This is a genomic window from Wandonia sp. (genome assembly GCF_984588085.1).
Map to the genome: position 1 here is coordinate 1 of NZ_CFIGVI010000018.1, position 57671 is coordinate 57671.

A 57671-nucleotide genomic window follows, 5' to 3' on the forward strand; every position below is an offset into this window, starting at 1 on the left:
CTGAATAAGTTCAACAAGAAAATGCTTGATAGAACCTTATTCTTTCACAATCCGCACACCAACAAATTTGTCTTCTTGAATAATCCGTAGAAAGTACATTCCACTTTCCAGGTCAGATACATCTAACGAAGAGGAGATAGTACCCGATTTGACAGATCTTCCGGAGGGATCAATCAATTGATAGTTTGCCGATTCCCAATTTTCAGGTACTTGAATCTGAAGGGCAGAGCGTACCGGGTTAGGGAAAACGGTTATAGTTGCAGAATTTTCGTTTTCGGATAGATAAACGAGTGTTTGATCACTTGTAATCCCGGAAGGAATTTCTTCACCGGGACCTACTTTGATCAGTGTAATTGCAGAACCGCCATTTGTCCAGGATGGGTCCATTCCGAATCCGACTAAAACAGCTCCACCGTCTTTTGAAATAATCATTTGATGGCATTCATCCGGGTTTTCTCCTGAGAAAAATGAAGAGGTTCCATTCCAATACATATCAGTATGGTACTTTGCAAATAAAAGATCCGGTCCGTTCGGGTAAATATCCTCATCAATCCAGGCGGTAATAAACATACTGTTCATATCACGCACAGCAACATTGCTCAGAAAGTCATCTTCCGGACGGCTGTCTGTGTTTTCATACAAGATATCACCGTTACTGTCCAGTTTGGTCATCCAGTGATCCCTTTGGTTTTCTCCATCTAATGTCATTTCTCCTACACCGTATACGTTCGAATTGAATTCGTATAGACTTCTGAAAGCAGCTGTTCCACCTGCTCCATGAAATTTTTCCCAGAGAATTTCTCCCGAATTGATATGTATAAGTGCCAGATACCCGGTTTTCGTATCTGTGATAGAAGAAGAAATTCCACCAATAAGAACGGTTGTGTCCGAAAAATTGATCGCAGAGTAACCGATATCCTTTCCTGCTGTGCGAATATACTTGGTCCAAAGTGTGTCTCCGTTAGCTTGTGTACGAACCATATACAAATCCTCTTCCTGACTCATAAGTCCGTCGGTTTCCCCGACCATAAATAGACCTTCATCCTGTAGAAGAACAGCATCCCATAGTCGTTCCCAATCATCTGATCCATAGGTGCGCTCCCATTCAGGTTCTCCGGATTCATCTGTTTTTATCAGGTAAAAATCGAAATCAGAATAATTACTAAAACTGTTGGAATATCCGGCGATCCAGAAGCCTACATTCTCTTTATGAAATACCCGGCGTCCCCAGTCTGATCTGTCTCCTCCGTAAGAACGGGACCAGAGATAGGTTCCCATACTGTCTACTTTGAGAAGAAAAGCTCTGGAAGGTGCATCCTGAAAACTACTGGAAGCCCCGGTTATCACATAGCTGGAATCATCCAACTGAACCAGTCCCTGACCGTAGTCAAAACCATTCTCTCCATACGTTTTAAAAAAGGAAATCTGTCCGAAGCTAAATCCGGAAAAGAATAACGTGATAATAAGTATTAATCTATTTTCCATGTGATGCGTCCTGTTAATGATTGTCCTAATCCGTTTTTAGAAACAGCTCCGTAAACGTCTTGTGTTCCTACACCAAGATAAAATTGTCCCAGTTTCAGGTCTAAATAAAAACCACCCCTCAATTCACCGAAACCTCCGTAGGAAGCCTGCGCTCCGATCGCAATAACCGGGTGGGGTTGGTAGTGAATTCCGGCAAATACCTGTGGAAGATAAATAGCGTTTGTATACACATTGATCCCAAAGAAAGGTTGAAGTTTGGCCGGATTAGTTCGGTCTACAATTTTTGCTAACTGAATATAACCGGGTAACCAAACAGCTTTTCCCCCTTCTGAAGGTCGGAGATTCAAAGAATCAGCCAAACTGAACTCTTCGTTTCCGTTCCCGAAAGAACTCGTCAGTTCACTGATCTCGAAACCAGAGTAGCGATACATGGTATCCAGCGAATAGTTTTTTGTTTGATTGTTAAAGAAAGCGACTCCAATATTTTCCGCTTTTAAACGGATATAAGCCGTTTTTGCTTTTCCCCAGGGAATTTCGATCCGGAAGTCAGCATCCAGCGCAAACCCCAGTCCATTTGACATACCTCCGGATGCAGAAGAATAATCTCCTTTCAAAAGAAGACTGACAGAGTCCGTTTGAGGTGATTGCCTGTATTCCCCGTTCACAAAATGCATCTTTGTAAAGCTCTGTGCATTGACAAAGTTGAGGGATATAGCACTTTTTGATCGTTTATCAACGACTCCGAATCCGATTTTCTGATAAGTTATCTGATCGAAACGTAAATCCGTTAGGTCAGCCATATTATTCGTTACGTGAGCGTTTCCTTTGAATAGAAGAGAAAATGCATCGCGTGTAAATTGAGCTCCGGCGTAAATTTCATATCCGGCTTTTACTAAAAAGCCCCAATCTTCTTTACCGAATAAGTTCACAGTGTAATTTCGATATTCCAGTCCGGATGAAAAGGTTCCGCCGAATCGGTTACGGGGACGCCCGGCAGCATTTTTCAGAGACGCATCTTTCATTTCGTCTGTGATGTAGCCACCCCAGAGTAGTGTGTTGGCAAATTCAGTTCGAATTGTGTTGCTGTGATAGAAAGCATCTCCGTGAACAATAAACTCACCTTTAAAGTATGATGTGTCGTGTTGAAGAGGGAGAATCTCCTGAGCGGTTGTGAAGTTAATTCCCAGAAGAAAAGTAATGCATCCTGAAATAAATCTGTTGTTCATGTGTTCCTTAGAATTTTACCGTCAGTTTAAGGTTGGTAAATAACTTGAAAGCAATAAATTGTCCGTCATAGAATGTACTGATACTTCCGGATTGCGGAGTGTCAAATACGGCTTTTACGACAAGGTTTTCGAGGTCTTTCAGCTTACTGGTTTCTTCCTCTGATAACGTAATACGAATTTTCGATTTTTCGACATCCGGAGTACTATTGGCAAGGGACGTTGATCCTTTGATTTTCTGATCGCCGGATTTCTGGAAAAGTACAGCGTTATTAGCATCCAGAAATTCAAGATGGAGATCCGCATCAAATGAGTATGAATTGCTGGCTTCAATTTCAATAGCACCACTTTTCACACTGATTGTTCCCTGCGAATTGTCGTAATTCAAAGCAAAAGTATCGGCATACGTCAGATTATTCATTCCGATTGCAAGCGGCATATTCGCTGTTAGAAAAGCCCGCACAGTACTGTGACTGAAAAATTCATCATAACCACCACTGGTATTTCCCCAGGGATTTAGTTCAAAGGCATAACCTACCCGCATGAATTTAGGAATATTCTCAAGGAAAGCTTCAATCGTAGAATTGCTCTGATCAAACTGAATGTTGTGAACGGATGGAACAAGAGAGTTCCAGTCACCTGTCGCCTGATTTAACCAAATCCATGGACCAAGTTCCGGGTGAGAAAGTCCTACACTTGAACCAGATATTCCATCATTTTGAACGTGTGTAAATTTAGCCCGGGCACTTGTTTTTAGACCATTTTCAACACGAATATTTAACGAAATGTTCTCCAGGTCAATTGCCCCGGCTACAATCGAATTCATGAGGTCAAAATCAAAGGTTGTTGTATCACTGAAGGATTGATTACCAAAATAACCGCGTGCATACGATGGTGTAAGACTCTTAAATTCGACATTGAACCGAACTGTATCCTGGTTGGTTACGGTGACCGGATCTCCGTTTGGATCAGAACTAACCGATACCTGTGATTGGATAATATTGAAAGAACTTCCGTCTTGTCCGGTGAGATCAATCTCATATCCACTTAGGTCAAGAACTTCACTTGTTATACTTGGTGAAGAAAGGCTGCCGGGAGGAGCGTTGATCGTTTTGGAGTAGACAACACCATCCTTTTTAACGGAAGGAAGGGTAAGTGTAAGTATAGTCGGAGCGCTAATCGGTGAGGAAATTTTAATGTCTGCAATTCCACTCGCAAGTACTACCTTTTTGAGTATGAGATCGGCCACTTCGAATGTATGATCTTCCGTCTGATTCAGAAAGCTGAATCCCGGAGGAACATTTACTTCTGATACTGCTATAGCCACATTTTGCCGAATAACCGTGTCCGGAAGCCGAAGCAATGAATCAATATTGAGATTTAGTAAATCACGATTGATAACCAGCTGGTAACTTCCATCAGTATTAATGTCCAGTATCGAATCTGTTACAAGTTTACTCAGGGTTAGTGAGTCATGTATCAGCGGAATCCGCCAGTCGCTGTCCCAGGAAGCTTTTTCCTTTCGGCAGGAGGCGAAAAGTATAACAATTAGTATAACCGTAGCAATATTTCTCATCAATGCAAAGAAAAACATATTTTGTGAAAGGACGTAGTATAAATGAATGGGGTTGGTATAAATTATCTCAATTTGAGATTGTTTTCATGGCGGAACAAGGCTAATTCTTATATATTCGCACTGTGATTAAGGAAAAGTTAAATATTGATATTAATAATCCGGATGCATTGTCCTTGATGCAGCGTTTGTTCCGTTTTGTTTTTGGAAAAGATCGACCTGACCTGTTGACACGCTCTTATTTCTTTACGCACCTGGTGGCTGCCAGCTTGTTTTTCTTCTGGTATATTTCTGCTTACTTATCGATCCATTTTTTAGAAAATATCCGAGGGGCTTTACGTCTCAAAAAGATGATTACAAGAAGGGGAGTGGAGTTAGGAGTGGATAACTTCAGAGAGGCGTACGAAACGCTGGCTTTTATAATGATTATTGTATGGGTTGTTTATCTGGCCGGTTTAATTCTGCTGTGGCGAAAGAAAAAGATATACAGGTATTTTATGTTTCCGGTGTTAGTAGCATACCCGTTATTGATTGTTTTCTTTTTAAACAGTACCTATATTTTAGAGGATGTATCGTTGTTTGATTATGTGCTTTACCTGATAATGTTGGTTTCTCTTTTGATTTATTACTGGATAGACAAAAGAAGACGAAGCAGAGAAGATGAGGAAGCTGAAATTTTAGTTGATTCTGAATCAGGAGAAACAGCTACAGCATTGCCGGAAGGAAACTAAATGCCAAACACTATTTCTTTTTCTCGTAGCGAATAACAGAATAATTACCTTTAAAGCGACTACTGTCTACAGGTAAATACATTTCGTCCAGTTGTTTTCGTAATTGTTCATTTCCCAAACCGAATTTACTGTCCGCATCCAGGTATTGAATCGGGAAGATGAGCGCATTTGTATCCGGGATTTCCTGCATGGAATAAACAGGGAAAAGGTTATGGGGAAACAAGTCTTTTCCATGTATCATTTCCTGAAACCATTCGGGGTTATAGTGATAGATAAGTGTAAGGTCAAATGTCGGGGGGCTGATAAGTATGGAGCCTTTTGATGTTTTCAGGTATTCTGCAATTTTATCGGTTTCCCGGTTGTTTCCTTTCCCCGGATTAAAAAAGAGACAAAAAGTAAAAACGGGCAGGAGAGCAGACCATCTTAATGCTCTGGAAGAACTTGTGAAAAAATAAGCGACAATCAGATAAAGTGGAAGAGAAAGAAAAAATAAATAACGGTCAAGAAACAGATGGACATGCCAGAAAAAGGAAAGTCCGAAAAGAGGAAGGTAAGTTACGAGAAAAAAAAGCATCAGGATGGCCACCGGGTGTCTGAAATTTATCCGAGTAAAAGAAGATACGAGGAATTTTCTTTTTTCATAGAGGAAAAAAACTCCCCAAAGTAAAAGAAAGATCATGACATACTTTCCGTTAAAGAACTTATTGATTTGACCATACAATTCAGTCCATTGTGCCGCAGGAACCCATGTCCCCGTCTCATTGACGTGAGATATCCGAATAGCTAACAAGCGAAGAATAGGAGCTGAAGTAATCAATACGGTAGGAATCAGTACCAACACTAGTTGGGTAATACGCTGAACACGCTTTTTCTTTTCCCGTTCTGTGAAAGCAAAATACAGAAACATACAACCGGTTGCTGCTATAATAACGGGAGAAATATAATGTGTATAGAATAGCGCACTGAGTGTTAAACCGGTTACCAGGTGATTTTTTACAGAAACTTCTTTATTCGCTTTCAGTAAAAGCAGAATTAGAAGTGCATAACCAAATACAAGTAAGGGGTAAGGTCGCGCTTCAAGATCGTGATAAAAGTGAAAATTAGAGAAAACGAAAAAAGTTCCGGCAATCAACCCAACCGTATTGCCTCCTGTTTTTTGTCCTGCCCTATAGATAAGTGGAATCGTACATAATCCGAAGATCAGGGACAGAGAGCGAACGGCTACCGGACTTATCCCGAACCACTCTATCCAGAAATGTAGTAAAACAAAATGGAGGGGGGGATTATTCTCATTTTCAAAAAGCGTGAAAAGTTCCGGGATAGATTGTTGACTGTAAAAAATAGAAAAAGGTTCGTCCAGATCAATTGAAAATGAACGAATAAAAAAAAGAGAAATGATAAGCTTTAGTATCAGAAGAATACCAATCTGAAAATAGGATTTCTGAAAAATTCCGCTCATAGTACTTCCAAATGACGGTGCAAGATACAAAATGTTGCAGGAATAAAGCGGGTGATACAGTAAATCACAGCACGCATAAGAAATCAGGGAGTAATTAATTTCTTAAAATTTCTTAAAAACCATAGATTAATTTACCTTTGTCACCGGAATTGGCGGTTGGGGCGTGGTGTTGGGTTCCTGCTGACTACTTCAAGATGTTGAATAATACATGGTTAAAAACGGATGGTTGACTTGGTAAATTATGTGGTGCTGTCATTGTACGGATTAGCGTTGCTATTAATTTTCTGTTACAGTGTTTTACAGCTTTCACTGGCTATTTCCTATTGGAGAAGTAAACGAAAACGTGATAAAATGAAACGTCCGGATTTTGATCTGGAGAATGCTCCTTTTGTCACTGTTCAATTGCCCGTTTTCAATGAGTTGTATGTCGTTGAGCGCTTGATTGAAACTGTGGCACGTTTTGATTATCCGAGAGATCGTTTCGAAATTCAGGTTCTGGATGACTCTACGGATGAGACGGTAGATGTTATTGCAAAGAAAGTAGCTGAGATAAGAGCAACAGGAATCGATATCCATCATATTCACCGTACAAACCGTACAGGATATAAAGCAGGAGCTTTAGCCGAGGCGATGGATAAAGTAAAGGGAGAATTTATTGCCATTTTTGATGCGGATTTTCTTCCCAATCCAAATTTCCTGATGGAGACAATTCCGTACTTTGATGATCCTAAAGTAGGGGTTGTGCAAACGCGTTGGTCTCATATCAATAAAAACTATTCTCTTTTGACAGAGTTACAGGCTTTTGGTCTGAATGCTCACTTCAGTATTGAACAATCGGGAAGAAATGCCGCCGGACACTATATCAACTTTAACGGTACAGGTGGTGTATGGCGTAAGAAAACAATTTCCGATGCCGGAGGTTGGGAACACGATACGCTTACAGAAGATTTGGATCTTTCTTATCGTGCTCAGATGAAAGGCTGGAAGTTCAGGTATCTTGAAAACGTTACGGCACCTGCTGAGTTACCGGTTGCTATGTCTGCCTTGAAAAATCAGCAGTTTAGATGGACGAAAGGTGGAGCAGAGTGCTTCCGTAAGATGTCAAAAACATTGCTTACAACAAGAGGGCTTAAATTCTCAGATCGTATTCACGGACTGGCACACTTGTTCAATAGTTCTGTTTTTGTCTTTATCTTTTTCACAGCTATTTTAAGTATTCCGGTGCTGTTGATTAAAGCTTCTACGGATAAGTACGATACAGTGATGATGGTAGGGTCTTTCTTTATCTTATCGACTGTATTTCTGATGGTGTATTACTGGTTATCTTACAGAGATAAAACGAATAATTCTGTTTTGTCTTTTATTCGGTTTATAGGTAGATTTATTCAGTTCCTTACTGTTTCGATGGGGTTATCGTTGCACAATACGATTGCTGTTATGGAAGGATACTTTGGTATTAAATCCTCATTTGTCCGAACACCTAAGTTTAATATTTCAAGTGGAAAACAAGACTGGAAAGCCAATAAATATGTTGAGAAAAAGATCAATCTTGTAACCGTATTAGAAGGTCTTTTATCACTTGTGTTTTTGGGAGCTGTGGTATTTGGAATCGTCATGGGTGATTATGGATTGATTCCTTTCCATGCGATGTTGTTTATCGGATTTGGTCTGGTTTTCCTGTATTCAATCGGGCAAATGACCTGGCTGAACAAACGTTCCGGAAAACTGGAACTGGCAGAAGAGATTTAAAAGAAACACTATAAAAATAAATGCCCGGTTGGTTAGACCGGGCATTTTTGTTTTCGTCTAATTCAGACTATTCATCAGGTGATCGGCATTACTTTCAAAATCAAACGAGTTATGAAGTAAAAAGTAATTTTGTTGGTCGGCTGTGTATGCATATGCATATTGAGCTACTTCAAGACGATTACTGTCAAAGTCAAATGTTCTTAATACTTGTTGGAGTTGTTGAACACTAATTCCACTGGAACGAATAGCATTTTTCGCAAGATTTACTCGGTTACTGTCAAAAGATGCCTTTCTGAGTTGGTGTAAAAATCCCTGAAAAACCTGAGGCTGCATACCCATTCCATAGTGATTGTTCCAACCGTATCCATGTCCGTTTCCGGGATGATGTCCGTTCATAGGCGGTGTATTTGGATGCGGAGGGCAAATCTGTACGGGAGGAACCGGTTGCTGATGCAATGGTGTAATGCTTGCATGAAGACCGTTCCATTGATTCCAGCTGGCAATAACATGACTGTTAGCGGGGATCTGGAGTTGTCCCTGGTATACTACATCCCAGTATCCCTGGTGCGGACCAAAACTACGTCTCCATCTGAAAATTCGAAGTGAGTGATTTCCTTGCTGAATGTTATTCAGATACAGTGTGTTGCCATTTGATTGTTGACTGAATCCGTTCAGTTCAAACATAAAACGACCTGCTTCTGAAGTTGTTAAGGTCAGATTAGCTGTTTGGTTACCCGGATAATTTGGGAAAGCTGCTGCGAAATTCATCCCTATCGCGATGATAATTCCTGTGAGTAATAATCTTTTCATGACCTGACGTTTTTGTGTTTGAAAAGATTAAAACAAAACTCATGCCAAAAATACAAACAGGTGTTTATTAGTGTTTTGGATTCTTTTTAGATAGGGATAACCAGCTTAGTGCGTTAGAACCGTATCTTTCGTAGTGACCTTCATGATTCCATCCCGGTCAATTTCCGAAAGAGTTACATCAACGAATGTATTGGCAAGATCCGGATTATAGGGAATTTTGACTTTTACGTAGTTTTCCGTAAAGCCATTCATATATCCGTTTTCTTCTTCAGCTTCGACTAAAACACGTCCGGTATTACCTACCACCGATTCATAAAATGCCCGTTTTTTCTTTTCGGAGAGGATGTGTAACATACGGCTACGTTCCTTTCTTTTATCCATAGGAACAACTTCATCCATTTTTATGGCTGTTGTTTTGGCGCGTTCCGAATAGGTGAAAACATGCAAATACGAAATGTCTAATTCAGTGAGGAAATTATAGGTTTCCATAAACTCATCATCTGTTTCACCGGGGAAACCAACAATTACATCTACACCGATACAGGTTTGCGGATTCAACTCCTTTATTTTAGCTACACGGTCAGCATATAGTTCACGCTCGTATTTGCGACGCATAGCTTTCAGGAGTTTATTCGAACCGGATTGTAACGGAATGTGAAAATGCGGCACAAAACGTTGCGAGTGATTCAAACAAAACTCAATGATTTCATTACTGAGTAAGTTGGGTTCTATGGATGAAATACGGAAACGATCAATACCTTCTACTTTGTCCAACTCCTGAACCAGTCCAAAGAAATTTTCCTCTCCGCCCTGACCAAAATCACCAATGTTTACACCAGTTAATACAACCTCTTTGATTTCTGTTTCCGCAATTTTTTTTGCTTCATCTATAGTCTCCCGGATAGATGCATTACGACTTTTACCCCGTGCGAGCGGAATCGTGCAGAATGTACAGAAATAATCACATCCATCCTGAATCTTTAAAAAGCTACGGGTACGGTCACCATAGGAGAATGAGGGAACAAATTCTTTCGTGTTCTTAATATTTTCGTAGGCAACTTTAGCCTGCTCCTGTTTTTCAAGGTTTTCCAAATGTTCAAGGACATTGAACTTCTCATTCGCTCCGAGAACAATATCCACTCCGGGGATTTTAGCAATTTCCTCCGGTTTTAACTGTGCGTAACACCCGACAACAATAACAAAGGTATCGGGATTTGTTTTCATCACCTTTTTGACCAGTTGTTTACATTTTTTATCTGCATTTTCAGTTACCGAACAGGTGTTCAGAACAAAAATATCAGGACCTTCGCTCATATCAACTTTAGCGAAGCCTGCGTCTTCAAAAAGGCGCGAGATGGTTGATGTTTCCGAAAAATTCAGTTTACAACCTAGCGTATAAAATGCAACTTTCTTGTACTGGTTCATAATCGCTGCAAATTTACGTCAATTTTATGAAGCGGACAAAAACGAAGAAGAATCAATTGGTATGGATACAAAAACACCGGAGAAAATGCTTCCCCGGTGTTGGTAATAAGTAATATACAGGAGTATTTTATAACTTTTCTATTCCCATATTGTACAGGGCGAAAGCAAGCATATCCGAATATTCTTCAATTGTCATGGAAACAGGTTTTCCGGCTCCATGTCCTGCGTTTACATCAATACGAATAATCACCGGATTCTCTCCTTTGTGTTTCGCCTGAAGTTCAGCTGCAAACTTGAAGGAATGAGCAGGAACCACGCGGTCATCATGATCACCTGTCGTAACCATTGTTGCCGGATAAGTTACTCCCTCTTTTACATTGTGAACAGGAGAGTATCCTTTCAGATACTCAAACATTTCTTTAGAGTCTTCTGACGTTCCGTAATCATAAGCCCATCCGGCTCCAGCAGTGAACGTGTGGTAGCGAAGCATATCAAGTACTCCAACTCCAGGAAGAGCTACTTTAAATAAATCAGGACGTTGCGTCATAGTAGCTCCAACCAATAATCCACCGTTTGAACGGCCGGAAATGGCAAGATAGTCTGACGAGGTATATTTCTCCGCAATCAGGTATTCGGCAGCAGCAATAAAGTCATCAAAAACGTTTTGTTTTTGCATCTGCGTTCCGGCATTGTGCCAATCTTTTCCGTATTCTCCTCCTCCGCGAAGGTTAGGAACGGCATATACACCACCTAACTCCATCCACAGTGCATTTGAAATACTGAATGAAGGAGTCAGACTGATATTAAATCCTCCGTATCCGTACAACATGGTTGGATTAGTGCCATCCAATTTTAATCCCTTTTTGTGCGTAATAATCATTGGAACTTTGGTTCCATCTTTTGAGGTATAAAAAACTTGTTTTGACTCATATTGGCTACCGTCAAATGCCACTTTGGGTTGTTGGTAGATTTCAGATTTCCCTGTTTTCGGATTGTAACTGTAAATAGTCCCGGGAGTAATATAATTAGTAAATGAGAAGTACAATGTCTGTTCTTCTTTCTTTCCTCCGAAACCACCTGCTGTTCCTATTCCGGGGAGCGCTACTTCACGAACCAGCTTTCCGGAATAATCATACTGCTTTACCAGTGAGATGGCATCTTTCATGTATTTTGCAAAGAAATAGCCGCTTCCTGTAGAGGGGGAAAGAACATGTTCGGTTTCCGGGATAAAATCAACCCAGTTTTCAATAGTTGGATTTGTTGCATCAACCGTTACAATGCGTTTGTTAGGTGCATTCAGGTTGGTGACAATATAAAGTTTGTTTCCTTCATTTTCCAGAACATAGTGGTCATTTTCAAAATTAGAAACAACCGGAATAATAGGACTGTTTTCCTTTGTCAGGTCTTTGATATATAATTCGTTACCTGATGTAGAGTTAGCTGCTGAAATAAACAGGAAATTCAAATCTTCTGAAACATAACCACCAACGTAACGACGTTTCTCTTTTCCACCGAAAACAAGCTGATCTGATTGTTGTGCTGTTCCGAGTTGATGGTAATACAATTTATGTTGATCCGTTTTGGCAGAAAGTTCACTGCCTTCCGGTTTGTCATAACTGGAGTAGAAAAAGCCTTCATTCCCCAACCAGGAAATTCCCGAAAACTTGATGTCACGTAACGTATCTTCCGTTTGTTGCTTTGTTTCTGTATCAATGATAATCACCTTGCGCCAGTCACTTCCTCCCTCGGAAATGGCGTAAGCGGCAAGACTCCCGTCTTTGGAGAAGTTTAATCCTCCCAATGAAGTTGTACCGTCTTTCGAGAACGTATTCGGGTCCAGAAAAACTTCTTCGTTTCCATCCTGATCTTTACGGTAGATCACTGATTGATTCTGCAGCCCGTTGTTTTTATAATAATAAGTGTACTTTCCTTCTTTGAAAGGAGCTGAAATACGTTCGTAATTCCACATTTCAGACATACGGTCAATAATCTGTTGACGGAAGGGAATGGACTTCAGGTAACCAAAACTAACCTCGTTTTGCGCTTTTACCCATTCTTCAGTCTCCTTCGAACGGTCATCTTCTAACCAACGATAAGGATCAGCGATCTGTGTGCCGAAATACGTATCTACCGTATCTACTTTCTTTGTGTCCGGATAGACAAAAGCAGATCCTTTTTTCTCCTCGTTATTTTGATTACAGGAGCCGAGTGCTATAGCTGCCATTGAAACATAAATTATTTTTTTCATATCCTAAACGGTTTATTGTGTTCCTGAATTTGTCCGAAAGATACAAATTAAAGCAATTGAGTTTGCCGGCAGCTATGCAGGGAGAACTAGAGAAGATCCTTTTGTCTTAATGCTGTTTCCATTTGCTGTGCTTTTGGGAAAAGTATATTATTCTCCAGATGAATGTGTTGATGGAGATCGCTTTCAAACTCTTGTAAAAGTGAGTACGTTAAGCGAAAAGTGGTACAGGCATCTTCCGGAGGAGTGTATGTATTGGTCAAATTGGATATCTGGCGGAATCGTTCTCCCTCGTTATTATGTTCATGATGCATCATTTGAATTGGGTTTTCAACTGTTTGAAAATGAGGGGAAGGAATGGGCTGGTTGTTTTCAAGAGCAAGTACCATCTTTTGTATAAAAGGAAAAAGGATCAATTCTTCTTTTTTCAGATGTTTAGTCAGTTCTCCCGCAGCATCAGAAAAAAGCTGCTGTACCTTGTATAATTCAGGGTGTTGTTTGCCATGTACCCGGACAATTTTTTCCAGATACGGCAAAATCTCAGTGATTTTTTCCTCGACATACCGATGGTGTTTTTTCAGAATATAGTCGACGAGTAAATCTACAGGCCAGGAGGTATACTCTGAAGTGAATCCGGTAGTTGGAGTAACTACATTGAGCTCATCAAGTAACTTTTCTACAGAAATATCTGTTTTCTGACAGGCTTCCTGTATACTTCTGTTTCCGTTACAGCAAAAATCAATTGCATACTTTTTGAAAACTGAGGCCGTTTGATTATTATCTGCTACGACCTGACCAATTCTACTTTCTTTCGTGATATTTTTCATGGTTGTTCATTTTTAGAAACTATTCCCCAACTGTTTTTTTCGTCTCTTGTCCAGAGGTCGGGAAAGAATTTTCGTTGTTGATATTTGGGGTGGAGGTATTTTTTCCATTCACTTCCACCGGTGGCTGCTTTATTTTCGTGCTTACTGTCAAGATAATGTTGTGCTGTCTGTAGATGAACAAGTGGCCACTGAATATTGTAGAGATAATCAAACTCGCGGAGTTTCTCTTTTAGTTCCGCAGGTAGAGATGCTCGTTTTTTGACTTTATCGGAAAGGGTGTGTTCTTCCATTTTGTAGGCAAGGGAAGTGAGTTGTTCCTGATATCGGTTTTCAAAAGCTTGCAGAGTAAGTGATTTCTTACCTGTGTAACGATTGTATCCGGCGTCTTTCCAATAGAGATTATCCATGTATTCTTCTATAGTGGGATTCGCACTCAAACGCATTTTACCTTGTTCGTTAACCAGATTAACCAACGGTGTACAATACAATTCAATCATTCTGAATTGAACACTCTGAAATCCTGAAGCAGGAGTAAGTGTATACCGGAACGTATTGTAATCGTCATGATTCATACCGGATTTCATAATATCGAATGACGTGATGAGTAAGGAAGTATAACGGTTCAACCGTTCCATTTTACTGATCCACTCTTTGTCCGAAAGCTGATCTTCTGTTAGTTGTTTGATCTCGTGAAGCATCATCTTTAATGTCAATTCTGTAACCTGATGATATAGAATGAAAATAGCTTCATCTTTGTAGGCTGTCCGGGGTTTTTGGAGTGACAAAAGCGTATCTGTTTCTATATAGTCCCAATACGTAATAGGTTGGGCTGTAAGTAACCCTTTGAGATAGTTTTCAGGGTTCTCACCCAAAGCTTGGTATTTACTGTAAATCTGTTCAATTAGTTCTGTATTCATGATTTCAGGAGTTTTGTTCCAAAAAGAATGAGTGCTGTTATTTTTATTAGTTCACCTACAACATAATACAAATGGAGATAGGAGGGAGGAACTTCCGCTCCTTGTATATGTAAATCAGCCCGGGTGTCCAATGCGGGAAGTAGCCAGACTGTCTGAATAATCAGAATAACAAAAGGTATAAGTAAGAGAAGCTGACTTCCCTGAAGCGTCCATTTTTGGGTATAGAACAGATTGACGAAAATCACCAGTGCAAATACCCATTCTATTTTATTCAATGCAAAAAAGACGAGCCGTCCTATTCCTAATCCCAAAGGAACTGTGATTCCGGGGGCTCTGAATTTTAACCAGGCTTCCAGGAAACTGATTGCACTAACAAAACCGATCCAAAGAAAAACAGAAGCGATAACGAGAGGATACTTCATGCGTGTTGTTTTTGTTGATCCAATACGTCAAGTTTATGTTGAAAGATTTTTGCCATGAGTACACCACGGTTTTTTGCTTCATCTGCAACAGGCCCGGTAAAAAGACGATCAACGGTAGTCTGAAAAATAGTTACCCATTTTTCAAAGTGTGAAGCGTCAATTGCCAACGTGGCGTGTGGGTGGAAGGGGTAACCGCTATACGTGTGTTCTCCTAACAAAATGGTTTGCCAGAAACGAACCATCTTTTCCAGGTGTTCTTCCCATTGATCGGCTAAGCGGCTATTGAAAACAGGACCCAGTAGTTCATCCTTTCGTACTTCTTCATAAAATGTATGTACAAGTTGTTGTACATCTGCGATGGTGGTTATATCTTTCATAGCTAGAGAATAAAAGTTAGCAATAAGAGAAGAGCGTTGACGCTAATACTTACGAAAAAGGTAGTAAGGCACCATTTCGCCGGAGACTGAGCAATAAAGACGGCATTCGATGATAGGGTAACAACGGCAGCAATACCCAGAACAACATAACTTTCGAGGAGTAACAACCCAAACATTGCTGTAACGGAACCCCAGCAACTCTGCAAAGTCATCATTAAGGTCATCGCTCCGTAACGATTAGCTTCAAAATCAATCACCTGTTTTTGGTACCAGGTATTTTTCGTTTTTTGTGATGTATTCATAATTAGTTATTTAGATTAAAAGATCTTTTTATCCTTTATTTGGTCAAATTTTTCTAACGTTTCAAAAAAGTAAGACCATCCGAAAGCCCAAGAGCCAATTCCTCTATAGATGTTGTTTCTAACATAGTTTTCAAATTATCCCGAATTACTTTAAATTTATGGTGAACAGGGCAGGGTTTTTGCTCATTACACTGCTTCAGTCCCAGTCCGCATCCGTAGAATAACTGGTCGCCGTCAATAGCCGATACAATTTGAATTAATTGGATCGTTCTGAGCTTGTCTTTAGGAATTTCAAAACCTCCGTTAGGACCTTTGATGGAATCAACGATCCCGTTTCTTGATAGTTGTTGCATAATTTTAGCGGTAAATGCTTCAGGAGAATCAATTGCTGCCGCAATATCTTTCAGACCAACGCGAGATCCTTGGCTGGATTGTTGTGCTACATGTAGCGTAGCTTTTATTCCATATTCACAGGCTTTTGAAAACATATAGATACGAATGATTCGGGACAAATGTAGAATAAAAAACAATAACGGACAAAAATATCCTTTATTAAATATGAAGACATTTCGAACGGATGGTTGAAAATTTTGGTTTTGTTTTTAGAGAGATAGGTTAACATAGGGGAGTAGATGTTTCTGTTTCCTGTTAATAGGTCGTTCAGTACAAATTATTTATCTTTGCGCCACTCTTTAACTAAAAAATATACATAGCATGCAACTGTGGAATACGTATAGTAAGGAGGAATTGTTGATTCAGTTACGAAAAAACGAGGTGAAATTAGTGACCATCTCTTTTTATCAGTATGCTTCAATTCCAAATCCTACATTGTTTAGAAATCACTTGTTTCTTACCTGGAGTCGTCTGGGAGTACTTGGTCGTACTTACGTGGCGAAAGAAGGAATTAATGCGCAAATTGCCGTTCCGGTCGAGTCATTGGAAGAATTCCGTAATGAACTGGATAAAGTTGAATTTCTAAAGGGAATTCGTTTGAATATTGCTGTTGAGGAATCGGCTGAGTTTTCCTTTCTGAAATTGAAAATAAAAGTTCGTGATAAAATTCTGGCTGACGGACTGAATGACGAAACATTTGATGTTCGTAATAAAGGAAAACATTTGACAGCAGAAGAGTTTAACAAGCTCACAGATGATCCGGATACCATTTTGATTGATTTCAGGAATCATTATGAAAGTGAAGTAGGACATTTTAAGGGGGCTATTACTCCTGATGTGGATACCTTCAGAGAATCATTGCCTGTAATTGAGGAAAAGTACCTTAAAGGAAATGAGGATAAAAACATCGTTATGTATTGTACGGGAGGAATCCGGTGTGAGAAAGCCAGTGCCTGGTATAAACACAGGGGATTCAAAAACGTGCACCAGTTAGAAGGCGGAATTATTAAATATGCTAGAGACTGTAACGAAAATGGGATCGAGAATAAATTCATTGGAAAGAACTTTGTTTTTGATGAACGGAGAGGAGAGCGTATTTCTGATGATGTGATAGCCGTTTGTCATCAATGTGGAGCTCCTTGTGATACACATACAAACTGTGCAAATGATGCTTGTCATCTACTTTTTATTCAGTGTGATACGTGTAAAAATGAATACAGCGGATGTTGTTCAAAAGAATGTGAAGACATTACCAAATTACCGGTGGAAGAGCAAAAAGCATTGCGAAAAGGATTACAGAACAGCAATAAAATCTTCAAAAAAGGTCGTTCGGAGAAATTGAAATTCAAAGTGTCTCAGGAAAAACCATTATCTTTCCCTCACGCATTAAAAAACGAAAAAAGTGATTCTTGAAATAATCTGGGATGTTAATCCCGAATTGATTGAAGGTTGGAAAACACCTAATAAATACGGATTGTTATTTGTAACGGGTTTGATCATAGGATACTATGTGATCAAACGAATGTTTACGAAAGAAGGTGTTTCGGAGAAAAAGTTGGATATGTTGCTGTTGTATATGATTATAGCAACAGTCGTGGGAGCGCGTCTCGGACATGTTTTCTTTTATGATTGGGCCTATTACAAAAACAACCTGAACGAAATTCCAATGGTGTGGAAAGGCGGTCTGGCGAGCCACGGAGCAGCGATTGCAATTTTATTGGCATTGTGGATATATTCGAAAAAAGTATCTCAGAAACCAATGTTATGGATACTGGATCGCGTTGCAGCACCTATTGCCATTGCAGGTTGCTTTATTCGCTTAGGGAATCTTATGAATTCTGAAATCGTAGGGATTCCGACGGATTTACCATGGGCATTTAGTTTCCCGAATTATTTTAATGAAGTAACCAAAGAATTTGATCCTACTCCGAGACATCCGGCGCAGTTGTACGAAGCAATATCTTACCTGATTATTTTTGCAACTCTTTTCTGGATGTATTGGAAAACAAAAGCAAAAGAAAGACAAGGGCTCATTTTTGGTGTCTTTATGATCGGTATTTGGGGAATGCGTTTCCTTATTGAGTTTATTAAAGAAGGACAGACTGCCCGTGATTTTGAGAATACGATTAATACGGGACAAATGCTTAGTATTCCTTTGTTTCTGGTTGGAGTCTACTTGATAATACGAGCAGCGAGAATGAAAGTAACAGCATAAATAGTTATATAATTGATAGGCTGGAATCCCTCTTTGGAAGCGAAGAGGGATTTTTTTATGGATAAAATTTTATTGTGTTTGAAAATATTTTTAGATTTGTCTAAAAATAAAATTAGATGATATTTAGATTTGTTTTTCTACTTGCTTTTCTATTTCATTTTGTTGCTGTTACAGGACAGGAAATTATGGTTCAGGTAATCTCTCAGGAAGGAGGAATACCCAACGCACGTTTGGAAACAGCAGATGAAAAACTGGTTTCAGATTTGGAAGGTAAGTTTGTATTGCCTTTAGCAAAATTTGCGGGGAAGAGCGCTAAGATCTGGGCCATAGGTTATGAGGAACAACAAGTTGTATTACCTGACTCAGCCGGTTTAGTAGAAATCGAAATAAGTCCGGTTTCTGTTTTCTTTTCTGAAGTTGTAGTAACAGGAAGTAAAGAAGAAGAATCCAAGAAGGAAAGTATTGTCAGAATTTCTACCATCAACCAAACCCAGTTGCAGTCGGTGGGGGCACAAAGTATTTCTGAAGGGATTTCCTTTCAACCCGGCTTGCGAATGGAGAATAATTGCCAGAACTGTGGGTTTTCTCAACTTCGTATGAATGGATTGGGAGGTGGATACAACCAGTTCCTGATGAACGGACGACCTGTTTTTTCTTCCTTGAATAGTATTTATGGATTGGAACAAATTCCTGTTTCGTGGGTAGAGCGAGTTGAAGTAATCCGAGGAGGAGGTTCTGTATTGTACGGCGCCAATGCAATTGCCGGAATTGTTAATATCATTACCCGTGATCCAATTAACTCCGGTGCTTCCGGTCAGGTTTCGGTAGGATATATGGATGGGAGTTGGGATCAGTATGCGGGAGGAACAGGGGCCTGGGTAGCCAAAAATAATAAGGCAGGAGTTAGTGTGTCCGCAGGTCAGCGGTACAGAGAGGATTATGACAGGGACAAAGATGGTTTTTCGGATATCCCCATATTAAAAGGGTTGGCTTTGGATGTAAATGGATTCTATCGTCCCGGAAAAAAGAGTCGCCTGGGAGTTAAGTTTCGAATTATGGATGAGTTCAGAAGAGGGGGAGATCAATTGGATAGATTACCCGAAGAAACCCAGATAGCAGAACAGTTAAAATCCAACGTATACGGAGGAGAATTATCGTATGAAGCTTATTTAAAGAATGATGCACATAAAATAGAAGCCTTTTTCGCTACACAACATACGATAATGAATAATTATTATGGTGCTGAAATGGATCCTGACGGATATGGGAAAACAAGAGACGAAAACTATGTGTCAGGATTTCGCCACCGATGGAAATCGAAACGAATTGAACGGGATAGCAAAGGAATAGCAGTTGTTTCGGGAGCGGAAATGATTCGTAATGTTATGAGTGATAACAAACCCGGATATGGTGTTCATGTTTTTCAGCCGATTAACCAGTTTGGTGTATACACGCAGTTAGACTGGTTGTTGTCTCCAAAATTCAAGTTAAATGCCGGTGCCCGGTTGAATTATGACAATGTATTATTTAAACCGTTGGTTACACCAAGATTGGGTGTAAAATACAGTCCCTTTAAATTTGCAGAAATTCGTATGAATTATGCAAATGGTTACCGGATTCCCCAGGTGTTTTCAGAAGATGTGCATGTTGAATTGGTTTCGGGAGAAATTCAGCTGATTCGCCTTGGAGATGATTTGAAGCATGAACTGTCTCATGGATTGAATCTGGATATTTCTTTTGACTTTGAAAAAGGAAAATCAGATATAGAAATTGTACTCAATGGATTCTATAACCAGTTGCAAAATGTCTTTGTTCTTGAGTTTACACAAGACGTATTGGGACAGAATATTCTTGAAAAAAGGAATGGACAGAGAGCAGAGGTAGCAGGAGGATCATTTGAATTCAATTATTCATGGAAAGATCAGCTGTTTACCATGTTTACTTTCTCTGCACAAAGTACCCGGTATTCTGAGCCGGTAGAATGGGCAGAAGGACAATATGTTTCCGGATTTTTAAGAACTCCTGATTATTACGGTTCTTTGGTTATTAGTTATGCAATTAATAAAAAGATAGATGTAAATTCGTCAGCAATTTTAACAGGACCTATGAATCTCCCTCATTACGCTGGTTATATTACAGAAGATAAATTGGAACGTTCCGAGACGATGGTAGATTGGGGTTTTAAAATAAATTATAACTTTTACCTGAAAAATAACGTAAAACTAACCCTAAACGGAGGTGTGAAAAACATACTGGATACCTTTCAGCGTGATTTGGACAAAGGGGTTCACAGAGATGCCTCTTATACGTATGGACCGGTGAGAGCAAGAACATTTTTTATAGGAATACAGATAGGAAATTTATAAGCAACGAAGCAATGTTAACGAGTACGGAAGAAAATTATCTGAAAGCAATATTGGCACTTGAAAACGAGGGAGCTGTATCAACAAATGCACTCGCAGATCGTATGGAAACCAAGGCCTCTTCAGTGACAGACATGATTCGGAAACTGGCTGAAAAGGAATTAGTAGATTATCAGAAGTATAAGGGAGTGTCACTTACTATTTCAGGAAAGGATGCTGCTTTACGTATTGTCAGAAAACACAGGTTGTGGGAGGTTTTTTTAGTTGAGAAATTAAATTTTGGTTGGGATGAAGTACATGAAATTGCCGAACAACTGGAACATATTCAATCAGTTCAACTAACGGATCGGTTGGAAGAGTTTCTTGGATTCCCTAAGTTTGATCCGCATGGTGATCCTATTCCGGATAAAAATGGTACTATTGTTCGTAGAAAAAAAGCCTGCCTGCTGAATGAAATGGAATTGACCATACCTGCCACGGTTGTAGGTGTAAATGATTCTTCCCCAGCCTTTTTGCAGTTTTTGGATCGTCAGGGAGTACAGTTGGGAGACACACTTATTTTACTTGAAAAATATGAGTTTGATGATTCGATGCTTGTTGAAACGAAAAACGGAACAATTAACTTTTCTCACGCAGTGGTGACTAATATTTGTGTAGAACCTAAACAGTAACGATGTTAGAAACGATAGAAAAATGGGTAATTGATAACGGTCCGGTATGGGCAGCCTTAGTGGCGACTATCTTTACATGGGCCTCAACGGCAGCGGGTGCTGGTTTGGTATTCTTCTTTAAGAGGATGCATCGTGGACTGTTGGATGGTATGCTTGGATTTACGGGAGGAGTGATGGTAGCTGCCAGTTTTTGGTCATTATTGGCGCCCTCGATTGAGATGTCGGAGAAATATTATCCGGATTATCCCTGGATGCCGGCAGCAGTAGGATTTATGTCGGGGGCGATTTTTTTGTTTATTCTGGATAAGAGCTTACCACATTTACATATTAATTTCAGAGAAGGGGAGAGTGAAGGGGTAAAAACGCAGTTGCACAAATCGTGGTTACTGGTCTTGGCAATCACGCTTCATAATATTCCGGAAGGATTGGCTGTTGGAGTTTTGTTTGGTGCAGCTTCTCTTGGGTTGGAAGATGCTTCTGTCTCTGCGGCAATAGCTTTGGCAATGGGTATTGCTATTCAAAATTTTCCGGAAGGGTTTGCTGTAGCGATGCCTTTGAGACGAACAGGAATGAGTCGTTGGAGAAGTTTTTATTATGGACAGCTTTCAGCAGTGGTAGAGCCGATTGCCGGTGTTATCGGGGCTTTGTCAGTAATTTATATGCAAAGCATCTTACCTTTTGCATTGGCTTTTGCTGCCGGAGCTATGATATTTGTAGTGGTGGAAGAGGTGATCCCCGAAACACAAAGGGATAAGTATACTGATATTGCTGTACTTGGGTTTATAGGAGGATTTATAGTGATGATGATCCTGGACGTCGCTTTTGGTTAAAAGTAACACGATTGACGACTTATACACGGTAAAGTTTGACAAGCTTTTTTATAATCTCTACCTTTGCAATTCATTAGAAATTATTTATATGATTATTGAAACAAATCGTGTGGTGTCTATGCACTACACATTGAAAGACGAAGAAGGAAACGTATTGGATACATCTGCTAATCGTGAACCTCTTGCTTACATTCAGGGAATAGGTAATTTGATTCCCGGACTTGAAACTCAGTTGGAAGGAAAACAAAAAGGAGATAAGGTTGCTGCTGCAGTAGAAGCGAAAGATGCATACGGAGACGTACGCGAAGAATTATTTCATACCGTACCAAAATCAGGCTTTCAGGGAGATGAAGAGTTGGTAGCTGGAATACAAGTGCAATTGGATACAGAGCAGGGACCAATGATTGCTACGGTAGCGAAAATTGATGGAGAGGACGTTACGTTGGATCTTAACCATCCGCTTGCCGGAAAAAAATTGTTCTTTGATGTAGAAATTATGGATGTTCGCGAAGCAGATCAAAGCGAATTGGATCACGGGCATGTACACGGTCCGGATGGTCACCATCACTAAGATAAATTCAATTTTTCTGAATAGGCTCGTTCTTTGAAACGGGCTTTTTTTATGCTATAGAATGAGAGATTAGTCGTTCTTTTCATAGGATAAAACGGTGGATCCTGGAGATGATGAACAAACGGATATTCTAATTTTGTAACGGAATATTTTCATGATACAAAGAATAGCTGTTTTGGTTCTATCCGAATTGGAGTTGAGAATTCTTTGGCGGGAAGGATCAAAACCTATAATGCAATCAGGGTATAACATTTAGATGATTTTCCTACCTTACACGTAAAATAAGAAACTCAGTCGTATGAAAATAGTCGCCATTTCTGGATCTGCTGCAAAAAATAGCTCAACAGCTGCTTTTTTATATACTGTCAGAAATTATTTTTCAGGACAGTATGAAATTGAAGTTTTTGACCGGTTACGAGATTTTCCTTTGTTCCTACCGGAAGAACTGGAAAAAGAACTGCCGGAGTTAATTCAGGAATTCAAAAAAATAATTATACGTTCTGATGCAATTCTGATCTGTACTCCTGAATACACCCATAATATTCCTGCGGTTCTGAAGAATGCGTTGGAATGGATAACGGCCTCAGGAGAACTTGCCGGAAAAAAAGTACTCCCCATAACGCTAACACCTCATGAGCCTCGCGGAGAATGGGCTATGAAGTCGTTGTTAGGTTCCCTGATAACAATGAAGGCAATTATTGTGGCAGAGCTTCCGCTCTATAAAAATGAACTGAGAAATGATCAAGGTGAAATAAAGTTGAACGAAACAACCCGACTTATTTTGGAGGAAGCTTTCAGATTATTCTGAAACGACAACAGGTTATTCTGCTCCGAAAGTCTTCAGAATACGATTGAATTCATCTGAAATAGAGGCATCGATAACTAGTTTATGAGTATGAACGGGATGTTGTAATGTCAGTTGCGATGCGTGTAGCAACATGGATGTTAATTGCCAGTTTTCCTTAAAAAAACGATTTTGCTTATTACAGCCGTGAGGACGATCTCCTATAATCGGATGAAAAATATGCGCCATGTGTTTCCTCAATTGATGCATTCGACCTGTTTCGGGATGTAACTGAACGAGTGAGTATCTGGAGGTGGGGAATTTTCCGAAAGGAACGGGAACTTCAATAAAAGTAAGCGATTTGAGGTGAGTGACAGCTTCCTGAATTTTACCATCCTCTCTTTTTAAAGGATAATCAATTGTCAGATTTTGGGGTGCGAAACCTCGTACCAACGCCAGATAAGTTTTATCTACGGAACGCTCCATAAATTGTTTTTGAAGTTCACGATCCGTTTTCTCGTCAAAAGAAAACAACAGTACACCGGAAGTTTTTCTGTCAAGTCGATGCGCCGGGCGCACTTTTCTTCCGAGTTGTTTCTCTAAAATCTGAATGGCAGAAATCTCGACATCATTGGCAATCCTGCTTCTGTGAACTAATAAACCATGAGGTTTGTTCACAGCAACCATGTAGTCATCCTGATAAAGAATAGGAAGTTCCAATCGATTATATCAAATGATCTAAGTATTCGACCCCCGGAACTCGTTCTACCGTATAGCCTTCGGCAAATTCAGCTCCAATTTCTCTACCGAACTGACGCATTCGACCTTCCAGAAAGTCGAAAAACTCTTTTCCTGAGATCGGAGTTTGAGGCTCTTTGGATTCGGGATCATAAAATTGAGTCTTATAAGCCCGGATAGCTTCAAATTTTGTCTCTACAAATTCTGTAACATCGATAGCGAAATCCGGTTGAATATAGCGATCCTGAACATAATGATAGACAGCTTTAGGACGCCAGGGTTGTTGCGATTTCCCGTTGAGTTCGGTTTCTATTTTTCGCAACCCGGCCAGAAAACAGGCATCCGAAATAAAAGCAGATCCCTTTCCATGATCAGGATGACGGTCCGAAATTGCATTTGCCAAGACTATTTCCGGTTGAAATCTTCTGATTTGAACGACAAGTTTTAGCAACTCTTCTTTCGAATGACCGAAAAAGCCATCTTGCATTTTTAGGTTTTCCCGAAAAGAGACTCCCAGTATCCGGGAGGCATCATGGGCTTCACTGTAGCGTGTTTCTATGGTTCCACGCGATCCTAGCTCTCCCTGAGTCAGGTCAACGATGGCTACTTTTTTACCTGCTTTTACATGTTTGGCAATTGTACCTCCCGCTGATAATTCTACATCATCAGGGTGAGCACCAATTCCAAGTATATCTACTTTTTCCATTACGAATTAATCCAATTGGTAATTTTTTTATCATTGGGAAGAGTACGGGGATCTATATCACAGACAAAGTCTCCGTTCTCATCGACAAGAAATTTATGAAAATTCCATTTAACTTCCAATGCATTTCCTTTTTCTCCTGAATGGCAAAGCCAGGTAAACAAAGGATGTTGGTTTTCTCCTTTTACATGTACCTTCTCGGTCAGGGGAAAGCTAACACCATAGTTACGGGAACAAAAAGCAGCAATTTGTTCAGGTGTACCCGGCTCCTGTCCCATAAAATCATTACTGGGTATGCCGATAATGACAAAATGATCACCTCCGTATTCTTCATAGACTTGTTGGAGTTGTTCATATTGTGGTGTCAGTCCACATTCAGAAGCAACATTAACCAGTAATACTTTTTTTCCTTTGAAAGAAGTGAGATCAAGAGGTTCTCCTGAAAGTGTATTTATAGTATGATCGTATAGTTTCATCGTTTCTTTTTTTGTGAAGAAATTGCCCTAACAATGGCAAGTAAGTTGAAAATAGCAAATCCTATAATGGTTCCGATTACCCAATCCGGCCACATGGTATCTGCTTCTCCTTCAGCATAGGAGTGCAAACCTACCAGGAAGAAGTTTACACCAAAGAAGGTGAAGAGAATCGCTCCAAACGACCACATGGCAACCGAGTTAAATACGAGTTTGCTTTGTAGTGCCGGAATATAGCGAAGGTGAAGAAGAACTGCGTACACAAGTATTGAGACAAGTGCCCAGGTCTCCTTTGGATCCCATCCCCAGTAACGTCCCCAGGATTCGTTTGCCCAGATACCTCCGAGGAAAGTACCAATCGTGAGCATGAATAAACCTACGGTTATTGTTAGTTCAGTTACATAGGAAATCTCGTTGATGTGTAAGTTTATTTCTTTTTGGTTGTTTTTAGTTCTGAGTAAATACAAGACCAGATTGATGATCGCAAGAATAGCTCCCAAACCAAGGAAACCATAACTTCCTGTAATGATGGCAACATGTATCATCAGCCAGTAAGATTGAAGTACCGGAACAAGGTTGGTGATTGCAGGATCCAATTGGTTCATATGAGAGACGAACAGAATGAAGAAAGTCAGAAGAGCTGTTCCTCCCAACGTAACTTTTGACTTTCTGGAAAAAACAAGTCCCGCAAGAACTGTTACCCAGGCAATGAAGACCAATGCTTCGTAACCGTCACTCCAGGGAGCGTGTCCGGAGATATACCAGCGCATTCCAAGTCCCACAGCATGAAGAACAAAAGCAACTACAACCAGTGTGGTTAGCGTTAGATTGGGAATACGCATCCATTTGTCGGAGTTGGTAAATATGCTGATAAAGAATAATACCAGTAGTACAAATCCTAAAATAAGATAGACATAACTCAATTTCTTAAACACATCCAGCTTGTTATAGCTGATCTCCATGTTTATTTTCATCTCGCTTGGAATCACATTCGCTCCAATTTTTTGCTGATAGGTTTTGATATGCCCAAGCCATTCATCTGCACCGGAGTAATCGCCTTCCGTTTTGCCGATTGCTAACTGTGAAAAATAGGTCATTACAGCACGTGGCATAAGTGAGTCTTCATCACTGTAGGGTGCAGACTTATCCATCGGATGATACCAGGTATGATTCGGATCATTTTTTACAGGAAGAATTCTCAGGTATTTGTACATAACCGTGATGTTCAAAATCTGTAGCCGTTCGTTGACTTTGATAATTTGCTTGTCATAGTCCGATTGCTTAGTAGCTGGTTTTCTGTTTGATTTTTCTACTTCTTCCTCAAGAAGATATTCTCCTGTTATCGGATCAAAAAAGTCTTTGAAAGCTGCGTATTTACCTGAAAGAGCCAGTTTTTCACGAATTACTTCATTACTTACGGCAATAATAGGTTGTTTCATCCAATATTCAGGATTCAGGTGCATATCCATGAAAACCTGTGTCGCAGTTAACCCGTTGTAGGTTTCACTTCTGTGGATTTTACGCAGGATCTCCAGTGCTACTGTCTGAAAGGGTTTAAATCGTCCCTCGTAATCCTGTATAATGAGACTTTCCAGTTTTTTTGCATGTTCGGCAGAAATCGGAGTTTCATCAAATTTTCTCCATTTTAACAACTCTTCTTCGCTCATTTCTTCATGAGGAGCGATACTTGTTTCACTGGAAGGTAAAGTGTCTTCGGAATTGTGTGTATGCAGGTGTTCATGTCCACTATGATCATGGTCATGATCGTGATTGTGTCCGTTGTGTAGTGTATCGTGTGTTTGCGAGAAAGCACCGAAACTCAACGCCAAAGCTACTATTGTCATTCCTGCTTTTTTGCGATGAATTCCCGCTATTTTTCGGTTGAGTTCACGGAAACGGGATGCCGGAGAAAATAACGTCATAATCATTCCGATCGTCATTAATAAATAACCAAAATAAGTAACATTGGTTCCCCAGAAATCCTGGTTGACACTTAGACGAGTCCCTAATTCATCCGGATCGTAGCTGGACTGAAAGAAACGGTATCCTCTGTAATCCATTACACTGTTCATGAAAATTCTGCGATCGAATTGCTTGTTTAATTCTTCATCAATTACTGTAATTTCACTGGCATAGGATGAGGGCGAATCAGATCCCGGGTAGCGTTCCAGTTGGAAATCTCTGAGGGCAAGATAAAAAGGTGTCTTTACAGGATAAGCGCCATAAGCCAGTTTGAAATTCAGCCCGCCAAATTGAAAGAAAGTAGGTACGGGGATTCGTCCCTGTCCACCATCCAGTTCGATGATTTTTTCTTCGTTTCCGGCTTTTAGTTTTATTTTCAGTACGTCCTGTCCCATATCTTTAACAGGAGATTTGACTTTCTTCATGACCGACTTCTCATGTACAGTTCTGAATACAAAGTTGTTTCCCTGCATGGTATACAAACGCCCCTGATAAAATCCAGAGACAGAGTCTGCAGGAATTACTCCGGATGACTGATCACTCATAAGCATATAGTTTACATCAGCAGGAGCAGTCATCGTAAAGCCAGTCGGTGATTTTTGGATATGAACAGCCGTAGGAGGCGCTTGTGGATATTCGAAAGCCAATACCAACCCTTCTTGCTGAAAAAGAGTTCCTTCCGAAACATAATTAGTATCCATTCCCATTTCTCCCGGAGTGACTATTTCGAGAATTGTTTTTCCATTTTCCAGATCAGTCTCTATCGAGCTGATGGCATTCGGAATATAGTCCAGGTATTCGATTGAGAAAGGCGTCTGAATTCCGGGGAATTCAAAATCGTGAAGGAAATAATTATCAGCAAAATCGGCCATAATCAAAGGCTTATTGTACTCATATTGCTTCTGATTATCATGCGCCATAATCTGGAGATAAGCATCAGAAGAATAGATTGTATTACTGCGTTCTCCTTCGCGGATTAACATAATTCCTTCAAATCCGACATATCGGGTTAGTCCGGCTCCAATAATGATTACGATAAATGAAATGTGGAAAAAGAAGACTGCAATTTTTTCCCTTGTGTACATCCGGTATCGGAAAATGTTTGCCACAAGGCTGAAAGACAGGTAGATCATAAGTACTTCGAACCATTTGGCATTGTAGATAACAGCTTTGGCTGCCTGAGTGCCATGAGCAGATTCAATAAATGTTGCTCTGGCAATAGCTACAAGGAATAGTATGAGTCCAACTGTCATCAATTCCATGGAGAAAAGCTTACGGAGAAATTTTTCCATAATTTATCATTCTAAGATTCCCGACAAATTTAACCATAAACGATTGTTTTCAGACTTAAAAAGGTAGAAAAGATTGGACTTTTTGGAATTTTGAATCACTTATTGATTGTAAGGTGATTAGCCATTGGCTTTTTCCGGTAGAATAGAATTTTATTTGTAAATTCGCAGCCGCATTTTTTTTGAAATGAGAATGTTAACCGGGTGGAAGACCATGAGAGAAAGGAAACGAATAGTGGATAAGGGTTTGGTACTCAGTAGTCTTTTTCTGCTGTTCTGTTGGAGTGCTTTGTCACAACAGTATCGATGGCGTTCAAAACCTCAACACACCTGGATTTTTGGATTGGGATACCAGGCAATCGATGATTACAATGTTCCGTTCGGAGATTTGTTTAAAGGAGGTAGAACGTGGCATTTACTTCCTTACCCGACACGTTTAAGTGCAGAGCGAAACTTCAAATATGGATTTGGGGTTGGAGGGCTTTTGCAGTACAACCAATTGAAGCAGGGTAAAATAGCCAATGAAGTGAATACTCTATCTCTCGTGCATGTTGTAAGTTTTGACGGGTATGTAAAGTATCGTTTCAATATGAAGTATAAGAAAGTATCCTGGCTTGATCCGTACATCGCGTTGGGATTGGGGTATACCATGCGGTTTTCATCAGTTTCGTCTGACCATATAACGACAAATATTCATCTGGGAAGTAATTTTTGGTTTACGGATCGGATAGGGATGCAGATAGAAACTTCAGCAAAGTTTGCTTTAGGGCGGGCTTATCCGGCTCATCCGGCAAGTTATCTGCAACATTCAGCCAGTTTCTTGTATCGGTTGTATCCGTCAAAACGTCAAAAGAAAAATAAGCAACGTTATAAATGGATACGGAAGAAGCCGAAGGGAAATGCAAACCGAATCTGATATTTCATAACCTTTTTGGCAAATATGACGTACAAAGGCTAGTATGAAACCTTTGACTATTCAACTTCTCGGTTTTATGATGTTTTCTTTTTCCGTTGCTTTTGGTCAGATAAAAACAACGGAATTCTTTTTTAATACAAATGATACCACGCTTACCGAATACTCACAACAAAAATTGGATGGTTTTATTCAAACGGCGAAAGAAACACCTTTTTACCTGATAAAGTTACGTGTTTTTTCAGATACGGTAGGTCCGGCTGATTATAACCGACAATTATCGGAAAGAAGAGCAACTGCAATCCGGAGACAGTTAGGTGAGCTGGCAGACAAGTCGTACACGGAAATAGGAATCTACGGTAAAAATTATGATTCTATCAAATATCCTTTGGGAAACCTCCAAATGTGGCGAAGACTGGAAATCTTTTATCAGTACGAAGAACCTGAAATTTTGCGGACAAACAGTTCGGAACAAACCCGGAAAGACAGAGATAGTTCATTTGTCGAAACTCCTATAGAAGTATTCCAGACAGATTATCAATCAAGAAAAGAGGTGTTTGTTTTTGATACTTTGACGGCGGAAAGAATAGGGGAAACAATCGCTTTGGATATTCGTTTTGTACAAAATTCAGATGTGCTCTATGGAAATTCGTATAGCGAGGTAAAGTCGCTGTCAGACTTTCTGAAGAGAAATGCAGCGTTGCATATTGTGATCAGGGGGCACGTCTGTTGCGGGCCTAATAAACGGATTTCTAAAAAAAGAGCAAAACGGGTATATTCGTTACTCAAAGACAGTGGAATTCAAACAAAGCGGATGAGCTGGAAGGGTATGAGTAATACAGAGCCTCTTATTTTTCCGGAGCAAACCGAAAATGACAGGAAAGCCAACCGAAGAGTAGATGTACGTTTCTTCAAAAACTAATCAAACGTTCGCGTCTTTACTTTTTCAGTATTCTTTCGTAAGAATTGTTGAATAATCGAACGGTCGTCACGATCTTCCGTCTGAATATCAATTTTCGATTTCCAGTAATTAATTGTTCTTTTTAATTCCGAAAAGTGGAGATAAGCGTAGCCTATATACGTGTTGTTTTCAATTAAAATAATTGATTTTTCAGTTCTTTGTCTGCCTTTATCGAGAATGAAAAAACTGGGAGATGTAAACGACAGGTGATCCAGAGCAGCGTCAACACGTCTGTTATACGCTTCAGCAGCTTCTTCTCCTATACAAGCTCCTAAACATTCTTTTGTCTGGTATCTGAAACAACTCCCGGAAGATTGATACAAACCGTTTAGCTTTTGACAGAGTTCGTAATTATCTGTAATTTTATGTAGTGCGTTTTTAGCTTCAGTGATACCAGCAAAGGTTGTAATCGGAGTTTCTACCCTGTTTTTTAGCTGATCAATTGTCAGATTGATATAACCCCGTTGATCTTCATAAGCAAATAAACCATGTGTAAAGCGACTGGTTCGGAGTCTCCTGTTGAAGCGGGGAGTATGTTTTTTTATAAGTTTGGACTCTTTTAGTAATGCGATCAGTTCGCTTCCTGTCAATTCGTATTCGATACGACAGATTTCATTTCGCATTTCAACGGCCTTCTTTCCGGATGTATTTCGCAAATGTTGTTCTACCCGTTTTTTGATGTTTTTACTCTTACCTATATAGATGAGAGAATTGGTTTCATCGTAGAGAAAATAGATACCTGTCTTTTCCGGTAACTGATCCAGTGCTCCTATATCAAGATTAGGGTGCAAAATACTAGGATTAATTTCATCCTGAATAAAGTGTTGAAGATCTCTTCCTGATTTTTCGAAGAGCATGGTGAAAATTTCAGCAGTTGCCATAGCATCGCCTCCTGCACGGTGTCTTCCGTCAACAACAACATTAAGCGAGCGGGCCAGCTTTCCCAGACTGTAGGATTCATGCCCCGGGAGAAGTTGCCGTGATGTGCGAACCGTACAAAGTTGAGGTCGTCTGTAGTCATATCCGAGCGATCTGAATTCGCTGCGGATCATCCCATAATCAAAACCAACATTATGTGCCACAAATATGCAGTCCTCGGTAATTTCAACAACCTTTTTTGCAATCTCGAAAAAACGGGGAGCTGTTTCCACCATCTGATCCGTAATCCCTGTCAGATGAACAACAAATTTGGGGATTTCAATTTCAGGGTTAACAAGTGAGACGAATTCATCAATGATGCGGGTACCATCGTGGATAAAAATTGCAATTTCCGTTATTTTGGAAGAGCCGGGACTTCCACCTGTGGTTTCAACGTCAATGATTGCAAATTTTTTCATCGTTCAGGTGACAAATGTAGGCGATAAAAATTATAATCGGAAACCCGCAACAGAAGTTTTATCTGTAAAAAACAAAACAGGATCCGATCGCGAATCCTGTTTTGCTATATGCTGGTATTGTATACTATTCTTCTTCCGAAGGAGCATCTGGTAATTCTCCTTGATTCTCAGGCTTCGAATCGTTATTTGTTGCTTTCTTCTGACCTTTATCTTCTCCTTTCAGATAAGTAGGAAGGTTTAACCCCGCCATATTAAACAAGTCATTTAACGGAGGAACTGTTTTCATCATGCCGGAAACAAAGTTTGCCGTTGATGAGTTACCACTGTCATTTTGACCGTTACCGGAATCCCAAACGGTAATCTTATCAATTTTGATGTTTTTAACCGCTTCAACCTGTGTTTTGACAAGCTCAGGAAGTTTTTCAATAAGCAATAACTGGAATGCTTTGGTCGGATCTCCACCTGCGGCGGCAACAACCTCTTTGTATCCATCTGCCTGTTTGGTAAGAATCTCATGTAAACCTTGCGCTTCGGCGTTCATTTTTGCAAAGATAGCGTCTGCTTCCCCTTTTGCATTTTCGCGGATACGCTCTGCTTCTGCCTGGGCATCAATGATAGCACGTTGTTTAGAGATTTCTGCCGGTATAATGACGTTGGCAACTTGTGTCGATCTCTCTCGTTCCGAACGAGCATGTTCAGCTTTCTGCTCTGCTATGTAAGCTTCCTCCAGTGCTTTCGCTTGTTGTACTTTTTCAGCAGCAATTGCCTGACGAAGTGCTTCTGCTTCTCTCTCTCTCCGTGTAGCATCAGATGCGGCAATGTTTATTTTTGCCTCATTCTCTCCCCGAACAGCTAAAGCGTTTGCTTCAGATGTTTTAATACGTGTATCACGCTCTGCCTCTGCTTTACCAATCGATTCATCTTTAATTGCAGAAGCGATACTAACTTCTCTGTCTTTTTGCGTGATAGCAATTTTAACATCGCGGTCACGGTTGGTTTCGGCAATCTGAACGTCTTTTTCACGGTCAGCTAGTGCTTTTCCTGTTTCCCCGATTTTTTCCTGCTCGGCAACACTAATTTTAGCTTCGTTAATTGCTTTTGCAGCAGCTTCTTTTCCAAGTGCTTCAATATAACCGGATTCATCTTTGATATCGGTTACGTTAACGTTAATTAGTTTAAGACCGATTTTCTTTAATTCGGTATCTATGTTTTTAGAAATATTCTCAAGAAATTTATCTCTGTCTGTGTTGATTTCCTCAATCGTCATAGTAGCGATAACCAAACGCAACTGGCCAAAAAGGATGTCTTTTGACAATTCCTGAATTTGATCAGGGGTAAGTCCCAACAAACGTTCTGCTGCATTTCCCATTGTATCAGGCTCTGTCGAAATAGCAATTGTAAAACGACAAGGTACATCAACGCGAATATTCTGACGGGATAATGCATTGGTAAGATTTGCTTCGATTGAAATCGGTTTCAGATCCAGATAAGCATAATCCTGGATAACTGGCCAGATAAAAGCACCACCTCCGTGGATACATCTGGCTGAACTTCCTCCTGTTCTACCGTAAACAACAAGAATTTTGTCCGAAGGACACCGCTTGTAGCGGGATACCAAAGCAGAAATAGTAACGAACAGTACAATGACTGAAACGACTATTATGGCGATGGGAGACATGAAAATTGAATCCATAGTGTTAGAGTTTTTCTACTAATAATAAATTGTCATCCAGAACTTCCAGAACGCGAATTACCGATCCGGATTCGAGTCTTACCCCTGAGGTAACCGCATTTAATTCGTGAACCGAACCATTCACACTGACCTGAACTTTTCCGACTCCGGTCTTATTTTCCGGTATTCTGAGGTAAACCGTTCCCGTTTTGTGCAGTGTCTTGGAAATATGGAAAGAGTTGTCTTCCTGAAGCTTCTGTATCTGACGAATGATAAAGAAAAAGAGAAACAGGAACACCAAACCAATTACCGCTGCAACCAGAATGAGAATGGTTTTGTTCTCGATTGAATTCCAAAAGGAAATCCCTCCCCAACCAAAGCCTAATAAAAAGTTGATCAGGTTACGAAGAGAAAATAACTGGAAAGGACCGTCTGAGTCGGCATTCATATCGCCGTCAAAGTCGGCGTTCAGTCCGTCACTAGCATCACCTCCTATAAAGGTAAGAATAGTCTGTACCAAAAAGATAAGTGAGGCAGGAATGGCTATGAACCAAAACGTGCGTAGTAACGGTTCGAATTGATTAAAAAAGTCCATCATGTACTTTTGTTTTTAGTACATGTTTTGAACATCCTGGAAAAAATCCATTGCTTTTTGCTCAATTTCTTCACGTATAGGTCTGAAATCAGCCTTATTTTTTGCTTCGTTGATTCGTGTGATTACTGTATCATGAAACTCAAGTACTGAATCAATGAAGCTGTCTGATTCTTCTACTTTTTTAGGATTAGACAGCTGTACATTGTATGCTTCTTCCACAACATCGATTATCAGGTAATTCAAATGTTTTTTTAAATCTCTCTTACTTGCCATACTGATTTGTTTTGTACAAAGATATTCGATTTCCCGAAAAAAGAAAGGCTTTACCGATGGACATAAATAATTTGTCGAATCAATCCTGCGGTTCATGATGAAAATGAGGGTGGAAGGCTTAAAGTTTAAACCAGTTTCAAATATTTTTTTCACTTTTGTTCAAAATCATTTCATGTTAAAAGGAGATAAACGAATAATAAGAGGATGGGTTTTTTACGATTGGGCAAATTCTGTTTATAATCTTGTTATCTCATCAGCAATATTCCCTATTTTTTACGATAACGTTACCCGGGATTGCCTGGGGTCTATCTGTGAAAATGGATCGGATAATACTTACGTACATTTTTTCGGATCTTATATTTCAAACAGTACCATGTACTCTTATGTACTTTCATTATCTTTTCTGGTAGTTGCTTTTGCTTCGCCCATGTTGAGTGGTATTGCTGATTACACCGGGTCTAAGAAGAAGTTTTTGAAATTTTTTGCATACCTGGGGTCAATTTCCAGTATGACACTGTTCTTTTTTAATCCGGACTATATATACTGGTCCTTTATTTCTGTATTTTTTGCATCTATCGGTTTCTGGAATAGTCTTGTGTTTTATAATGCCTTTTTACCCGAAATTGCAGAGCCAAAAGATCAGGATGCGATTTCAGCCAGAGGGTTTTCGATGGGATACTTTGGGGCGATGATATTACTGTTGCTAGCTTTGGTGTCCATAAAAGGCTTTGGTGTTCCTGCTAAGTGGTCCTTTGTTTTTGTAGGTCTTTGGTGGATTGGTTTCAGCCAGTTTACTTTCCGTGTATTACCGGATAATGTATACAAACGACCGAAAGAAAAAGGGTATATCTGGAAGGGCTTTAAAGAATTAAAAACGGTATTTAATGAGTTTAGAAAAACCAAAAGTCTGAAAAGATTTCTGATCTCTTTCTTTGCCTTTAACACAGGAGTACAAACTGTAATGTTGATGGCTACTTTATTCGCAAAGAAAGAGATTCATGACATGCCGGATTCGGGGTTGATTGTAGCTATTCTTTTGATTCAAATTCTCGGAGCTATAGGTGCTCACCTGATGTCCTGGTTGTCTGGCCGTATAGGAAATATACGAACGCTGATGATCAGTATTATTATCTGGATAGGTGTTTGTGCCGCGGCTTTTATTATTACAACAGCGGTACAATTCTATTTCCTTGCAGCAACGGTAGGTTTGGTTATGGGAGGGGTACAGGCTTTATCCCGATCGACCTATTCAAAAATGCTTCCTGAAACAAAGGATCACGCTTCTTACTTTTCGTTTTTCGATGTAACGGAAAAAGTAGGAATTGTACTGGGAACTTTTTTCTTTGGTTTTATGGAGTATGTAACAGGATCTATTCGTTATTCGGTTCTCTCCGTAGCTTTTTTCTTTATTTTAGGAATGTTGCTGATGTTCTTTATCCCTCGGAAAGAGTGGAAAGTTACCAAAAATTGATATGATATTTGACCGACTACTGAAACCTTTGTTTTTTCTATTATTTGCAATAATAATAGTGCAGTGCTGGTTTTTTGGTCCGGTTGTTTTTGCTGATGCTTCCCGGGGATTTGAGGCTATGGAGCAATACATGGCAGGAGGAGATTGGAATATTGTCAGTTACCCTGTGGTTGGGGGAAATTACCAGTACTTTTTATCCTGGTGGACACCCGGTCAATGGGTTTTTCCTTTTCTTCTGATTAAGGTAGGGATTGGTATGAATACGGCGTTGCAACTGATTACTACAGTGGCTCTATCTCTATCTGTCTTTGGATATTACCGTTTATTCCGGGTTTTAGGCTTTTCGACTGTTCTTGTCTGGGGAAGTCTCATTACTCTTGTTACGAACCAGTTGTTTTATTGGCACACTATCATGTACTACGGGGGAGATTTATTATTACTAGCCCTCTTTCCTTATTTTGTTCTTTTTCTTCTGAAATTGAGAAAATCTGTCTCATTACTCAATTTGTATCTCCTTTTCGTTTATGTACTGGTTGGCTTTTTTCTGAAATCATCCTTTTTGGTCATTAGCTGGGCTGGAGTGGGAAGTTTTGTACTGATCTGGTTATTGAAGAGAGATAAAAGAAATCGAAAATGGGGGCTTTATCTCATTCCTCTGCTAATAGCAACGGTCGTAATTTACATCTTTTTTCTTGCGAAGGGAGAGACACCCGGTAGTACGATACGTTCAGGAACCTATAACCATTTGACACATGATGTATTCGGTGATCTCTTTTATGCGGTAGGCAGCCCTGTTGGTATAGTGACCCGTTTTTTTCCGGTGCTTCAAAAAGTGATTGCAAATGTAGGAGTGAATCTGAATTTTTTAGCTGTTCTGGGATGTATCGCTTCGGGATGGTTATTGGTACGTTTTTTTACTTCCGGGTCGGAAGATCGGAAACAGGTTGTTTTGTTTTCAGGTTTGTTTTTTGCTGCGATGACATTCTTTTTTATCAGTGACAGGGCGGTTTCATACGATATGCGGCACTTTGCTCCATTTGCTTTTCTATTAACGCCTTTCATGCTTGAATGGTGTATGTCAATTCGTTGGAAGAAGTTGTTTCTATCCGTATTGATCGTATTGAACTTGGCTGATTTTGTTTTATATCCAATCTACAGATACAAAGTAGAGCATACCCATGAAATTGTTGGAACCATCAAAATGAAACAGGAGGATGCAAATCTGGTTCGAAGAACTAGCATGGAAAAAACGGAAAATAAGCGACTTGTAATCGTTCAGGATTACTGGTTGTTAAGTCACTATATAAAAGAACCATCCATTTGTTTGTCGGAACAGAATGGAGATTGGATAGTTAACTCGGGAATGGAGCAGATACATAAAGAGAAAATGGATTGGGATATTCTTTCTTCTTATCATGTAGTCGTTTTCATCACGAGAAGTAACGGAGAATTACCGGCTGAGTTACAAAAAAGAGCCGAACAGGACAGGATGGAGACTTCCGATGGATACACAATTTTTACATTGACTCCAATTAAAGACTAGGTATTTTGTCGGATTTGTCCTCAGAAACATAAATCCGTATTTCTAAAAGGTTTTGTTTATAGGAGAATAATTATATTTGGTCGTTTAAAAAAAGCAATACGATTATGAATTCATTCAATAAAGACCAACGTTCAGCGAGAGAAGCAATTGAATATGCACAGTGGATAGCATTTGGTCCGGTGGTTTTTCAGGTAGCGAGATCAATGCGGAATTTGGGAATTATTGATGCGCTGATCAAAGGAGGGCGTAAAGGGAAAACATTGGAAGATATTGCTAAAGAAACAGGAGTTTCAAACTATGGTGTTCGGGTGTTACTGGAGGCCGGTTTGGGAATGGGACTTGTGTTAGAAAACGAAGGACTTTATTCCGCTACAAAAACGGCATATCTGATCGAAAATGATCCGATGACAAACGTTAATATGGATTTTACACATGATGTAAACTACGAAGGAACCTACTACCTGGAAGACGCCATTCGCACTGGTAAACCGGCCGGGTTGAAAGTTTTTGGAGACTGGGCTACCGTATATGAAGGATTGTCGCAGATGCCGGACAAAGCGAAACAGAGTTGGCTGAATTTTGATCATCTCTATTCGGATGATGCTTTTCCGGAAGCATTTGATCATGTTTTTAAGTACCAACCCAAAAGCCTTTTGGATATAGGAGGAAATACAGGTAAAATCTCCATGAAGTTTGCCAAATACAATCCGGATATTCAAATTACGATGGTGGATTTACCGGGACAGATCGAAATGGCGAAAAAGAATATTGCTGAAAATGGTCTGTCAGACAGAATACAATTTCATGCAACTAACTTGTTAGATTCTGCGAATAAATTACCTGAAGGTCGTGACGCAATCTGGATGAGTCAGTTTCTGGACTGTTTTTCGGACGACGAAATCGTATCCATTTTAGAGCGTTGCCACGAAGCGATTGCAGAGGATGGATATGTATACATCATGGAACCTTTCTGGGATCGTCAGCAATTGGAAGCATCTGCCTTTGCTTTACAGCAGACCTCTCTTTATTTTACAGTTATCGCAAACGGGAATAGTCAGATGTACGACTCTAGAGTGTTCTTTAAACTGGTAGAGAAAGCAGGGTTTGAAATTGTAGATGTAATTGATAAAATCGGTATGTGTCAAACCGTGTTGCGTCTAAAGAAAAAATAAGCATGAATACATTCAGTAAGGATAAACAAACGGCGGCAGAGGTTTTTGAATATGCCCAGTGGATCTCTTTTGGTCCGATTATTTTTCAGGCGGCACGTGCCATGCGTAACCTGGGAATTCTGGATGCGATTATAAAAAGCGGACGTAAGGGAATTTCACTTGAAGATATTGCCCGTGAAACCGGGTTAAAAGAGTACGGTGTACGTGTTTTGGTCGAAGCAGGTATTGGAATGGGACTTGTTCACGAAAAAGAGGGGAAATATACAGCCTCTAAAGTATCGTTTCTTCTTCAGAATCATGAGCTGACCAGAGTTAACATGGATTTTACACATGATGTAAACTACCTGGGAGCCTACTATCTGGAGGAATCTGTACGAAATGGGAAACCGGAAGGTTTGAAAGTATTTGGAGAATGGGCAACCGTTTATGAAGGGTTGGCACATCTACCTGAAAAAGTGAAGGAAAGCTGGTTTAATTTCGATCATTTGTATTCAGATGATGCTTTTCCGGCTGCTTACCGACATGTTTTCAAATATGAACCAAAACGTATTATGGATATTGGATGCAATACCGGGAAAATTACCATAAAGTTTGCCCAGTATCATCCGGATGTGAAAATTACCATGGTGGATTTGCCAAATCAGATAGAAATGGCAAAGAAGAATATTGAACGCCATGGATTACAGGATCGGGTAGAGTATTTTCCTACAAACCTGTTGGACCCTGCAAACCAATTACCAAAAGGACACGATACCATTTGGATGAGTCAGTTTTTGGATTGCTTCTCGGATGATGAAATCGTATCCATTCTTGAACGCTGTCATGAAGCATTAACTGATGACGGGTATGTGTATATCATGGAGCCGTTTTGGGATCGGCAGGAATTTGGAGCTTCTGCCTTTGCATTGCAGCAGACGTCACTGTATTTTACGGCTGTAGCAAATGGTAATAGTCAGATGTATGATTCCCGTGTGTTTCTCAAACTGGTGGACAAAGCTGGTTTTAAAGTAGAAGAGATAGTAGACGGAATCGGTATGTGCCAGACTATCCTGCGGATACAGAAAAAATAAATTTCTTATAAGCATTAGCAATCCTGATCTCAGGGATGTAAATTAGGGTATGGAACTTGACGAATTTTTGCACACATTCGGTTTAAGTGATGAGGAAATATGCCTCATGCAAAAACTTGGGAAAGAAGAACGGTTTCGTCAGGGAGAAGATATTTCTTGTATAGGCAGACATATTGATCATTTTCACTTTATCAAACAGGGAATGATTCGTTCTTACCGGATTATTGATGGAAATGATTTTACCTATAATTTTTTTCTGGTCGGGGACATTTGTGTGGATTATGAATCCTTGTTAAAGAAAGTACCAAGCCAGAGTTATTTCGAAGCACTGACACCGACAGAAGTAATCACTTTTCGTTTTTCCAAAGTAGAAGCCTTATTTGAAGAACATCCGAGAATAGAACGTATTGCCCGGAAAATGGCAGAGTTTGCTTATGTCCGGCTGGTTGAACGGGTAAAAGAATTTCAATCAGATTCTCTGGAACAACGCTATTTAAACCTGATCAGCAATCAGGAAGCTTTATTTCACTCCGCACCTTTACAACATATAGCTTCTTATTTAGGAGTAAAACCGCAAAGTCTAAGTCGCGTCCGAGCGAAAATTGTGAAAAATAGTTAATCCGTTATTTCTTAACATAGGTGAATTTTCAGGGGGATAACCCTCCGTAATTTTGTTTTGTGAAAATGAAACAAAATGAAAAACAACAAATTTGCCCTCGTCAGTTTATTACTTGTCGGCACGCTGCAGGTTCGGGTGACAGCGCAGACTCCTCCAACATTACAGGAGGTAATTGACAGTGCACTGGTACAGGATTATGCTTTTGAGAACAAACAACTGGAATTAAGACGCATTGAACTGGATCAGGAACGAATCAAGGATGCTTACATGCCCCGTATTGAATTGAATGCAAAAGAATCATACGCCTATGCAGCCTCCAATCTGACGACACCTGCTTTTGCCATACCACAATTGCAAATGGCATTTCCGGAACACGAAAACCGATATAAGCTGGATAACTTTATTACACAGGCAGACCTGAAAGCTTCCTTTCTGCTCTTTTCCGGGGGAAAGGTGAGCAATCTAAAAAAAGCAAACGAAGCACGACTTGAAGCGGAAACCGCTTTATTGGAAACCGATCGCAATGCAATCATCCAAAATGTTACTGCTCTGTATGATCAGTTGGCTATGTTGAAATTAGTTAAGGCAACGCTGGATCAAAGTAGCAAACGGCTGGAAGAAAACCTGAAAGTAGCAGAAAAAGCACTGAGTCTTGGGTTGATTACGCAGTATGAATACAATAAAGTAACACTTGCGGTGAGTCAGCTTGCAGCCAAGTATAAAGAATATGAAGGAAAAAGACGTTTGGTCGTGTTGAGTCTGCATACAATTACAAAAATAGAGTACGATAGGCTGGAAAAAATAGAAGAAGATTTGATTATTATGCCGGTTTCTTTTGTTGTCGAGCCGGTAAACAGACCGGAAATAACTGCTCTGAATGCAGCAGTACTGGCTAATGAGTATAAAGTGAAAGCAGCCAAAAAATGGTGGGTGCCGAAGATTGGCGCTTCTGCCTCTGTAGGATATTTTGGGCTACATAATGGAAGGTTGCGAACTACAGATCCATCATTGACAACGCAACAACCTCTGGATCATACATTTTCCTCTATATCTGCTGCTCCTGTATTTATTGCGGGGGTTGGACTAAAGTGGGATCTTTTTGATGGTAGAGAAGGAATCAACGAAACAAAAAGGGCGCAAATTGATTTACAAATTGCTCAAAACAAACGGGATGATGTTTCAGAAAAAATAACGCTTCAACTCGAAAAACAAAAAGTAGAGTTGGAAATAGCCGGAGATCGTCTGGAGGTGAAAAAAACGGCTTTGCAAATAGCCGAAAATTCCATGGAACAAGCTATGAAAGAATTCAAAGTAGGATTAATAAAATCGCTTCAGTTACTGGAGGCTGAAAATGATTTGCAACTGGCACAACAGGAATATGCACAAGCTATTTTTCAGCAGAGAAGAGCTGCTGTTCAATATCTGGAAGCCGCGGGGATTTTAGATGTAACCACTTTAAAATAATAAAACAATCATGAAGATAAAAAATGTCATTACAATAGGTTTTGGAGCCATTTTAGTAACAGCTTGTTCTGCTCCACAGGAAAAACCGATTCAGGGCAAGATAAAAAAGGAGGTAATTTCTTTTACACCTAAAGTGACCGGTAGAATACTTGAGATCTATGTTCAGGAAGGAGATGTGGTACAACCGGGGGATACATTAGCGATGTTGGATGTTCCTGAAGTTGATGCTAAGTTGGAGCAAGCTTCAGGGGTTGTTCAGGCAGCCAGTGCACAAAGTACGTTGGCAAATAACGGAGCTACTGAAAATCAGAGAAAACAATTGAAGGCTAAACGGGAAGCTGTAAAGGAGCAATATGTATATGCAGAAAAATCATTTAACCGTTCGAAAGCAATGTTTGACGAAGGATTGATGGCACCCCAGCAGTTTGATGAAGTTCAGGCCAAATACAATGCTGCGAAAGCCCAGATGGATGCTGTGAATGCGGAATGGGCAGAAGTAGAGAAAGGAACCCGTTTTGAAACCCGTAATGCGGCGTATGGTCAGCAACAACAGGCATTGGGAGTATTGAAGGAAGTAGAAATTGCGTATTCCGAGAAATACATTATCGCAACCAACAGTATGCAGGTTGAAACGATCTCTCTACATGAGGGAGAGTTGGCTACTGCCGGTTATGCATTGTTCAATGGGTATATTCCGAATTCAACGTATTTCAGGATGACCATCGGGGAAAAAAAGATTGCCGGTTACACGAAAGGAAAAGAGATTACTTTGTCTATTCCGTATATAAACAGAGATGTTCGCGTAAAAGTTCAGAATGTTAAACAATTGGCCCGTTATGCCGATGTGACCAGTCCTTATCCCAACCTTGAAATAGACGAGGCTTTTTATGAAGTGAAATTAGTCCCTTCGGATGCAGGAGAGGATTTGACGGATTTATTGGTGAATGCATCTGTAATTCTTAAAAAGTAATACGGTGAAAAATTTAATGTATTTAGTGCGTCGGGAGTTTAAAATGTTTTTCAGCAATACGACTTTGTTATTAGTCTTCGTTGCTGCACCGATTATTTATGCAGTAATGCTGGCTTCTGTTTATAAATCGGGAAAAGCAACGGAGCTTCCGGTGGTAGTAGTGGATCGGGACAATTCCCCGATGAGCTTACAGATATTGGAAATGCTGGCGGATAACGAAGGGATTGAGATTAAAAAAGTACTTGCGGAATCCAATGATGTGCAAGCGGATATGGTGAAATTAGATGCTTCGGCGATGGTTATTATTCCCGATCGTTTTGAGGCTGATATTTTACAGGCGCGTTATCCGGAAGTAATGGTGTATTGTAATACGGTCAACTTATTGACAGCAAATTTTGTGAGTAAAAGTATTCAGACTTCGTTGGGGACTTTTGCAGCAGGTGCTGAAATTAAGGCTTTGCAGAGGAGAGGAATGTCTGGTGCGGAAGCTAAGATGAAGTACGAACCTTTCAAGCAAAACTATGTTAAGGTATTTAATGAAACCGGGAATTATTTCTCTTTTATGTGGCCGGCTATGCTTACTGTCGTTCTTCAGCAGGTGATATTATTGGCAATGGCGGTTAGTATTGCATTTGAGGTAGAGAATAACTCATTTGGGAAAGGAGTCGTAAGTAAAACAAAATCTGCATTGGCGACCGTATTGATTAAGGTTGCTCCAGTGTGGGTATTGTCCATCCCAATGGTGGGAATATTCTATGGGTTTCATGTGTTGTACGATGCACCTTTGCCGTCCGGACCATTTAATTTTATTGTTTTGTCTGCTTTGTTTGTCGTTTCGGCAACTTTTTTAGGGGTCATGATAAGTGCAATGCTACCGAATGCCTTGAAAGCTACTCAGGTTTTGATGCTGTTGTCAGCTCCCGGGTTTATTATTAGCGGATATACATGGCCTATTTTTGCAATGGCAACTCCAATTCAGTGGCTGGCCAATACTTTACCGTTAACTCCTTTCCTTAGTGCGTTTAAACATCTGTTGATGGAAGGTGCTACATTGGAGCAAGTGTTGCCTAATATACAACAACTGGTTATTCAAATCGTAGCTTATTTTTTACTGAGTGTCATTCTGGTAAAGTGGCGTATAAAAAAAGAAGAGAAAAAGATGAAGCTACAGGTTGCTGTGGTAGAGGAGGAATAATGGTTATTTCTTTTTCTTCCTTGCTTTTTCCTTAAAGCGATACCCTCCGGACAGACGGACGTCAAAATAATACTGTTGGAAATTTATGTTTTTGATATTTATCCGTCTGAACTGGAATTCGCCTGAAAGATTCAGAAACCATTTGGTTTTTTGAACACCCAGTACCAACATCAAATCTGTACGAGTACTTAAGCCTAGGAAACCTCTGGAGTTATCAGGGGTTTTATAGGATTTAACCTGTAATAAAGGGCCGAACCCGGCAAGAATGCCACCCTGAAACCACTCTTTTTTATAGACATACGCCAGTCCGGGGATAGCTCCCAGTTCAAAGGAACCCAAACGGTTCATATTGGAGTTATCCTGAGATACTGTGCGTTGAAAATCGGAAAGAAGATAGTTTTTGTCGTTACTGATTCCAATTCCACCCAGATAGCCGTAGATGTACGGACTCAGCGAAGATCTTTTATAGTCAGCAACTTTTCCCTGAAAAGCCTTGTAATGAAAACCCTTTCTGAAAAAATAACGAACATGTAACCCTACGGTAGCTGTTGTATAATCCGGGTGAATCCCGTGTTTCTCTGGTAAAGCGACTGTATCTACTGCCTGTTGATTTAAGTAGGCAAATCCTTTGAAGTAATTGATGTCTACAGCAAAATTTATTCGTTTAATAGCAAATCCCAGGTCGAGATTCAGGTAATTGGACTTACCATACAACTTTGGGTTAAGCGTATTGACAGGTAATTTAAATGTCAGCCCCAAACGTACCCCCAGATAATGAACCCCGGCCTGAAATACAAACGGCGTATTGGGAATCATATTTACTTTACCATGACCGTCATATTTGAGATTATAAGAAAGATGAGTGCTGTTAAAACCAGTTCCTATATCTATAATCCAACGACGTTTATAGAGGTTATAATGAATACTGGAGTCTTTGAAATCAAAGAGCTTACTCTCCTGTGCTTTAAGTTCCGGAGGAAAGAAAAGCAGAAGAAAAAAGCATATTTGAAGAATTCTTCCAGTGAACACACGCAACATTTACTGAACGAAAGTATCGATTTTTAGAGCAGGAAAAGTAACTTTACGGAAATTTACTGAACAGTCCTTTGTTAATGGGTTTTGACCGGGGATCAGTAGTAGGAACTATGTCGAGATGAAGAAACTGTATAAATTTCTGTTGAATACGTTGCCGCGTCCTGTTTTGATACGAATGAGTTATGTTTTTAAGCAAATAGCTCCGATGTTGTATAAAGGGGATAAGGTAGAGTGTCCCGTTTGTCAACGATCTTTCCGCAAGTTTCTTTCGTACGGATCAGCAGTAGCGCACCGGGAGAATGTATTATGCCCGTATGATCTGACATTGGAAAGACATCGTCTGATCTGGTTGTATTTACTTAATAAATCTGATTTTTTCACGGCTGAGCAGATTGAAATGTTGCATATTGCACCTGAACAGTGCTTTTTACCGCATTTCAAAAAACAGAATAACCTGAAGTACCTTACGGGAGACCTGGTTTCTCCGATAGCAGATATACACTTTGATTTGCATGATATTCCACTTGAAGACAATCGGTTTGATGTTGTTTTTTGTAACCATGTTCTGGAACATGTAGAAGATGACAAACAATGTATGGGTGAGTTATTTCGCGTGATGAAGCCCGGTGGATGGGGGATATTTCAGGTTCCTATGGATCTTACGCGCTCAGAAACGTATGAGGATAAAAGTATTACTTCTCCTGAAGAGCGCGAGAAACATTTTTGGCAAAAAGACCATGTTCGTTTATATGGATTGGATTATCCTGAAAAGTTAAAAACTGTTGGTTTTGATGTAGAGGAATACAATCCGAAAACAGAGTTGGATGAAAAACTGATCGAACGGTATCGCCTGAGTCCCGGAGAAATTTTGTACATTTTCAGAAAGCCGGAATAAAAATGAGAAAAGGGGAGAGTATAGTCACTTCTTCCGCAACAAGATTTCTTTTGCTGCAGGTTGGTTTAGTGACCTTGTTTTCCTGTTCGTCACCTTATCCGGAGCCTATTCATCCTGAGGATAATCCCTTTAGCATTGAAAAAGTGGAATTGGGAGAAAAACTGTTTTTTGACCCCAGACTGAGTATTGATAATACGGTTTCTTGCGCAACCTGTCATGTTCCTGAAAGAGCATTTACCGATAATTTACCACTTTCTAATGGAGTTTATGGTCGGAAATCTTTGCGAAATGCACCCTCCTTAATCAATGTAGCCTATCAACCTCATTTTATGTTTGAAGGAGAAATCAAAACGCTTGAAATGCAGGCGGTCGTTCCGATAACCGATTTGAATGAAATGGGGTATGAAAAGATAGGTGAATTAGTGGAAAAACTTCACAATATCGGTGAGTATAATGAGTTGGCAAAACAAATTTTTGACAGGGAGTTTGATGTGTGGGTACTAACACGTGCGTTAGCCGCTTATGAGCGTACATTGACTGCCTGGAACAGTCCGTTTGATGATTATTATTTTCTGGGAAAAGAACTTGATAAGCAGGCACTGAAGGGATACAGGATCTTTGATGAACAGTTACATTGTACGGACTGTCACCCGGCTCCGTTTTTTACTTCGTTTGAGATCAAGTCTAACGGTAGCGGGAATGGAAGAGATGGAGGAAGGTACAGGATAACTGCAGATTCGACAGATTTTGGAAAGTTCAAGGTTCCATCGTTACGCAATGTGACAAAAACATATCCGTATATGCATGACGGATCAGTACAAACCATTGATGAGGTACTGGATTATTATGCAAAAGGAGGAAGCGGAAATTTCAATCAGTCGGAAAAGATAACAGGCTTTGTTCTTTCAGAAGAAGAGAGGAAAGCTCTACATGCATTTTTCAGAACCTTAGAAACTAAATAAAAAGAGGAACGGTACTACCGTTCCTCTTTTCTATAAATAAATTCTACTACTATTTTACAAACTTCTTATCGTCGATAGATTTGTTAATCTCGATAGATTTTACTTCAACCAGTAATGACATAGAACCGGCCATCTGGCTAAGTTCGTGAGGGAACAAAATTCCGTTAACCTCATTAAACTTACGATATTCCATACTGGATGATGAAGTTTCTCCATCTACTGTAGTTACAGAACTGGATCGTTCTTTCTGGAAAGTGGAAACAGAATAGTAATCCTGTGTTACCGAGTTTGAAGTACTTGTTTCAATCACATAATAATCTTTCCCCATTTCCTTTTTAATTCCTAAAAGGTTGAACTTAACTCCGTTTTTACTGTAGTTTACTTCGGGAATAAGACCAATCGTTTTTTTCTTTTCAGCGACTTCTTCGTCAGAATACTCGATTGATTGTCCTCCTGCCATAGGGGATGATTCCATTCCACCTGCTTTTCCATTAAAGAACGTACGTTGCATTACCTGACCATTGAAAAGAATTTCCATCGCTTCAGAACTTGGAGTCTTTAGATAGGTGTACATATCAAAACTTACAGGGGCTCCGGAAGGAGTGGCTGTCATCACCTGTGTCATTGATTTGATCTTTCCTATTTTTTGCTCTGCTTCTTTTCTTGTTTTCGATTGTGTAACCGCCAGAATATAATTCTCAATTACTTTTTCAGCAGAAATGTCTGCTTTTTTGAATCCTGTTTCCGGGTTTCCGAAAGCATCGTAATACTCAATTTTTCCATCCTGATCAAAAGGAAGCAGGTTTTCGGCAATCTTCTCATTTCCTACAACAATGATATAGGCATTTTCATAATCAAGATATGATTCGGCCATTTTATTAATGTCACTCACCGTCGTTTCTTCGATCATTTTCAGATAGTTCTTGTAGTAGTCCTTGTCCAGCTTGTTGCGGAAGATAGACAAAGCAAAATCAGCGATCGTCTGAGGACGTTCAAGAGCACGAACAAACGAGCCGGACATCGAAGCCTTGGCTAGTTGAAGTTCTTCTTCGGTTACAGGATTCTCAGTGATCGTTCTTATTTCCGAAAGAATTTGAGTAACCGCACTATCCGTTACTTCGTTACGGAAACTTCCTGAAGTGTAGAAGTAACTTCCTGTTCTGGCGATGGATACGCCTGAGTAACACCCGTATGTATATGCTTTGTCCTCACGCAGGTTTTGCATCAGGCGAGCTTCAAATGTTCCTCCACCAAGGATTTGGTTCATCAATTTGACCTTGATTTCATCCGGGTGTCCCGGTGTAATGTTAAGAGGAATTGCTACCTGAATAACTGACTGAACAGCTCCGGCTTTTTTCCCGAAAATAACACGACTACCTTTTTGATTTGGTTTTACAACATATTTACTACTTTCAGCAACCTTCCCTGTCCAGTTTCCCAATGTATTCTTGATGAGTTCCTGAAGGCGAGAAGCGTCGATGTCTCCAACTACAACGAGGTAACTGTTTCGGGGCGTAAATTTACTGTGGAAGTAATTCTTTACATCATCAAGCGTAATTGCTTCCAATGTTTCTTCCGTCATACTTTCTCCTCTCGGGTGCTTTTTTCCGAAAATTACAGAATTGGTAATATTAGAAGCCATTGTGTTGGCGTCAGACTTTGTCATTGACAAAGCAGAAGCACTTTGTTTTTTAATCCGATCGAACTCGGATTCTGGGAAATTGGCATTTTTCACGATCTCAGCAAGAATAGCGATCAGATCGTTATCGTATTTGGACAGTCCTGAAACATAGATCGAAGAGGAACTGGCAGATATGTTTGCCCCCATGTAATCGATCTTAAAGTCCAATTCATCCTTACTGAGATTCTTCGTCCCTGACAGGATCATACTCCCGGCAAAGTCTGCCAAACCACTTTTTTCCCCTTCCAGCATAGGATCAGTTCCCATAACCAGATTAAATGAAACCCGTGGAATTTTGTCATTTTTCGAGAGGATTACAGTCATTCCGTTATCAAGATCAAAAATTTCCGAGTCCGGAATATTAACAGCCGGAGCTTTTGCTGCTTGCGGGCGCACTGAGCGATCAATCTGGGCATGAAGTCCGAAAGTCGCCATGATGAATGTGTATAAAATAATATTTTTCATTGTCTTATTTTTTCTTTCGATGAAATACGGTTCTACTTTTCTTCTTCGTTATTTTCCTTCGGAAGGTAGTATAGAAGAATTCTTCTTTCCGGTGAGAAGTATTTGATCGCTGCCTGTCGGATATCTTCTTTGGTTACTTTCTTGTATTTTTCCAATTCATTATTGATAAGATTGGTATTACCGAAGTAAACATAGTTATTTGCCAGAGCTTCTGCTATTCCGGACATGGTCGAATTGGAAGAGTAGAAGTTACTTTCAAACGAATTTTGAATTTTCTCATATTCCGCATCAGAGATTAACTCTGTTTGCAGACGAGCTACTTCTTTATCCATTCCTTGCTGAAGTTTATCAAGACTGACTCCGCTGTTGGCAATTCCCAAGATAAGTGCCATTCCCGGATGCTCAAGAGGAAATGGGAACGAGAACATGGTCATCGCTAACTGATCTTTTTCTACAACTGATTTATTCAGTCGGGAACTACTTCCTCCTGACAGAATTTCGTTCATCATTTGCACGGAGTAAAAATCAGGAGAGTTTTGTGCCGGCATACGGTAGCAGGCAAAAAGAGCCGGTAACTGAATGTTATCGTATACTGTGTCTGTAAACACACCGCTTAAAGGAGCTTCAACCTGTGTCGGTTGAGGAATCGGAATCTGTGTTTCAGAAACATTTTTAAATAACTTCTTGTACGCTACCTCAGCAGGTGTTTTTGCCAAAGCTTTTTTGATTTTCTTTTCTTTCAGGTTGTACTTTTCAGCTACCTCATTTGCAGGAAGGTTAACAAGATCCCGGTAAGCGTTCAGCTTTTCACCTGAAGGAATAGACGCAAAGTACTTCTCAATAAGTATTTTGGTTTCTTCAATACTAATGTCTCCTGCAATAGACAATGTCGCATTATTAGGAACATAGAATGTTTTGTAGAAGTTGATATAATCTTCTTCCTGAGCAGCATCCAAATGTTCCATACTTCCGATCGGAGTCCATTGGTAGGGATGTTCCTTGAACATCATGGAGAAAGCTTTTGCCATGAATGAACCATAAGGTTGGTTGTCAATTCGCTGACGCTTTTCTTCTTTTACCACTTCCCGTTGTGTCTCAATACCTACGCTGTCCACTTTCGCGTGAAGTAGTCTTTCTGACTCTAACCACAACCCTAGCTCCAACTGGTTAGATGGAAGAATTTCATAGTAATACGTTCTGTCCTGAGAAGTGTTGGCATTCAGTACACCTCCGTTCATTTCTACCAATCGGGAAAATTCACCACGGTCTATGTTCTGACTTCCTTCGAACATAAGGTGCTCAAAAAAGTGAGCAAAACCTGTTCTTTCCGGATTTTCATTCTTGGAACCAACGTGGTACATAATAGATACGGCTACAATAGGATTACTGTTATCCTGATGCAGAATAACGTGCATGCCGTTATCGAGGTCATATTCCGTAAATTTTATTTCTTTTTCCTGTGCAAGGGATAAGGTACTTACACCGGAAAAAAGCAACATAGCGGCTGTTTTTCTCATTTATTCTTGTGTTATTTTTAACTAAATTAATACTTTATCGGACTCTGAAACCGGCTTTCTGTATGTTCGGATAATTACCATGATAAATGGTTGTCTAAAGTCGTTCCAACGGTATTTTTTTTCCGTCCACAAGACTGTAACATGCCATTTTATCGCCAAATACAGAAGCTTTGAAGAGGGAACGGTTTAATAACATACGGACACATTCCTGAATACCTTCCACAATAGAAGGGTGGGGGTGAATCAGCTCGGAAAGTGTTTCAATCGGCTCGTGCATTTTTATCAGTAGTCCTATTGCCTGTATTGCCGTTGAAGCATGCTCTCCGATTACACGCATACCTAAAATACGCATTTCATCGTCATTGGTAACAATGATTTTAATGAATCCTTGTGTACGTCTCATGGCAATTGCCCGTGAGATCAACGAGTAATCCAGTTTTACTACTTTAACAGGTATATTTTGTTTAATACACTGTTGCTCATTCATTCCTACAAGTGCTACTTCAGGACGCAGGAACATAATAGTACAAACATTATCGTAATTCAGTTTTTTCACCGGAGTTTCACTAAAAATACGCTCAACGGTATAACGGGCTTCAATTTCACCCATATTGACCAGTGCAATTCTTCCGATCAAATCACCTACCGCAAAAATATTAGGGATATTGGTTACGGTATCATTGTCTTCTACATGTACACCACGGGTCGAGAGCATTACACCGGCATTTTCGAGTCCCAGGTTTTCCAAATTGGGCGTCCGGCCAATGGAAAGCAATGCTTTTTCGACACGAATAACTTCGCTTCGTCCGTCAGGATAGGATAGTTCATATTCCACTTCATTACCGATTTTCTCGATACGCTCAAGTTGCGCATTGTTGTGAATCGTAACTCCTTTTCGGATCAGGTTATCAGCTACCATAGCTGATACATCTTCATCTTCAAAAGGCAGAATTCTGTCCTGTCGGTCAATGATGTAGACTTTTGTTTTTCCGAAATTGGAAAATATCGTAGCGTATTCACAGCCAATGACCCCGGCTCCGATAATTACAAGACTTTTCGGATAGTCTTTTATCGATTCTATTCCGTCCGAAGTAAGGATCGTCTTTTCATCTACATCGATGTGAGGAAGTTTTCTTGGTGTACTCCCTGTAGCCAGAATAATATTTTCTCCATAAATAGTTTTACTACCTTCTCCATTGGAACGGGTGATTTCCACTTCATTTTCATTCAGGAGTTTCCCAAAACCTCTTTCGTAGGTGAAATATTGTTTTTCAGTAGCCGATTGCAATAACTTGATGTGACAAGAGTAATGAAACTTGCGCTCAAAGAGAGCTTCTTCCAGTGTTTTTTTTACTTCTTCCCAGGAAAACTCAAATTGTTCTTTCCTTAAGTGTTGTGTAGCCTCATTTACTTCATAGACCTTTTGGGACATTTCCCAGAGGGTTTTGGAAGAAAGTGCACCGTTGTATAGTCCGGCACCACCAACACGGTCTTTTTCAATTAAACAAACGGTTTTTTTGAAGTCGATCGCACGCATAGCAGCTGCATAACCTGCGGGACCTCCTCCAATAACAATAAGATCGTATTTCTCCATTGAACGACTCTGAGATTTTAGAAGGGCTAAATATAATAAGGACTGATTAAATGACCTACCATTTTTCCTAACTTTGTGATCGATTTTTAGCAGATGAAGTACCAAAACGATATTGATACCGCATTAGGACAGAAGAAAAACTACAAATCGCTGGTAAGAAAGCTGAAGAAAAAGAATGCCAGAGAGGTTGATAACCTGTTCCATACGTTACATAACGAAGTGTTCGAAGAAGTGGATTGTCTGGCGTGTGCCAATTGTTGTAAAACCACCAGTCCTATATTCAGGGATGTGGATATAGAGCGACTGGCAAAAGCTTTGCGAATGCCGGTAGCCGAGTTTCAGAAAAAATACCTCATTATGGATGCGGATCGCGATTGGGTATTACAGACTGCTCCCTGTCCATTTTTAGGGGAAGATAATTACTGTTCGGTGTATGAATGGCGTCCGAAAGCCTGTCGGGAGTATCCGCATACGGATCGTAAGAATATGCAGCAAATCCTGAACCTGTCACTGAAGAATACAGAGATCTGTCCGGCAGTAGCAAAAATTTTTTTCGCAATTAGCCAACGAAATCTATAATTTTTCGTTCTACGTTTAGAAAACTTATACATTCTGAACGGAGAAAATGCACATATCGATCATGTAATAAGTCACCTTGAGGGGGATCAGACTGTAGATTTATTGTATTCCTGTTCCGGGCAGTTGTTGACGGAAGAGGTGGATGCGATACTGGTTGAACTCGAGTATTTGATTGATCGACTTAATCTGCCGAAAAAGAATTCCAAGCGACTCTTTACGCTTGCCGTTGAAGGATTACAGAATATTGAACGGCACGGATTGGATCATCCTGAATTTTCAGGTGTTTCGTTTGTGTTGTTTTATAAGCGGGAACAGCAGTTTGTGCTTGTTTTTGGAAATTTGATAGACGATCGAACAAAACGATTGCTTGAATATCACTTAAACCGTATTGAAGGACTGAGGAGGGATGAATTGAAAGAAATGCTGATTCGGCAATTGGACCAGGGAGAATTGACGGAGAAAGGAGGCGGAGGTCTGGGAATTTTGACCCTGGCTTTGAAATCATCCGGGAAAGTGAAGGCCGTTTTTACCCCGCTGGAAGAAGGTGTGTTTTACCTGTTCTCTATGCGGGTGTCGGTTGACGAATACTAAAATGATTAACCAATTATCCAGAGTAGGACAGGTTTTCCGGTCTGTTTCAATTGTTGATCTATCTTTTTCATAAAATTATCTGAAACGGCAGGGCACCCCCAACTTAAAGGAGAATAATCCGGGTATATTTCTTCATCCGTTACAGCGCTCCACGAGTGCAGTACCACGATTCGATCCTGCGCACTCGCATTGGATTCTTCTAACCCATGTAGCCAGTATTTGACATGAATTCCCCATGAACTGTAATCTCTCCCGCCGATTTTATATTTTCCTTCCGATGAACAATGACTATTATTTTTATCACTGAATTTTGCTTTTTTATATTTGTCAGGATTGGCAGCAAACACATCACAGGCTCCGTGGGTAACAATAGCGGTGTCTGAATACTTGTTTTTAGTGAAATCATAAATGAAAAATCGTTTTTTTCCGGAGTGAACCCGCATATCAAGCAGGTAGTAATATTCCGTATTCATAGCATTTTCACGGCAAAAGTTTAACGCTTCTTCATGGTGTTGTTTCCGACCGTTTTCCAGCAGTATATTTTCTCGTACAGAGGTGTCGTTGCACCCCATTGCAATAATCATAACTAGTGTATACCAGATCATACGATGACAGTTTGGTTTTGCAGATATAAAATCCATAATTCATGAAAAGTAACATTTTTTTTGCCTCAATATTGTTGTAAAAACAGGAAATTATAATTTTGTCCCATGGTTCAATTACCAGAACGTTTTGTATATCGCATTCGAGAACAAATTCCGGATGCGGATGCGCTGCTGTCCTCTCTGAACCAACCCTCTCCTGTTTCTATTCGTCTAAATCCTCTTAAATCTGATCCTGTTTTTGACTCGGAAGAGCAAATTGCCTGGTGTCCAATGGGTAGATACCTCCGGGAACGCCCTGTTTTTACACTTGATCCATTATTTCATGCGGGAGTGTATTATGCGCAGGAGGCGGGGTCTATGTTTGTTGATGAGGTTTTGAGAAATATTGAACTACCTGACGCTCCGATTTGTTTGGATCTATGTGCTGCTCCCGGTGGAAAAAGTACCGTTTTACTAAGTTATTTATCGGGTAGAGGTCTTTTGGTAGCAAACGAAATTATCAGGAACAGGGCATTGGTGTTGAGGGAAAACCTTATTAAGTGGGGGGCAGGAAATTGTATCGTTACGAATAATGAAGCTGCGGACTTTGCACAGTTGGGATCCGTATTTGATTTTGTACTCTTAGATGCTCCCTGTTCAGGAGAAGGAATGTTCCGGAAAGATGAGCAGTCGAGAGATGAGTGGTCAGAAGAGAACGCAGAGCGCTGTGTGGTAAGGCAACGAGAGATTCTGGAAGATATTTGGCCTTCAGTTCGATCGGGAGGTTATGTCTTGTATTCTACCTGTACTTTTAATAAAGAAGAGAATGAGGAACAAATCCGGGAGTGGATTGAGGAAGGAAGAGCAGAATCGGTTCAATTACAATTTCCGGATAAGTGGAATCTGACAGCAGGAACAGGAGAGTTAGGATGGTATTGCTATCCACATAAAATGAAAACGGAAGGATTTTACTTTGTTTTACTGAAAAAAACGGAAAGTACAGAAGTGGGTTTGCCAGGGAAAAGGGCAGGAAAAAAGAAAAAACGAGAGGAAAAAGTTGATAGTCCTGAACTGCTTAAACGGGTAATACATTCGAATTACTCTATACACTATTATCGGGAACAGTTTTATGCATTTCCAACGGTTCTACTGGAAACAGGAAAGCTGATTCTTGATAAATTGAGATGTTTGAAATGGGGAGTTCGATTAGGAGCCGGTGAAGGGAAGAAATTTATTCCCGATCACGAATGGGGAATGGCAGTTCTTGTTCCTGCTGATTTTCCAAAAGTTGATCTGGATGAGAAAACAGCACTTTACTACCTGAAAGGAGAAGCGATACAGATCGACGGACCAAAAGGGTGGGTTTTAGTGTGTTTCAAAGGGAAAGTACTTGGGTTTGGAAAAAATCTGGGAAACCGGATGAACAATTATTACCCGAAAGAGTACCGGATCAGGATGAAAATTGAATAAGATGCAATTATTTTAGATTTATTTCAACAGGTTTTATACGGAAAATGTGAAAAACAATAATGCGAAATATGTTTTCGTTTATCAATTAACTTTAATTTTGTATTAATTAATAACAGCGGTTGCTAGAAAAGAAATTTTATGAACGAATTTGGAAAGAGAGGTAAGAATGCCAATTTGAAAGATTCAATCGGACTCTACAATTTGGGGAATGTATACTGGAACCTGACCCCTGCAGAGTTGGTAGAGGAAACTATAATCAATGGGCAGGGTGTTCTGTCGGAGACTGGAGCTTTGGCTATTGAAACCGGTGAATTTACGGGAAGGTCACCTAAGGATCGTTTTATCGTATGTGATGAAAATACGGAAAACTCAGTTTGGTGGGGTGATATCAATATCAAATTTACTCCTGAAAAATTCGATGCGCTTTACAATAGAATGAAGGCATATTTGGCGAATCGGGAGGTGTATGTACGTGATTCGTACGCCTGTGCTGATCCTGAATATAAGTTGAATATTCGTGTTGTGGCTGAGTATCCCTGGTCGAATATGTTTGCTTATAACATGTTCCTGCGTCCGACAGAAGAAGAGTTGGAAAACTTTGAGCCGGAGTGGCATATTATAAATGCTCCCGGATTTTATGCTGATCCTGAAATTGACGGTACACGTCAGCACAATTTTGCGGTGATTAACTTCACCAAAAAGATGATCATTATCGGGGGAACAGGATATACAGGAGAAATTAAGAAAGGTATTTTCTCTGTTTTGAACTATATCCTTCCGCATGAGCGAAATGTTCTTTCGATGCATTGTTCGGCAAACATTGGAAAAGAGGGAGATACGGCAATTTTCTTCGGACTTTCCGGAACCGGAAAGACAACCCTTTCTTCAGATCCTAACCGTCGATTGATCGGTGATGATGAGCACGGATGGGCGAATGGTTCGGTGTTTAATTTTGAAGGAGGTTGTTATGCGAAAACAATCGATCTTGCAAAAGAGAAGGAGCCTCAGATTTATAATGCGATTAAGTTTGGTGCGATTCTTGAGAATATCGGTTTCTATAAAGGAACTTCCGCTCCTGATTACTCGGATTCAACAATAACAGAAAATACAAGAGTCTCTTATCCGATTTATCATATTGATAATATTGTAGAGCCTTCGGTAGGAACTGATCCAAAGAATATTTTCTTTCTTACGGCAGATGCTTTTGGAGTATTACCTCCGATCTCGCGTTTAACTCCCGGACAGGCAATGTATCATTTCATTTCGGGATATACTGCTAAAGTAGCAGGAACTGAAGTAGGGGTAACAGAGCCACAACCATCCTTCTCGGCATGTTTCGGAAAAGCGTTCTTGCCGCTGCACCCGACAAAGTATGCAGAAATGCTGGGAGAGAAAATGAAAGAAACAAATGTTCGTGTGTGGTTGATCAACACAGGATGGTCAGGTGGAGAATATGGAGTAGGAAGCCGTATCAGCCTGAAATACACCCGTGCAATGATTACAGCTGCTCTTACGGGACAGTTGGATAATGTTGAGTACGCGAAACACGAAGTATTCGGATTGGAAATGCCGGTGACTTGTCCTGAAGTTCCGGATGAAATCCTTACACCAAGAAATACATGGGCTGACAAGTCTGCTTATGATGCGAAAGCACTACATCTTGCAGAGCAATTTGTGAAGAATTTCAAGCAGTTTGAAGACAATGCGAATGAAGAAATTCTGGCAGCAGCGCCAAAAGTAGCGGTGAATTAATTCCGATTGTTTAGATATAAGAAACCCCTGTCGTCTGATGATAACAGGGGTTTTTTGTTGTAAATAGTCTGCAAACTGAATCGGGAATTTTCGACTTTTTGAAAACCTTTGCGTATCTTTATAGGTTGAGTAGCAGAGGATGAAGTAAATGAGTAAAGAGAAAAAAAATAAAGAGTTTGTGAATCCTATCGATCCGGATAAGATTACAGAAAACCCGCATAGTCTTGAATACGGACATCACGTAGGAAGTGCAGTAATTAAACCGGAAGATAAGGGGAAAATTAAAGGGCTTTCCGTAGCAGCTATGGAACAGCAAACAGATCAGCAGCTGGGGCAGATATATGAGCAGATGCAGCTGTTGGCAGAACAGGCAAAGAAGATTCAGGCTCGTAAAGAAATTTCGGAACGCATTTATCAGGCTGAAATCCGTTTCACTCCGATTATATCTCATGTTTATCATTTCTACCGGAAAGAGGAGGGCAGTTTTTTACTCTCTCTCATCGCCCCTGAACAATGGGGAAGAAGTGGAAAATCATTCGAATTTATCGCTACGGTGAAATTACTTCCCGATCACACCTGGGATATTCTTGTGAGAAATGAAGAGATAGATTGGTAGACCTTGTGCTACTTTTTTGTAATTTTGTAGTTTAAAATTATTGGGATATGACAAAGACCAAGGAAGAGTTTGACGAGCAGTTGGTGGAATTACTGGTAGATCAACGTAATCTTATTGTTTTTAATGATGATGTAAATA

53 protein-coding genes (1 of these 53 running past the window's edge) are annotated in these 57671 nt (G+C 40.0%); 27 read left to right on the plus strand and 26 right to left on the minus strand.

Annotated features, from left to right (window positions below):
- Positions 1-36: 36 nt before the first annotated feature.
- Genes AC4PL9_RS08695 through AC4PL9_RS08705 form a run of 3 tightly spaced genes read right to left on the minus strand, consistent with a single transcriptional unit; the run spans position 37 to position 4302 of the window.
- Positions 37-1485 (minus strand): T9SS type A sorting domain-containing protein, encoded by a 1449-nt coding sequence (locus AC4PL9_RS08695; protein ID WP_491604360.1) that lies wholly within the window; start codon positions 1483-1485, stop codon positions 37-39.
- On the minus strand, positions 1470-2711 hold the full coding sequence (locus AC4PL9_RS08700; protein WP_491604361.1) for a DUF5723 family protein: 1242 nt from the start codon (positions 2709-2711) through the stop codon (positions 1470-1472). Before AC4PL9_RS08700 ends, AC4PL9_RS08695 begins: the two co-directional genes overlap by 16 nt.
- Positions 2712-2718: 7 nt before the next feature.
- The gene (locus AC4PL9_RS08705) at positions 2719-4302 is read right to left on the minus strand and encodes a hypothetical protein (protein WP_491604362.1); all 1584 of its coding nucleotides are present in this window, start codon (positions 4300-4302) and stop codon (positions 2719-2721) included.
- 104 nt (positions 4303-4406) lie between these two features.
- Between AC4PL9_RS08705 and AC4PL9_RS08710 the strand changes: the two genes are divergently transcribed.
- Positions 4407-5012 carry a hypothetical protein gene (locus AC4PL9_RS08710; RefSeq protein WP_491604363.1) on the plus strand — a complete coding sequence of 202 codons (606 nt, stop codon included), beginning with the start codon at positions 4407-4409 and terminating at the stop codon, positions 5010-5012.
- Between the two features lie 10 nt (positions 5013-5022).
- Here AC4PL9_RS08710 and AC4PL9_RS08715 read toward each other — a convergent pair whose 3' ends face one another.
- The gene (locus tag AC4PL9_RS08715; protein WP_491604364.1) at positions 5023-6471 is read right to left on the minus strand and encodes a glycosyltransferase family 39 protein; all 1449 of its coding nucleotides are present in this window, start codon (positions 6469-6471) and stop codon (positions 5023-5025) included.
- 222 nt (positions 6472-6693) lie between these two features.
- On the opposite strand from AC4PL9_RS08715, the gene AC4PL9_RS08720 reads away from it, so the two are divergent.
- A complete protein-coding gene (locus AC4PL9_RS08720; RefSeq protein WP_491604365.1) occupies positions 6694-8220 on the plus strand; it encodes a cellulose synthase family protein in 1527 nt (508 codons plus the stop codon).
- 57 nt (positions 8221-8277) lie between these two features.
- On the opposite strand, the gene AC4PL9_RS08725 is transcribed toward AC4PL9_RS08720, so the two are convergent.
- The 9 genes from AC4PL9_RS08725 to AC4PL9_RS08765 all read right to left on the minus strand — a co-directional run bounded on the left by AC4PL9_RS08725 (position 8278) and on the right by AC4PL9_RS08765 (position 16033).
- Positions 8278-9030, minus strand: a complete 753-nt coding sequence (locus AC4PL9_RS08725) for a proline and serine-rich protein 1 family protein (RefSeq protein ID WP_491604366.1) — start codon at positions 9028-9030, stop codon at positions 8278-8280.
- 105 nt (positions 9031-9135) lie between these two features.
- The gene (gene mtaB, locus AC4PL9_RS08730) at positions 9136-10455 is read right to left on the minus strand and encodes a tRNA (N(6)-L-threonylcarbamoyladenosine(37)-C(2))-methylthiotransferase MtaB (protein ID WP_491604367.1); all 1320 of its coding nucleotides are present in this window, start codon (positions 10453-10455) and stop codon (positions 9136-9138) included.
- Between the two features lie 127 nt (positions 10456-10582).
- On the minus strand, positions 10583-12703 hold the full coding sequence (locus AC4PL9_RS08735; RefSeq protein WP_491604368.1) for a prolyl oligopeptidase family serine peptidase: 2121 nt from the start codon (positions 12701-12703) through the stop codon (positions 10583-10585).
- 86 nt (positions 12704-12789) lie between these two features.
- A complete protein-coding gene (ric, locus tag AC4PL9_RS08740) occupies positions 12790-13527 on the minus strand; it encodes an iron-sulfur cluster repair di-iron protein (RefSeq protein ID WP_491604369.1) in 738 nt (245 codons plus the stop codon).
- Positions 13524-14444 carry a tryptophan 2,3-dioxygenase family protein gene (locus AC4PL9_RS08745; RefSeq protein WP_491604370.1) on the minus strand — a complete coding sequence of 307 codons (921 nt, stop codon included), beginning with the start codon at positions 14442-14444 and terminating at the stop codon, positions 13524-13526. Before AC4PL9_RS08745 ends, ric begins: the two co-directional genes overlap by 4 nt.
- Positions 14441-14866 (minus strand): hypothetical protein, encoded by a 426-nt coding sequence (locus tag AC4PL9_RS08750; protein WP_491604371.1) that lies wholly within the window; start codon positions 14864-14866, stop codon positions 14441-14443. The genes AC4PL9_RS08745 and AC4PL9_RS08750 overlap by 4 nt, the downstream gene beginning before the upstream one ends.
- Positions 14863-15243, minus strand: coding sequence for a group III truncated hemoglobin (locus AC4PL9_RS08755; RefSeq protein ID WP_491604372.1), 381 nt, complete (start codon positions 15241-15243; stop codon positions 14863-14865). Before AC4PL9_RS08755 ends, AC4PL9_RS08750 begins: the two co-directional genes overlap by 4 nt.
- A gap of 2 nt (positions 15244-15245) precedes the next feature.
- Positions 15246-15545 (minus strand): hypothetical protein, encoded by a 300-nt coding sequence (locus AC4PL9_RS08760; protein WP_491604373.1) that lies wholly within the window; start codon positions 15543-15545, stop codon positions 15246-15248.
- 53 nt (positions 15546-15598) lie between these two features.
- On the minus strand, positions 15599-16033 hold the full coding sequence (locus AC4PL9_RS08765; protein WP_491604374.1) for an RrF2 family transcriptional regulator: 435 nt from the start codon (positions 16031-16033) through the stop codon (positions 15599-15601).
- Positions 16034-16259: 226 nt separating this feature from the next.
- Between AC4PL9_RS08765 and trhO the strand changes: the two genes are divergently transcribed.
- From trhO to AC4PL9_RS08800, 7 genes are all read left to right on the plus strand, one after another.
- Positions 16260-17351, plus strand: a complete 1092-nt coding sequence (gene trhO, locus AC4PL9_RS08770) for an oxygen-dependent tRNA uridine(34) hydroxylase TrhO (RefSeq protein ID WP_491604375.1) — start codon at positions 16260-16262, stop codon at positions 17349-17351.
- Entirely contained in the window at positions 17341-18153 is an 813-nt protein-coding gene (gene lgt / locus AC4PL9_RS08775) for a prolipoprotein diacylglyceryl transferase (RefSeq protein ID WP_491604376.1), read from the plus strand. Before trhO ends, lgt begins: the two co-directional genes overlap by 11 nt.
- Positions 18154-18269: 116 nt before the next feature.
- Positions 18270-20519: a TonB-dependent receptor plug domain-containing protein gene (locus tag AC4PL9_RS08780; RefSeq protein WP_491604377.1), complete on the plus strand. Its 2250-nt coding sequence runs from the start codon at positions 18270-18272 to the stop codon at positions 20517-20519.
- Positions 20520-20530: 11 nt separating this feature from the next.
- A complete protein-coding gene (locus AC4PL9_RS08785) occupies positions 20531-21187 on the plus strand; it encodes a metal-dependent transcriptional regulator (RefSeq protein ID WP_491604378.1) in 657 nt (218 codons plus the stop codon).
- A 2-nt stretch (positions 21188-21189) separates the two neighbouring features.
- A complete protein-coding gene (locus AC4PL9_RS08790) occupies positions 21190-22017 on the plus strand; it encodes a ZIP family metal transporter (RefSeq protein WP_491604379.1) in 828 nt (275 codons plus the stop codon).
- Positions 22018-22105: 88 nt separating this feature from the next.
- Positions 22106-22588, plus strand: a complete 483-nt coding sequence (locus AC4PL9_RS08795; RefSeq protein ID WP_491604380.1) for an FKBP-type peptidyl-prolyl cis-trans isomerase — start codon at positions 22106-22108, stop codon at positions 22586-22588.
- A 298-nt stretch (positions 22589-22886) separates the two neighbouring features.
- On the plus strand, positions 22887-23396 hold the full coding sequence (locus tag AC4PL9_RS08800) for an NADPH-dependent FMN reductase (RefSeq protein ID WP_491604381.1): 510 nt from the start codon (positions 22887-22889) through the stop codon (positions 23394-23396).
- A 12-nt stretch (positions 23397-23408) separates the two neighbouring features.
- Here the strand turns inward: AC4PL9_RS08800 and AC4PL9_RS08805 are convergent, their stop codons facing one another.
- Genes AC4PL9_RS08805 through AC4PL9_RS08820 form a run of 4 tightly spaced genes read right to left on the minus strand, consistent with a single transcriptional unit; the run spans position 23409 to position 28540 of the window.
- Positions 23409-24092, minus strand: coding sequence for a pseudouridine synthase (locus tag AC4PL9_RS08805; protein WP_491604382.1), 684 nt, complete (start codon positions 24090-24092; stop codon positions 23409-23411).
- A gap of 4 nt (positions 24093-24096) precedes the next feature.
- The gene (bshB1, locus tag AC4PL9_RS08810; RefSeq protein WP_491604383.1) at positions 24097-24816 is read right to left on the minus strand and encodes a bacillithiol biosynthesis deacetylase BshB1; all 720 of its coding nucleotides are present in this window, start codon (positions 24814-24816) and stop codon (positions 24097-24099) included.
- Positions 24816-25289 carry a glutathione peroxidase gene (locus AC4PL9_RS08815; protein ID WP_491604384.1) on the minus strand — a complete coding sequence of 158 codons (474 nt, stop codon included), beginning with the start codon at positions 25287-25289 and terminating at the stop codon, positions 24816-24818. The genes bshB1 and AC4PL9_RS08815 overlap by 1 nt, the downstream gene beginning before the upstream one ends.
- Positions 25286-28540 (minus strand): cytochrome c biogenesis protein, encoded by a 3255-nt coding sequence (locus tag AC4PL9_RS08820; RefSeq protein WP_491604385.1) that lies wholly within the window; start codon positions 28538-28540, stop codon positions 25286-25288. Before AC4PL9_RS08820 ends, AC4PL9_RS08815 begins: the two co-directional genes overlap by 4 nt.
- 211 nt (positions 28541-28751) lie before the next feature.
- Here AC4PL9_RS08820 and AC4PL9_RS08825 point away from each other — a divergent pair, with 211 nt between their 5' ends.
- Positions 28752-29453 carry a hypothetical protein gene (locus AC4PL9_RS08825; protein ID WP_491604386.1) on the plus strand — a complete coding sequence of 234 codons (702 nt, stop codon included), beginning with the start codon at positions 28752-28754 and terminating at the stop codon, positions 29451-29453.
- Positions 29454-29496: 43 nt separating this feature from the next.
- A complete protein-coding gene (locus AC4PL9_RS08830) occupies positions 29497-30372 on the plus strand; it encodes an OmpA family protein (protein ID WP_491604387.1) in 876 nt (291 codons plus the stop codon).
- Here the strand turns inward: AC4PL9_RS08830 and AC4PL9_RS08835 are convergent.
- The 4 genes from AC4PL9_RS08835 to AC4PL9_RS08850 all read right to left on the minus strand — a co-directional run bounded on the left by AC4PL9_RS08835 (position 30369) and on the right by AC4PL9_RS08850 (position 34288).
- The gene (locus AC4PL9_RS08835) at positions 30369-31748 is read right to left on the minus strand and encodes an exonuclease domain-containing protein (RefSeq protein ID WP_491604388.1); all 1380 of its coding nucleotides are present in this window, start codon (positions 31746-31748) and stop codon (positions 30369-30371) included. The genes AC4PL9_RS08830 and AC4PL9_RS08835 overlap by 4 nt on opposite strands.
- A gap of 124 nt (positions 31749-31872) precedes the next feature.
- The gene (locus AC4PL9_RS08840; protein ID WP_491604389.1) at positions 31873-33441 is read right to left on the minus strand and encodes a flotillin family protein; all 1569 of its coding nucleotides are present in this window, start codon (positions 33439-33441) and stop codon (positions 31873-31875) included.
- A gap of 4 nt (positions 33442-33445) precedes the next feature.
- A complete protein-coding gene (locus tag AC4PL9_RS08845; RefSeq protein WP_491604390.1) occupies positions 33446-34018 on the minus strand; it encodes a serine protease in 573 nt (190 codons plus the stop codon).
- Positions 34019-34030: 12 nt separating this feature from the next.
- A complete protein-coding gene (locus AC4PL9_RS08850; RefSeq protein WP_491604391.1) occupies positions 34031-34288 on the minus strand; it encodes a hypothetical protein in 258 nt (85 codons plus the stop codon).
- A gap of 172 nt (positions 34289-34460) precedes the next feature.
- On the opposite strand from AC4PL9_RS08850, the gene AC4PL9_RS08855 reads away from it, so the two are divergent.
- From AC4PL9_RS08855 to AC4PL9_RS08890, 8 genes are all read left to right on the plus strand, one after another.
- Positions 34461-35759 (plus strand): MFS transporter, encoded by a 1299-nt coding sequence (locus AC4PL9_RS08855; RefSeq protein WP_491604392.1) that lies wholly within the window; start codon positions 34461-34463, stop codon positions 35757-35759.
- A 58-nt stretch (positions 35760-35817) separates the two neighbouring features.
- Positions 35818-37302, plus strand: a complete 1485-nt coding sequence (locus AC4PL9_RS08860; protein ID WP_491604393.1) for a hypothetical protein — start codon at positions 35818-35820, stop codon at positions 37300-37302.
- Between the two features lie 104 nt (positions 37303-37406).
- Positions 37407-38474 (plus strand): methyltransferase, encoded by a 1068-nt coding sequence (locus AC4PL9_RS08865; protein WP_491604394.1) that lies wholly within the window; start codon positions 37407-37409, stop codon positions 38472-38474.
- A gap of 2 nt (positions 38475-38476) precedes the next feature.
- Complete coding sequence (locus AC4PL9_RS08870; protein WP_491604395.1) at positions 38477-39544, plus strand: class I SAM-dependent methyltransferase; 1068 nt, start codon at positions 38477-38479, stop codon at positions 39542-39544.
- 49 nt (positions 39545-39593) lie between these two features.
- Entirely contained in the window at positions 39594-40163 is a 570-nt protein-coding gene (locus tag AC4PL9_RS08875) for a Crp/Fnr family transcriptional regulator (RefSeq protein ID WP_491604396.1), read from the plus strand.
- 75 nt (positions 40164-40238) lie between these two features.
- Positions 40239-41627: a TolC family protein gene (locus tag AC4PL9_RS08880; RefSeq protein WP_491604397.1), complete on the plus strand. Its 1389-nt coding sequence runs from the start codon at positions 40239-40241 to the stop codon at positions 41625-41627.
- A gap of 10 nt (positions 41628-41637) precedes the next feature.
- A complete protein-coding gene (locus AC4PL9_RS08885; protein ID WP_491604398.1) occupies positions 41638-42597 on the plus strand; it encodes an HlyD family secretion protein in 960 nt (319 codons plus the stop codon).
- Between the two features lie 4 nt (positions 42598-42601).
- The gene (locus AC4PL9_RS08890) at positions 42602-43792 is read left to right on the plus strand and encodes an ABC transporter permease (RefSeq protein ID WP_491604399.1); all 1191 of its coding nucleotides are present in this window, start codon (positions 42602-42604) and stop codon (positions 43790-43792) included.
- Positions 43793-43795: 3 nt separating this feature from the next.
- Here AC4PL9_RS08890 and AC4PL9_RS08895 read toward each other — a convergent pair whose 3' ends face one another.
- The gene (locus AC4PL9_RS08895) at positions 43796-44821 is read right to left on the minus strand and encodes a hypothetical protein (RefSeq protein ID WP_491604400.1); all 1026 of its coding nucleotides are present in this window, start codon (positions 44819-44821) and stop codon (positions 43796-43798) included.
- A 124-nt stretch (positions 44822-44945) separates the two neighbouring features.
- On the opposite strand from AC4PL9_RS08895, the gene AC4PL9_RS08900 reads away from it, so the two are divergent.
- Together AC4PL9_RS08900 and AC4PL9_RS08905 are read left to right on the plus strand one after the other, a co-directional pair.
- Entirely contained in the window at positions 44946-45722 is a 777-nt protein-coding gene (locus AC4PL9_RS08900) for a class I SAM-dependent methyltransferase (RefSeq protein ID WP_491604401.1), read from the plus strand.
- A 2-nt stretch (positions 45723-45724) separates the two neighbouring features.
- Positions 45725-46684, plus strand: a complete 960-nt coding sequence (locus AC4PL9_RS08905; protein ID WP_491604402.1) for a cytochrome-c peroxidase — start codon at positions 45725-45727, stop codon at positions 46682-46684.
- A 49-nt stretch (positions 46685-46733) separates the two neighbouring features.
- On the opposite strand, the gene AC4PL9_RS08910 is transcribed toward AC4PL9_RS08905, so the two are convergent.
- The 3 genes from AC4PL9_RS08910 to AC4PL9_RS08920 all read right to left on the minus strand — a co-directional run bounded on the left by AC4PL9_RS08910 (position 46734) and on the right by AC4PL9_RS08920 (position 51941).
- The gene (locus AC4PL9_RS08910; protein ID WP_491604403.1) at positions 46734-48830 is read right to left on the minus strand and encodes a M16 family metallopeptidase; all 2097 of its coding nucleotides are present in this window, start codon (positions 48828-48830) and stop codon (positions 46734-46736) included.
- A gap of 32 nt (positions 48831-48862) precedes the next feature.
- The gene (locus AC4PL9_RS08915) at positions 48863-50347 is read right to left on the minus strand and encodes a M16 family metallopeptidase (RefSeq protein WP_491604404.1); all 1485 of its coding nucleotides are present in this window, start codon (positions 50345-50347) and stop codon (positions 48863-48865) included.
- A gap of 94 nt (positions 50348-50441) precedes the next feature.
- A complete protein-coding gene (locus AC4PL9_RS08920; protein ID WP_491604405.1) occupies positions 50442-51941 on the minus strand; it encodes a dihydrolipoyl dehydrogenase family protein in 1500 nt (499 codons plus the stop codon).
- Positions 51942-52034: 93 nt separating this feature from the next.
- Here AC4PL9_RS08920 and AC4PL9_RS08925 point away from each other — a divergent pair, with 93 nt between their 5' ends.
- Together AC4PL9_RS08925 and AC4PL9_RS08930 are read left to right on the plus strand one after the other, a co-directional pair.
- Complete coding sequence (locus AC4PL9_RS08925; RefSeq protein ID WP_491604406.1) at positions 52035-52520, plus strand: YkgJ family cysteine cluster protein; 486 nt, start codon at positions 52035-52037, stop codon at positions 52518-52520.
- A 102-nt stretch (positions 52521-52622) separates the two neighbouring features.
- A complete protein-coding gene (locus tag AC4PL9_RS08930) occupies positions 52623-53111 on the plus strand; it encodes a DUF6272 family protein (RefSeq protein WP_491604407.1) in 489 nt (162 codons plus the stop codon).
- Positions 53112-53116: 5 nt separating this feature from the next.
- On the opposite strand, the gene AC4PL9_RS08935 is transcribed toward AC4PL9_RS08930, so the two are convergent.
- Entirely contained in the window at positions 53117-53716 is a 600-nt protein-coding gene (locus AC4PL9_RS08935) for a murein L,D-transpeptidase catalytic domain-containing protein (protein ID WP_491604408.1), read from the minus strand.
- A 105-nt stretch (positions 53717-53821) separates the two neighbouring features.
- Between AC4PL9_RS08935 and AC4PL9_RS08940 the strand changes: the two genes are divergently transcribed.
- From AC4PL9_RS08940 to AC4PL9_RS08955, 4 genes are all read left to right on the plus strand, one after another.
- Positions 53822-55165: a methyltransferase RsmF C-terminal domain-like protein gene (locus AC4PL9_RS08940; RefSeq protein WP_491604409.1), complete on the plus strand. Its 1344-nt coding sequence runs from the start codon at positions 53822-53824 to the stop codon at positions 55163-55165.
- A 138-nt stretch (positions 55166-55303) separates the two neighbouring features.
- The gene (pckA, locus tag AC4PL9_RS08945; RefSeq protein WP_491604410.1) at positions 55304-56917 is read left to right on the plus strand and encodes a phosphoenolpyruvate carboxykinase (ATP); all 1614 of its coding nucleotides are present in this window, start codon (positions 55304-55306) and stop codon (positions 56915-56917) included.
- A gap of 148 nt (positions 56918-57065) precedes the next feature.
- Positions 57066-57533, plus strand: coding sequence for a DUF2452 domain-containing protein (locus AC4PL9_RS08950; RefSeq protein ID WP_491604411.1), 468 nt, complete (start codon positions 57066-57068; stop codon positions 57531-57533).
- A gap of 47 nt (positions 57534-57580) precedes the next feature.
- On the plus strand, positions 57581-57671 hold the 5' portion of the coding sequence (locus AC4PL9_RS08955; RefSeq protein WP_343787833.1) for an ATP-dependent Clp protease adaptor ClpS. It continues 182 nt past the right edge of the window; 91 of the gene's 273 nt are visible here — the first part of the coding sequence; its start codon is at positions 57581-57583; its stop codon lies beyond the right edge, outside the window.

Excerpts from the sequence above, each read along its gene's own strand:
- AC4PL9_RS08695 (WP_491604360.1), bottom strand. The coding sequence starts at position 1,485 with ATGGAAAATAGATTAATACTTATTATCACGTTATTCTTTTCCGGATTT.
- AC4PL9_RS08700 (WP_491604361.1), bottom strand. The coding sequence starts at position 2,711 with ATGAACAACAGATTTATTTCAGGATGCATTACTTTTCTTCTGGGAATT.
- AC4PL9_RS08705 (WP_491604362.1), bottom strand. The coding sequence starts at position 4,302 with ATGTTTTTCTTTGCATTGATGAGAAATATTGCTACGGTTATACTAATT.
- AC4PL9_RS08715 (WP_491604364.1), bottom strand. The coding sequence starts at position 6,471 with ATGAGCGGAATTTTTCAGAAATCCTATTTTCAGATTGGTATTCTTCTG.
- AC4PL9_RS08720 (WP_491604365.1), top strand. The coding sequence starts at position 6,694 with ATGGTTGACTTGGTAAATTATGTGGTGCTGTCATTGTACGGATTAGCG.
- AC4PL9_RS08725 (WP_491604366.1), bottom strand. The coding sequence starts at position 9,030 with ATGAAAAGATTATTACTCACAGGAATTATCATCGCGATAGGGATGAAT.
- mtaB (WP_491604367.1), bottom strand. The coding sequence starts at position 10,455 with ATGAACCAGTACAAGAAAGTTGCATTTTATACGCTAGGTTGTAAACTG.
- AC4PL9_RS08735 (WP_491604368.1), bottom strand. The coding sequence starts at position 12,703 with ATGAAAAAAATAATTTATGTTTCAATGGCAGCTATAGCACTCGGCTCC.
- ric (WP_491604369.1), bottom strand. The coding sequence starts at position 13,527 with ATGAAAAATATCACGAAAGAAAGTAGAATTGGTCAGGTCGTAGCAGAT.
- AC4PL9_RS08745 (WP_491604370.1), bottom strand. The coding sequence starts at position 14,444 with ATGAATACAGAACTAATTGAACAGATTTACAGTAAATACCAAGCTTTG.
- AC4PL9_RS08750 (WP_491604371.1), bottom strand. The coding sequence starts at position 14,866 with ATGAAGTATCCTCTCGTTATCGCTTCTGTTTTTCTTTGGATCGGTTTT.
- AC4PL9_RS08755 (WP_491604372.1), bottom strand. The coding sequence starts at position 15,243 with ATGAAAGATATAACCACCATCGCAGATGTACAACAACTTGTACATACA.
- AC4PL9_RS08760 (WP_491604373.1), bottom strand. The coding sequence starts at position 15,545 with ATGAATACATCACAAAAAACGAAAAATACCTGGTACCAAAAACAGGTG.
- AC4PL9_RS08765 (WP_491604374.1), bottom strand. The coding sequence starts at position 16,033 with ATGTTTTCAAAAGCCTGTGAATATGGAATAAAAGCTACGCTACATGTA.
- trhO (WP_491604375.1), top strand. The coding sequence starts at position 16,260 with ATGCAACTGTGGAATACGTATAGTAAGGAGGAATTGTTGATTCAGTTA.
- AC4PL9_RS08780 (WP_491604377.1), top strand. The coding sequence starts at position 18,270 with ATGATATTTAGATTTGTTTTTCTACTTGCTTTTCTATTTCATTTTGTT.
- AC4PL9_RS08785 (WP_491604378.1), top strand. The coding sequence starts at position 20,531 with ATGTTAACGAGTACGGAAGAAAATTATCTGAAAGCAATATTGGCACTT.
- AC4PL9_RS08790 (WP_491604379.1), top strand. The coding sequence starts at position 21,190 with ATGTTAGAAACGATAGAAAAATGGGTAATTGATAACGGTCCGGTATGG.
- AC4PL9_RS08795 (WP_491604380.1), top strand. The coding sequence starts at position 22,106 with ATGATTATTGAAACAAATCGTGTGGTGTCTATGCACTACACATTGAAA.
- AC4PL9_RS08800 (WP_491604381.1), top strand. The coding sequence starts at position 22,887 with ATGAAAATAGTCGCCATTTCTGGATCTGCTGCAAAAAATAGCTCAACA.
- bshB1 (WP_491604383.1), bottom strand. The coding sequence starts at position 24,816 with ATGGAAAAAGTAGATATACTTGGAATTGGTGCTCACCCTGATGATGTA.
- AC4PL9_RS08815 (WP_491604384.1), bottom strand. The coding sequence starts at position 25,289 with ATGAAACTATACGATCATACTATAAATACACTTTCAGGAGAACCTCTT.
- AC4PL9_RS08820 (WP_491604385.1), bottom strand. The coding sequence starts at position 28,540 with ATGGAAAAATTTCTCCGTAAGCTTTTCTCCATGGAATTGATGACAGTT.
- AC4PL9_RS08825 (WP_491604386.1), top strand. The coding sequence starts at position 28,752 with ATGAGAGAAAGGAAACGAATAGTGGATAAGGGTTTGGTACTCAGTAGT.
- AC4PL9_RS08830 (WP_491604387.1), top strand. The coding sequence starts at position 29,497 with ATGAAACCTTTGACTATTCAACTTCTCGGTTTTATGATGTTTTCTTTT.
- AC4PL9_RS08835 (WP_491604388.1), bottom strand. The coding sequence starts at position 31,748 with ATGAAAAAATTTGCAATCATTGACGTTGAAACCACAGGTGGAAGTCCC.
- AC4PL9_RS08840 (WP_491604389.1), bottom strand. The coding sequence starts at position 33,441 with ATGGATTCAATTTTCATGTCTCCCATCGCCATAATAGTCGTTTCAGTC.
- AC4PL9_RS08845 (WP_491604390.1), bottom strand. The coding sequence starts at position 34,018 with ATGATGGACTTTTTTAATCAATTCGAACCGTTACTACGCACGTTTTGG.
- AC4PL9_RS08850 (WP_491604391.1), bottom strand. The coding sequence starts at position 34,288 with ATGGCAAGTAAGAGAGATTTAAAAAAACATTTGAATTACCTGATAATC.
- AC4PL9_RS08855 (WP_491604392.1), top strand. The coding sequence starts at position 34,461 with ATGTTAAAAGGAGATAAACGAATAATAAGAGGATGGGTTTTTTACGAT.
- AC4PL9_RS08865 (WP_491604394.1), top strand. The coding sequence starts at position 37,407 with ATGAATTCATTCAATAAAGACCAACGTTCAGCGAGAGAAGCAATTGAA.
- AC4PL9_RS08870 (WP_491604395.1), top strand. The coding sequence starts at position 38,477 with ATGAATACATTCAGTAAGGATAAACAAACGGCGGCAGAGGTTTTTGAA.
- AC4PL9_RS08875 (WP_491604396.1), top strand. The coding sequence starts at position 39,594 with ATGGAACTTGACGAATTTTTGCACACATTCGGTTTAAGTGATGAGGAA.
- AC4PL9_RS08880 (WP_491604397.1), top strand. The coding sequence starts at position 40,239 with ATGAAAAACAACAAATTTGCCCTCGTCAGTTTATTACTTGTCGGCACG.
- AC4PL9_RS08885 (WP_491604398.1), top strand. The coding sequence starts at position 41,638 with ATGAAGATAAAAAATGTCATTACAATAGGTTTTGGAGCCATTTTAGTA.
- AC4PL9_RS08900 (WP_491604401.1), top strand. The coding sequence starts at position 44,946 with ATGAAGAAACTGTATAAATTTCTGTTGAATACGTTGCCGCGTCCTGTT.
- AC4PL9_RS08905 (WP_491604402.1), top strand. The coding sequence starts at position 45,725 with ATGAGAAAAGGGGAGAGTATAGTCACTTCTTCCGCAACAAGATTTCTT.
- AC4PL9_RS08910 (WP_491604403.1), bottom strand. The coding sequence starts at position 48,830 with ATGAAAAATATTATTTTATACACATTCATCATGGCGACTTTCGGACTT.
- AC4PL9_RS08915 (WP_491604404.1), bottom strand. The coding sequence starts at position 50,347 with ATGAGAAAAACAGCCGCTATGTTGCTTTTTTCCGGTGTAAGTACCTTA.
- AC4PL9_RS08920 (WP_491604405.1), bottom strand. The coding sequence starts at position 51,941 with ATGGAGAAATACGATCTTATTGTTATTGGAGGAGGTCCCGCAGGTTAT.
- AC4PL9_RS08925 (WP_491604406.1), top strand. The coding sequence starts at position 52,035 with ATGAAGTACCAAAACGATATTGATACCGCATTAGGACAGAAGAAAAAC.
- AC4PL9_RS08935 (WP_491604408.1), bottom strand. The coding sequence starts at position 53,716 with ATGATCTGGTATACACTAGTTATGATTATTGCAATGGGGTGCAACGAC.
- AC4PL9_RS08940 (WP_491604409.1), top strand. The coding sequence starts at position 53,822 with ATGGTTCAATTACCAGAACGTTTTGTATATCGCATTCGAGAACAAATT.
- pckA (WP_491604410.1), top strand. The coding sequence starts at position 55,304 with ATGAACGAATTTGGAAAGAGAGGTAAGAATGCCAATTTGAAAGATTCA.
- AC4PL9_RS08950 (WP_491604411.1), top strand. The coding sequence starts at position 57,066 with ATGAGTAAAGAGAAAAAAAATAAAGAGTTTGTGAATCCTATCGATCCG.